Source organism: Actinomadura montaniterrae (assembly GCF_008923365.1).
Lineage (GTDB): Bacteria > Actinomycetota > Actinomycetes > Streptosporangiales > Streptosporangiaceae > Spirillospora > Spirillospora montaniterrae.
In genome coordinates, this window is record NZ_WBMR01000048.1 from 1 (window position 1) to 51,907 (window position 51,907).

At 73.6% G+C, this 51,907-nt stretch carries 43 protein-coding genes and 2 tRNA genes; 17 read left to right on the plus strand and 28 right to left on the minus strand.

Translation table 11 applies throughout. The annotated features are described in order from the left end of the window. Together F9B16_RS18485 and F9B16_RS18490 are read left to right on the plus strand one after the other, a co-directional pair. Positions 1–1,593: ABC transporter ATP-binding protein (locus F9B16_RS18485; RefSeq protein ID WP_151541336.1), on the plus strand; the 1,593-nt coding region annotated here is incomplete at its 5' end. Next, positions 1,590–2,477, plus strand: coding sequence for a MauE/DoxX family redox-associated membrane protein (locus F9B16_RS18490; protein WP_151541337.1), 888 nt, complete (start codon positions 1,590–1,592; stop codon positions 2,475–2,477). The genes F9B16_RS18485 and F9B16_RS18490, both read left to right, overlap by 4 nt. Positions 2,478–2,491: 14 nt before the next feature. Here F9B16_RS18490 and F9B16_RS18495 read toward each other — a convergent pair whose 3' ends face one another. From F9B16_RS18495 to F9B16_RS18520, 6 genes are all read right to left on the minus strand, one after another. Next, positions 2,492–3,829: an acetyl-CoA carboxylase biotin carboxylase subunit gene (locus F9B16_RS18495; protein WP_151541338.1), complete on the minus strand. Its 1,338-nt coding sequence runs from the start codon at positions 3,827–3,829 to the stop codon at positions 2,492–2,494. A gap of 136 nt (positions 3,830–3,965) precedes the next feature. Further along, positions 3,966–5,309: an HD-GYP domain-containing protein gene (locus F9B16_RS18500; RefSeq protein WP_151541339.1), complete on the minus strand. Its 1,344-nt coding sequence runs from the start codon at positions 5,307–5,309 to the stop codon at positions 3,966–3,968. An 11-nt stretch (positions 5,310–5,320) separates the two neighbouring features. Continuing rightward, positions 5,321–6,667 carry an HD-GYP domain-containing protein gene (locus F9B16_RS18505; protein WP_151541340.1) on the minus strand — a complete coding sequence of 449 codons (1,347 nt, stop codon included), beginning with the start codon at positions 6,665–6,667 and terminating at the stop codon, positions 5,321–5,323. Positions 6,668–7,245: 578 nt separating this feature from the next. Further along, entirely contained in the window at positions 7,246–8,163 is a 918-nt protein-coding gene (locus tag F9B16_RS18510) for an NAD-dependent epimerase/dehydratase family protein (RefSeq protein ID WP_151541341.1), read from the minus strand. Positions 8,164–8,275: 112 nt separating this feature from the next. Then, positions 8,276–8,587 (minus strand): mycothiol system anti-sigma-R factor, encoded by a 312-nt coding sequence (rsrA, locus tag F9B16_RS18515; RefSeq protein WP_151541342.1) that lies wholly within the window; start codon positions 8,585–8,587, stop codon positions 8,276–8,278. A gap of 89 nt (positions 8,588–8,676) precedes the next feature. After that, positions 8,677–9,282: a sigma-70 family RNA polymerase sigma factor gene (locus F9B16_RS18520; RefSeq protein ID WP_151541343.1), complete on the minus strand. Its 606-nt coding sequence runs from the start codon at positions 9,280–9,282 to the stop codon at positions 8,677–8,679. Positions 9,283–9,728: 446 nt separating this feature from the next. Between F9B16_RS18520 and F9B16_RS18525 the strand changes: the two genes are divergently transcribed. After that, a complete protein-coding gene (locus F9B16_RS18525) occupies positions 9,729–10,532 on the plus strand; it encodes a class I SAM-dependent methyltransferase (protein WP_151541344.1) in 804 nt (267 codons plus the stop codon). Between the two features lie 22 nt (positions 10,533–10,554). Here the strand turns inward: F9B16_RS18525 and F9B16_RS18530 are convergent, their stop codons facing one another. Both F9B16_RS18530 and F9B16_RS18535 read right to left on the minus strand, forming a co-directional pair. Continuing rightward, the gene (locus tag F9B16_RS18530) at positions 10,555–10,887 is read right to left on the minus strand and encodes a TraR/DksA family transcriptional regulator (protein WP_192808853.1); all 333 of its coding nucleotides are present in this window, start codon (positions 10,885–10,887) and stop codon (positions 10,555–10,557) included. A gap of 102 nt (positions 10,888–10,989) precedes the next feature. Further along, positions 10,990–11,838 carry an SOS response-associated peptidase gene (locus F9B16_RS18535; protein ID WP_225991742.1) on the minus strand — a complete coding sequence of 283 codons (849 nt, stop codon included), beginning with the start codon at positions 11,836–11,838 and terminating at the stop codon, positions 10,990–10,992. On the opposite strand from F9B16_RS18535, the gene F9B16_RS18540 reads away from it, so the two are divergent. The 6 genes from F9B16_RS18540 to F9B16_RS18565 all read left to right on the plus strand — a co-directional run bounded on the left by F9B16_RS18540 (position 11,837) and on the right by F9B16_RS18565 (position 18,467). Next, entirely contained in the window at positions 11,837–12,910 is a 1,074-nt protein-coding gene (locus F9B16_RS18540) for a DoxX family protein (RefSeq protein WP_151541345.1), read from the plus strand. The two genes, F9B16_RS18535 and F9B16_RS18540, sit on opposite strands and share 2 nt — an antisense overlap. A 149-nt stretch (positions 12,911–13,059) precedes the next feature. Next, on the plus strand, positions 13,060–13,653 hold the full coding sequence (locus tag F9B16_RS18545; protein WP_151541346.1) for a sigma-70 family RNA polymerase sigma factor: 594 nt from the start codon (positions 13,060–13,062) through the stop codon (positions 13,651–13,653). Further along, the gene (locus tag F9B16_RS18550; RefSeq protein ID WP_151541347.1) at positions 13,650–14,360 is read left to right on the plus strand and encodes an anti-sigma factor family protein; all 711 of its coding nucleotides are present in this window, start codon (positions 13,650–13,652) and stop codon (positions 14,358–14,360) included. Before F9B16_RS18545 ends, F9B16_RS18550 begins: the two co-directional genes overlap by 4 nt. 50 nt (positions 14,361–14,410) lie before the next feature. Then, on the plus strand, positions 14,411–15,718 hold the full coding sequence (gene aroA / locus F9B16_RS18555) for a 3-phosphoshikimate 1-carboxyvinyltransferase (protein ID WP_151541348.1): 1,308 nt from the start codon (positions 14,411–14,413) through the stop codon (positions 15,716–15,718). A 76-nt stretch (positions 15,719–15,794) separates the two neighbouring features. Then, positions 15,795–16,760 (plus strand): ribosome small subunit-dependent GTPase A, encoded by a 966-nt coding sequence (gene rsgA / locus F9B16_RS18560; RefSeq protein ID WP_225991743.1) that lies wholly within the window; start codon positions 15,795–15,797, stop codon positions 16,758–16,760. A 78-nt stretch (positions 16,761–16,838) separates the two neighbouring features. Further along, positions 16,839–18,467 (plus strand): serine/threonine-protein kinase, encoded by a 1,629-nt coding sequence (locus F9B16_RS18565; protein ID WP_151541350.1) that lies wholly within the window; start codon positions 16,839–16,841, stop codon positions 18,465–18,467. Between the two features lie 28 nt (positions 18,468–18,495). Here the strand turns inward: F9B16_RS18565 and F9B16_RS18570 are convergent, their stop codons facing one another. Beyond that, positions 18,496–19,362, minus strand: coding sequence for a hypothetical protein (locus F9B16_RS18570; RefSeq protein WP_151541351.1), 867 nt, complete (start codon positions 19,360–19,362; stop codon positions 18,496–18,498). A 125-nt stretch (positions 19,363–19,487) separates the two neighbouring features. On the opposite strand from F9B16_RS18570, the gene hisN reads away from it, so the two are divergent. The 3 genes from hisN to lhgO all read left to right on the plus strand — a co-directional run bounded on the left by hisN (position 19,488) and on the right by lhgO (position 21,867). Next, on the plus strand, positions 19,488–20,291 hold the full coding sequence (hisN, locus tag F9B16_RS18575; protein WP_151541352.1) for a histidinol-phosphatase: 804 nt from the start codon (positions 19,488–19,490) through the stop codon (positions 20,289–20,291). 160 nt (positions 20,292–20,451) lie between these two features. Then, positions 20,452–20,643 carry a hypothetical protein gene (locus F9B16_RS18580; RefSeq protein WP_151541353.1) on the plus strand — a complete coding sequence of 64 codons (192 nt, stop codon included), beginning with the start codon at positions 20,452–20,454 and terminating at the stop codon, positions 20,641–20,643. Positions 20,644–20,688: 45 nt separating this feature from the next. Next, entirely contained in the window at positions 20,689–21,867 is a 1,179-nt protein-coding gene (gene lhgO, locus F9B16_RS18585; RefSeq protein WP_151541378.1) for an L-2-hydroxyglutarate oxidase, read from the plus strand. 4 nt (positions 21,868–21,871) lie between these two features. Here lhgO and F9B16_RS18590 read toward each other — a convergent pair whose 3' ends face one another. Next, positions 21,872–23,344 (minus strand): carboxylesterase/lipase family protein, encoded by a 1,473-nt coding sequence (locus F9B16_RS18590; protein WP_151541354.1) that lies wholly within the window; start codon positions 23,342–23,344, stop codon positions 21,872–21,874. A gap of 263 nt (positions 23,345–23,607) precedes the next feature. Further along, a complete protein-coding gene (locus F9B16_RS18595) occupies positions 23,608–24,261 on the minus strand; it encodes a TetR/AcrR family transcriptional regulator (RefSeq protein WP_151541355.1) in 654 nt (217 codons plus the stop codon). Positions 24,262–24,364: 103 nt separating this feature from the next. On the opposite strand from F9B16_RS18595, the gene F9B16_RS18600 reads away from it, so the two are divergent. After that, positions 24,365–25,231, plus strand: coding sequence for an oxygenase MpaB family protein (locus F9B16_RS18600; RefSeq protein ID WP_151541356.1), 867 nt, complete (start codon positions 24,365–24,367; stop codon positions 25,229–25,231). Here F9B16_RS18600 and F9B16_RS18605 read toward each other — a convergent pair. The 5 genes from F9B16_RS18605 to F9B16_RS18625 form a co-directional block, all read right to left on the minus strand. Further along, complete coding sequence (locus F9B16_RS18605) at positions 25,201–26,010, minus strand: SDR family oxidoreductase (RefSeq protein WP_151541357.1); 810 nt, start codon at positions 26,008–26,010, stop codon at positions 25,201–25,203. The genes F9B16_RS18600 and F9B16_RS18605 overlap by 31 nt on opposite strands. A gap of 8 nt (positions 26,011–26,018) precedes the next feature. Next, entirely contained in the window at positions 26,019–27,377 is a 1,359-nt protein-coding gene (locus F9B16_RS18610; protein ID WP_151541358.1) for a cytochrome P450, read from the minus strand. Positions 27,378–27,481: 104 nt separating this feature from the next. Continuing rightward, complete coding sequence (locus F9B16_RS18615; RefSeq protein ID WP_151541359.1) at positions 27,482–30,472, minus strand: AMP-binding protein; 2,991 nt, start codon at positions 30,470–30,472, stop codon at positions 27,482–27,484. A gap of 114 nt (positions 30,473–30,586) precedes the next feature. Further along, entirely contained in the window at positions 30,587–32,236 is a 1,650-nt protein-coding gene (locus F9B16_RS18620) for an AMP-binding protein (RefSeq protein ID WP_151541360.1), read from the minus strand. 131 nt (positions 32,237–32,367) lie between these two features. Beyond that, positions 32,368–32,742, minus strand: a complete 375-nt coding sequence (locus tag F9B16_RS18625) for a DUF3054 domain-containing protein (RefSeq protein ID WP_151541361.1) — start codon at positions 32,740–32,742, stop codon at positions 32,368–32,370. A 90-nt stretch (positions 32,743–32,832) separates the two neighbouring features. Here F9B16_RS18625 and F9B16_RS18630 point away from each other — a divergent pair, with 90 nt between their 5' ends. Beyond that, positions 32,833–33,504: an alpha/beta fold hydrolase gene (locus F9B16_RS18630; protein WP_151541362.1), complete on the plus strand. Its 672-nt coding sequence runs from the start codon at positions 32,833–32,835 to the stop codon at positions 33,502–33,504. On the opposite strand, the gene F9B16_RS18635 is transcribed toward F9B16_RS18630, so the two are convergent. The 4 genes from F9B16_RS18635 to F9B16_RS18650 form a co-directional block, all read right to left on the minus strand. Next, a complete protein-coding gene (locus tag F9B16_RS18635; protein ID WP_151541363.1) occupies positions 33,501–34,808 on the minus strand; it encodes an extracellular solute-binding protein in 1,308 nt (435 codons plus the stop codon). The two genes, F9B16_RS18630 and F9B16_RS18635, sit on opposite strands and share 4 nt — an antisense overlap. Further along, complete coding sequence (locus tag F9B16_RS18640) at positions 34,805–36,433, minus strand: VWA domain-containing protein (protein WP_192808854.1); 1,629 nt, start codon at positions 36,431–36,433, stop codon at positions 34,805–34,807. Before F9B16_RS18640 ends, F9B16_RS18635 begins: the two co-directional genes overlap by 4 nt. Positions 36,434–37,229: 796 nt before the next feature. After that, a tRNA-Met gene (locus F9B16_RS18645) sits at positions 37,230–37,303 on the minus strand. 45 nt (positions 37,304–37,348) lie between these two features. Continuing rightward, positions 37,349–37,993 carry a TetR/AcrR family transcriptional regulator gene (locus tag F9B16_RS18650; protein WP_151541365.1) on the minus strand — a complete coding sequence of 215 codons (645 nt, stop codon included), beginning with the start codon at positions 37,991–37,993 and terminating at the stop codon, positions 37,349–37,351. A 69-nt stretch (positions 37,994–38,062) separates the two neighbouring features. On the opposite strand from F9B16_RS18650, the gene F9B16_RS18655 reads away from it, so the two are divergent. Then, positions 38,063–39,265 (plus strand): cytochrome P450, encoded by a 1,203-nt coding sequence (locus F9B16_RS18655; protein ID WP_151541366.1) that lies wholly within the window; start codon positions 38,063–38,065, stop codon positions 39,263–39,265. Positions 39,266–39,274: 9 nt separating this feature from the next. On the opposite strand, the gene F9B16_RS18660 is transcribed toward F9B16_RS18655, so the two are convergent. The 3 genes from F9B16_RS18660 to F9B16_RS18670 all read right to left on the minus strand — a co-directional run bounded on the left by F9B16_RS18660 (position 39,275) and on the right by F9B16_RS18670 (position 43,486). Then, on the minus strand, positions 39,275–40,771 hold the full coding sequence (locus tag F9B16_RS18660; protein ID WP_151541367.1) for a serine/threonine-protein kinase: 1,497 nt from the start codon (positions 40,769–40,771) through the stop codon (positions 39,275–39,277). 152 nt (positions 40,772–40,923) lie between these two features. Further along, entirely contained in the window at positions 40,924–42,555 is a 1,632-nt protein-coding gene (gene pruA / locus F9B16_RS18665; protein ID WP_151541368.1) for an L-glutamate gamma-semialdehyde dehydrogenase, read from the minus strand. 16 nt (positions 42,556–42,571) lie between these two features. Next, complete coding sequence (locus F9B16_RS18670; protein ID WP_151541369.1) at positions 42,572–43,486, minus strand: proline dehydrogenase family protein; 915 nt, start codon at positions 43,484–43,486, stop codon at positions 42,572–42,574. A 101-nt stretch (positions 43,487–43,587) separates the two neighbouring features. Here F9B16_RS18670 and F9B16_RS18675 point away from each other — a divergent pair, with 101 nt between their 5' ends. Next, on the plus strand, positions 43,588–44,682 hold the full coding sequence (locus tag F9B16_RS18675) for a PucR family transcriptional regulator (RefSeq protein ID WP_151541370.1): 1,095 nt from the start codon (positions 43,588–43,590) through the stop codon (positions 44,680–44,682). On the opposite strand, the gene F9B16_RS18680 is transcribed toward F9B16_RS18675, so the two are convergent. The 5 genes from F9B16_RS18680 to F9B16_RS18700 all read right to left on the minus strand — a co-directional run bounded on the left by F9B16_RS18680 (position 44,683) and on the right by F9B16_RS18700 (position 48,781). Next, positions 44,683–46,245 carry an acyl-CoA synthetase gene (locus F9B16_RS18680; protein ID WP_151541371.1) on the minus strand — a complete coding sequence of 521 codons (1,563 nt, stop codon included), beginning with the start codon at positions 46,243–46,245 and terminating at the stop codon, positions 44,683–44,685. 308 nt (positions 46,246–46,553) lie between these two features. Beyond that, positions 46,554–46,627: transfer RNA gene (locus F9B16_RS18685), tRNA-Met, on the minus strand. A gap of 57 nt (positions 46,628–46,684) precedes the next feature. After that, positions 46,685–47,734: a YlbL family protein gene (locus F9B16_RS18690; protein ID WP_151541372.1), complete on the minus strand. Its 1,050-nt coding sequence runs from the start codon at positions 47,732–47,734 to the stop codon at positions 46,685–46,687. Between the two features lie 28 nt (positions 47,735–47,762). After that, entirely contained in the window at positions 47,763–48,209 is a 447-nt protein-coding gene (locus F9B16_RS18695; protein WP_151541373.1) for a molybdenum cofactor biosynthesis protein MoaE, read from the minus strand. Between the two features lie 32 nt (positions 48,210–48,241). Further along, positions 48,242–48,781, minus strand: coding sequence for a PPA1309 family protein (locus F9B16_RS18700; RefSeq protein ID WP_151541374.1), 540 nt, complete (start codon positions 48,779–48,781; stop codon positions 48,242–48,244). Between the two features lie 110 nt (positions 48,782–48,891). Here F9B16_RS18700 and F9B16_RS18705 point away from each other — a divergent pair, with 110 nt between their 5' ends. Further along, positions 48,892–51,822 carry a UPF0182 family membrane protein gene (locus F9B16_RS18705; RefSeq protein WP_151541375.1) on the plus strand — a complete coding sequence of 977 codons (2,931 nt, stop codon included), beginning with the start codon at positions 48,892–48,894 and terminating at the stop codon, positions 51,820–51,822. Positions 51,823–51,907: the final 85 nt, after the last annotated feature.

Sequence of the window (51,907 nt, forward strand, 5' to 3'; positions counted from 1 at the left end):
CTGGCGCTGGTCGGCGCGGCGGCGGGGCTGCGCGGCGCGCTGCTCGCCGCCGCCGGCTGGGCGCAGGCCCGGCTGAAACCGCAGGTCGAGCGGCAGGCGGAGACGCGGCTGTTCGAGCTGACCACGCGGGTGGAGCTGACCGCGTTCGACGACCACGAGTTCCACAACGCGATGCGCCGGGCCCGCGACAACGGCGTGCCCGACACCGCCACCGTCGTCGAGACGACGGTGAGCGTGCTGACCGGCGCGGTGGGGCTGGCCGCGCCCGCCGTCGCGCTCGGCCTGCTGCACCCGGCGCTGATGCCGCTGCTGCTCGTCACGGCCCTGCCCGCGGGCTGGGCGGCGCTGCGCACGGCGCGGCTGCGGTACGCGGCGTTCTACCGGCTGTCGGCGGCGCGGCGGCGCAAGTTCATGCTGTCGGACCTGATGGCCGAGCGGCAGCCCGCCGCCGAGGTCCGCGCGTTCACCCTGCGCGGCTTCCTGCTCGGCGAGTACGACCGGGTCGCCGACCTCGAGCAGCGCGTCCAGCTGGACGTCGCGCGCCGCCAGACCGGCGCGAAGGCGGCCGGCGACCTGCTCACCGGCGCCGCCACCGTCGCCGTCTACGGCGCGCTCGGCGGCCTGCTCGCCGGCGGCGTCGTCCCGCTGTCGGTCGCGGGCGCGGCCGTGCTGGCGATCCGGGCCGGGCAGTCGTCGCTCGCGGCGTGCGTGCTGAGCCTGAACAAGCTGTACGAGGCGGGCCTGTACTTCGGCGACTACCTGAACTTCCGCGCGCTCGCCGCCGAGCGGCTGCCGCCGGCGGGCGGCGCCGCGCCGCCCGCCGGGGACTTCGAGCGCGTCACCGCCGACCGGGTGTCGTTCCGGTACCCGGGCGCGAGCACGCCGGCGCTCACCGACGTCAGCGTCACCGTGCGGCGCGGCGAGGTGATCGCGCTGGTCGGCGAGAACGGCTCGGGCAAGACGACGCTGGCCAAGCTGCTCGCCGGGCTGTACCGGCCGGACTCCGGGACCGTCCGCTGGGACGACGCCGACCTCGCCGCCCTGGACGGCGACGCGCTCCGCCGCCGGATCGCCGTGATCGCCCAGGACCACACGCGCTGGCCGCTCACCGTCCGGGAGAACATCGTGATGGGCCGCCCGCTCGACGAGGACCGGCTCGCCACCGCCGCCGCGGCGGCGGGCGCGGACCGGGTCGTCGGCGAGCTGCCGGACGGGTACGACGCGCTGCTGGACCGGCGCTTCCGGGGCGGCCACGACCTGTCGGGCGGGCAGTGGCAGCGCATCGCCGCCGCGCGCGGCTTCTACCGGGACGCCGCGCTGGTCATCTTCGACGAGCCGACCTCCGCGCTCGACGCCCGCGCCGAGCACGCCCTGTTCGAACGCATCCGGCGGCACGCGGACGGCCGGACCGTGGTGCTGATCACCCACCGGCTGGCGAGCGTCCGGTTCGCCGACCGCATCTACGTGCTGGACCGCGGCCGCGTCGCCGAGAGCGGCGCGCACGCCGACCTGCTCGCCGCGGACGGCCTGTACGCCGACCTGTACCGGCTCCAGGCGTCGGCGTTCCAGCCGGACCCGCAGGAGGTCGCGTGACCGTCCTGGCGTCGGCGTGGCCGGCGGTGATCGCGGTGCTGCTCGTCGCGGCCGACGGGAAGGTCCGCGACGTGCCCGGGTTCGCGGCGGCGATCGGCGCCTACCGCGTCCTGCCCGCCCGGCTGACCCGCGCCGCGGCGGTCGCGGTGCTGTCCGCCGAGGCGGCGGCGGCCGTGCTGCTGGCCGTCCCCGCCACGCGGCGCTGGGGCGCGCTGGTGGCGGCGGCGCTGTTCGCGGCGTTCCTCGCCGCGATGGCCTCGGTGCTGCGGCGCGGCATGCGGATCGACTGCGGCTGCTTCGGGTCGGCGCGGCGGCCGACGCCGGTCGGCGCCGCGTCGGTGGCGCGGACGGCGCTGCTCCTGCTGCTGGCCGCCATGGCGGCGGTCGCCGGGCCCGCGCCGTTCTCGCCGGTGCAGCCGGTGCTCGCGGCGGTCTTCCTCGGCGCGGTCGCGGCGGTGCCCCGGCCGCGGCCCGGGGTGCCCGAGCCGGAGGCTTCGCCGTCCGCCGGCCCGCGTCCCGGAACGCCCTTCGCGCTGGACGCCGGGATCGGCGCCCCGGCGGTCTTCGCGCTGATCTCGCCGGCGTGCGGCCTCTGCCGGACGATGCTGCCGGTCTTCGCCGAGGCCGCGGCCCGGCGGCGGGTGGTGCTGGTGAGCGCGGCGGACGAGCCCGACGTCCGGCGGCACCTGGACGAGCACGGCGTCGCCGGCCTCCCGCTGGTCATCGACCCCGGCGTCTACGACGCGAACGGCATCCCGTGGCCGCCGTACGCCGTCGTCACCGACGCGGCCGGGATCGTCCTCGCGGCGGGCGGCGCGGACACGCCCGCCCGGTTCCACGCCCTCCTGCGGCGGGCGGACGCCGCCGCGCGTCCCGTCCGCTGACGGGACGCGCCAGGTCAGCGGGCGCGCATGCGCGCCACCACGCCGGTGTCGTAGGTGCCGTCGATGAACTCGCGGTAGTCGAGCAGCTCCGCCAGGAGCGGCAGGTTCGTCGCCACGCCCTCGATGCGGAACGCGCCCAGCGCGGCGCGGGCCCGGGCCAGCGCGTGCGCGCGGTCGTCCCCGTGCACGCACAGCTTGGCGAGCAGCGAGTCGTAGTACGGCGTGACGGTGTTGCCCTCGTAGTAGCCCGCGTCGATGCGGATGCCGTCGCCCACCGGCTCCTCCCACACCTTGATCTCGCCGGTGGCGGGCCGGAAGTCGCGCGGGTCCTCGGCGTGGACGCGGAACTCGATCGCGTGGCCGCCCGGCGCGGCGGCGGCCGGCCCCGCCTGCTCCCCGGCCGCGATCCGGAACTGCTGCTCGACCAGGTCGATGCCGGTGACCAGCTCGGTGACGGGATGCTCGACCTGGAGCCGGGTCGTCATCTCCAGGAAGGCGAAGTCCTGCACGACCGGGTCGACCAGGAACTCGACGGTCCCGGCGCCCCGGTACCCGACGGCCTCCCCCGCGCGGACCGCCGCGGCGAGCATCCGCTCCCGCAGCGCCGTGCCGACCCCGGGCGACGGGGTCTCCTCGACGACCTTCTGGAACCGGCGCTGGACGGAGCACTCCCGCTCCCCCAGCGCGACGACGGTGCCGTCCGCGAGGCCGAGGATCTGCACCTCGACGTGCCGGGCGCCCTCGACGTACCGCTCCAGCAGGACGTCGCCGTGCCCGAACAGCCGCACCGCGGCGGTGTGCGCCGCCTCGAACGCGGCGCGCAGCGACGCCTCGTCGTACGCGGCGCCCAGCCCGGCGCCGCCCCCGCCGGCGGCGGGCTTCACCAGCACCGGGTAGCCGATCCGCTCGGCCTCCTCCAGCGCGGTCGCCGCGTCCGGGACCGGCTCCCACGCGCCGGGCGAGACCGGGACGCCCGCCTCCTTCATCAGGTTCCGGGCGTTGATCTTGTCGCCCATCCGGGCGACGACCAGCGGCGGCGGCCCCACCCAGGCCAGGTCCCGCTCGGCGACGGCCCGCGCGAACGCGGCGCTCTCGGCGAGGAACCCGTAGCCGGGATGGACGGCCTGCGCGTTGGTGCGGTGCGCGGCCTCCAGCACCGCCGCCGCGTTGAGGTAGCTGCGCGCCGGGTCGGCCGGGCCGATCAGCACCGCCTCGTCCGCCTCGGCGACGTAGGGCAGGTCGGCGTCGGCCTCGGAGTACACCGCGATCGCCTTCAGGCCCATGGCCTGCGCGGTGTGCACGACCCGGCCGGCGATCTCACCCCGGTTCGCCACCAGCACGGACTCGAACACCTGCGACTCCTCATCGGCGGTCCGCGGCCCCGGCTGCCCCGGCGGCCCTGACCCGGCCGACACTAGTCCCCGTTCCGGCCCGCGTCCGCCCGTACCGCCGATGAACGGCCGGTGCCTCCGCCTCGGCCGCGCGCGGTCAGGGGCGGGGACGGCGGTCGACGACGCGGCTGAGCGCCTCCACGACGGTCGGGTCGTACTCGGCGGCCGAGTCCAGCCGGAGCCGCTCCAGCACGGCGGCGCCGCGGTCCCGGTCGGCGGAGTCGCCCACCAGGTCGTCGTAGGCGTTCGCGACCTTGATGATGCGCCCGGCCAGCGGCGGCACGGGGGCGGGCCGCTCCGCCTCGCCGGGGCCCCCGAGCGCCTCCGGGCCCGTCCGGTACGGGTGCGACGACAGCTGGACGATGTGCGCGACCCGGTCCAGCACGCCGGTCTGCTTGATGACCTCGGCGCCGAGCTCGGCGATGCGGCGCTGCTCGGCGGGCGACGCGAGCACGGTCGCGCCGCCGGGGATCGGGTCGCCGAGCGACAGCTGCCCGATGTCGTGCATCAGCGCCGCGTACTCCAGCTCCAGCAGCTCCTCCTCGGACATGCCGAGCTCGCGGCCCATCGCCACCGACAGCCGCGACACCCGCCGCGAGTGCCCCGTCTCCACGTACCCGCCGACCTCGGTGACCCGCGACAGGGCCCGGACGGTCTGCAGGTACGTCGCGCGGATCCCCGCGTACCGGCGGAACGCGAACTGGGTGACGAGGATCGGCACCGTGAAGATCAGCAGCGCGGCCTCGCCCATCGCGGTGGTCGCGACCGCGATCAGCATCGCGGTGGCGCTGGTCGCCGCGCACAGCGCCATCTTCGCGTCGATCTCGTCGCGCAGCGCGATGCCGAACCGGGCCCGCACCGCCTCCGCCCGGATCATCGCGGCGATCAGCACGTCGGTGAAGCAGGACAGCACGACGACGAGGCCCATCACCGCGAGCAGCAGCTGCCAGGGCAGCCCGAGCGTCAGCATCGGCCGGAAGCACAGCGCGACGACCGCGACGGTGAACAGCCGGCGGGCCATCGCGTCGGGGCGCGGCGAGCGGCCGACCAGGATGTGCGGCAGCGAGCCGACCAGCATCCCGACCGACGTCACCGCGACGACCTGCAGCGGCGAGTGCTCGGCGGGGACGACGCCGAGCGGCGCGTCCGGCGGGGCGCCCTCGGGGCCGATGCCGACCAGCAGCGCGTAGCCCATCGCGCCGGCGCTGGCGATCGGCGCGACCTCCCGGTTGCCGGGCATCACCATCCGGAACAGCTCGCCGAGCGCGATCAGCACGCCGAAGATGATCGCGACGTTGGGCTGCCGGAGCCCGGCCGCGGCGACCTCGGCGATCGCGACGACGACGAACAGCCCGGCGGTCGCGATCAGCAGCAGCTGGCCGGAGTCGATGGTCTGCCATGCGGCCCGCTCGCGGCGGGCCCGGATCTGGGTGCTGCTCATGGGGGGTCCGGTCACCGCCGTGCTTCGTCTCCGGCGACCCGCAGCGGCGCGCTCGGGTCGTCATGGTCCTGCTGGGTGGTCTCGACGACGTCGTCGTCCGGCAGCACGACGGGCCGCGGCGGCTCCCAGCCGTCCCGGTCCAGCGCGCGCAGGAACGCCTCCACCATCACCGGGTCGAAATGGTCGCCCATGCCGCGGCGCAGCTCCGCCACGGCCTCCGCGACGGTGCGGGCCGCCCGGTAGGAGCGGGTGGACGTCATCGAGTCGAACGCGTCCGCGACGGAGATGACCCGCGCGAACTCGGGGATCTCGTCGCCGGCCAGGCCCATCGGGTAGCCGCGGCCGTTCACCTTCTCGTGGTGGTGCATGATCCCGGCGAGCGCCTCGTCCAGGAACCCGATCTCCCGGACGATCTCCAGCCCGCGCATCGGGTGCAGCTGGATCGCGGCGAACTCCTCCTCGGTGAGCGACCCGGACTTCTGCAGCACCTTCGTCGGGACGCCGAGCTTGCCGACGTCGTGCAGCATGCCCGCGTACCGGATCGCCTCGACCCGGTCGGCGCGCATGCCGATCTCCTGCGCGATCATCACCGAGCCGCGGGAGACGCGCTCGGAGTGGCCGCGGGTGTAGAAGTCCTTGGTCTCGACGGCCTGGCAGAGCGCGGCGAGGGTGGCGGCGTGCGCCTGCTGCTGCACGTAGGCCTGGTCCATCGCCCACCGGGCGATGAACAGCGGCAGCAGCACCAGGACGGCGGCGAAGGCGCCGATCCGCGGCCACAGCCCGGCGATCAGCAGGCCGACCATGCCGTAGCCGAGGCAGCCGACGGCGAGCTGGCCGCTCTCGTGCAGCAGCTCGCGCGGCGCGGCCTGCCGGGACAGCAGCAGGACCCCCGCCATCAGCAGCAGGTTGACCAGGACGAAGGTGACGAGGGCGCCGAGGAAGGGCCCGATGACGTTCTCCACCCAGCGGGACTGCTCGGGGTGGAAGCGGTCACCGCCGAGCAGGTCGAAGACCGTGCCGGCGCAGAAGCCGCTGAGCGCGAACTGGGCGCCGTTGAAGGCGCGCTTCTCGGGGGCGAAGAACCGCTGTCCGGTGACCAGGGCGGACAGGCCGAGCAGCGCGGCGCCGGCCGCGCCGAGCAGCACGACCCCCGCCAGGCTGGCGGCGAAGCTCAGCGAGACCCGGGCCCGCTCGACGTTGAGCCGGGCGGGCGCGGAGTCGCAGATCAGGAACAGCAGGGCCAGCACGGCCAGCTTCGTCCAGTCCACCCCCGTGAAGGACGACGTGGCGATGACCGCGGCCGCGAGCGCGACCACCCCGCACACGTACGCCCAGGCAGCGAGAGGTAGTCCACGCATTGCCGCCCCTTAGGGAGTGACGAACGAGCGGGCCGCCGCCGGGATCGACCGTGCCTGCCGGCACCTAGACCCAGGAAACGCCCTCGGGCATCATCAGCGACGATCCCGTGGCGCCCTCGCACCGGCCTCGTCGGGCCGGACTGTCGCACTTGAGCATGGCTTCCGCCTCCCCCCGTCAACCGGGTCGGCCGGCACGGGCCGGCCCGCCGGAACCGCACGGCCCCGGTCTCCCAGGTCCGCACATACCCCGAATTCCCGGGGCCTGCACGCGTTCCCGTCGCTGATTTCGGCCCCAAGCCTAACGCGAACTGCCCAGGTCACACAGGCATGCCGGGAATCGTGAGCAAAGCGTGAAGCAAGTGTCACTTTAAGTGATCAATGGCTGCGGATTAATGCACCGAGCGTACCCGCACAATGCCGCTGCACAATCTCAATGCACGTGCATCTGCAAATGGCATTCTTAAACCGGTCAGAATCAACCCATCAATGGCACCAAGCCGCATTCCTCAGCTCTCCGACACCGACCGCCCGGTCAGGCCGCCCGCCGGCGCGCCCGCGTCGGCCCCGGGCCGCCCGGGTCAGGCCGTCCGCTCGCGGGCCCAGGCGGCCGTCTCGGCAAGACCGTCCACGAGGCTCACGCGCGGCTCCCAGCCGAGCGCCTCCCGCGTCGGCCCCGGGTCCACCGCCATCGCGGGCAGGTCGCCGAGGCGCGGCGGCGCGAACTCCGGCTCGTCCGGCGCGCCCACCGCGGCGGCCACGAGCGCGTGCAGGTCCCGGTCGGTCGTCTGCAGGCCCGTCCCCACGTTGAACCGGCCGCCGCCGCCCGCCTCGCCCGCCGCGCGCGCGAACGCGTCCACCACGTCCAGGACGTACACGTAGTCGCGGGTCTGCTTGCCGTCGCCGAACACCCGGGTCGGGCGGCCCGCCAGCAGCGCGTCCGTGAAGATCGAGATCACGCCGGCCTCGCCCTCCGGCGTCTGCCGCGGCCCGTACACGTTCGCCAGCGTCAGCGTCGTGAAGTCGAGGCCGTGCAGCGCCCGGTACATCCCGGCGTACACCTCGCCCGTCACCTTCGAGGCCGCGTACGGCGACGCGGGACGCAGCGGCGCGTCCGGAGGGACGGGCAGCGCGTCCGGCACCCCGTACACCGCGCAGCTGGAGGTGAACACGACCTTGCGGCTGCCCGCCGCCCGCGCCGCCTCCAGCACGTTCGCCGTGCCGAGCCCGTTGACCCGCGCGTCGTGCAGCGGGTCGGCGACGCTCGCGCGCACGCTCACCTGCGCCGCCAGGTGGCAGACCACCTCGGGGCGGCGCGCGGCCATCCGCTCGGCGAGCGCCGGGTCGGCGACGTCCATCCGCCACAGCTCGATCGACGGGTTGAGGTTGGCCCCCGACGACAGGTCGTCGACGCCGACGACCTCGTGGCCGTCGGCGAGGAGCCGGTCGACGAGATGGGACCCGATGAAGCCGGCCGCGCCGGTGACGAGAGCGAGCACCCCAGCACGATACCCAGCCGCGGCGCCCTCGATCGGGCCCGCGCCCCGGCCGTCCCCGGACACCGCCGCCGCCCGGGCGATCAGCGCCGGACCGTACGGGGCGGGAGGGGCCTCAGGCAGACTCGGACGCGCCGGTGCCGCCGGACGCGACGCCGCCGGACGCCTTGATCTCGCCGCAGATCTCCTCGATCCGGCCGAGCACCTTCGAGCGCAGCTCGGCCGGCGCCTGCTCGCACCCGCAGGACTTGTTCACGATCTTCTTGACGGCCTCTTCCAGGCCGTACTCGCGCAGGCAGGGCCCGCACTCGTCGAGGTGCTCGCGGACCTCGCCGCAGCCGCCCTGGTCGAGTTCGCCGTCAAGGTAGGTGTAGACGCGCGCGAGGACCTCTTCGCAGGACGTCTCGTGGTGGTCGCCACAGCTCATGGCTCACGCACCCCTCTCGCTCACCGCGCCGCGCCCGGCCGCGGTGTCCGGCATGTCGCTCCGCTCTACGCGTCCGGCGCTTCCCCGGCTCATGCCGGCCCCCCGGTGGCGCGCGTCAGGCCGCGGTCCTGAGCGTAGTCCTCCAGCATCCCGCGCAGCTGCCGGCGACCCCGGTGCAGCCGCGACATCACCGTGCCGATGGGCGTGCCCATGATGTCGGCGATCTCCTTGTAGGCGAAGCCCTCGACGTCGGCGAGGTAGACGGCGATGCGGAACTCCTCGGGCAGCTCCTGCAGCGCCCGCTTCACGTCGGAGTCGGGCAGGTGCTCGAGCGCCTCCGCCTCCGCGGACTTCAGGCCGCTGGAGGTGTGCGACTCGGCGCGCGCGAGCTGCCAGTCCTCGATCTCCTCGGTCGCGGACTGCTGCGGCTGGCGCTGCCGCTTGCGGTAGGAGTTGATGAACGTGTTGGTCAGGATGCGGTACAGCCACGCCTTGAGGTTGGTGCCTTCCTTGAACTGGTGGAAGGACGCGAACGCCTTGGCGAAGGTCTCCTGTACGAGATCCTCGGCGTCCGCCGGGTTGCGCGTCATGCGCAGCGCGGCCGAGTACAGCTGGTCCAAGAACGGGAGCACGTCGCGCTGGAACCGCTCCTGGCGCTGCTCAACGGTCTCCGTGGTGCCCGGTACCTGACCCACCCCCTTGACTGTGGCGCCCGTGGCCTTGGCCGGCCTGGTGGCGTCGTATCCCACAGACGATATCGGGCCGCGCTGCCTCATCACGCCCTTGGGGGCGCGCGCGCCGCCGGGCGGGGACACTACCCCCGCGCCGCGCGGGTAATCGGCAACGGCTGTGGTCATCGGCCTGCACCTCCGCTGTGTGCTCGTCCATCGCCCCGCCCGCGAGCGCGGGCGGTGCGGTCCGTCCGGTCGTGCCGCACCACGCATGCGGACGGTTATGAGACGGTGCAACGCCGGGACGCGCCCGCCGATTCCCCGACCGGGAGCCGCGCGCGGAAAAGATTCCGGACGTCCCCGAGCGGACCGGGCCGACCCCGCCCGGCCTGCACGGAGGGTGATGACCGGGCCCGGACGGGGAAAGAACTGACATACACGGCGAGAACAGGAGCAAACCGTTGCTACCGGTGCCGGCGCGACCTCCCGAGCCCACCATCGCCAGCCTGCGCGACTCCCCCACGGAGGGCGACGCCCTGGCGCGCTACTGGAGGTTCTACTGGGCGGTGGCCGACGCGCAGCTCGCGCGCTGGCTGCCGCGCAGTCCGTCGCGCGTCCTGGACATCTCCGGCGATCACGGGCGCTGCGCCGAGCGCGCCGCGGAGGCGGGGCACACCGTGATCGAGGTCCGCGACCCGCTGCTGGAGCGCCGCACGGCCGGGGCGCTCGCGGCGGGGACGTCCCTCGACGGGGCGTCCGGGCCGGGCCCCGCGACGACCAAGGTCCTCGGGGACTCCGGCTCGCTGGCCTTCCTCGGCGGCGCGTCCATGGACGCCGTCCTCGCCGAGAATCGGGTGCTGTCGCGGCACCTGGCCACCGAGGAGACGATCGCGGAGATCGCCCGGGTGCTGCGGCCCGGCGGCCGCGTGCTGCTGTGCGTGGACTCGCTCACGCTCGGGATGGCGCTGCTGGCCGAGCAGAGCCACTGGGCGCACCTGTCGGACGTGCCGAGCGCGGAGGTCGTCCTGGTGCCGTGGCCGGACGGGACGATCACCCGCTGCTTCGGCGCCGACCAGCTCCGCGAGCTGCTCGCCGAGGTCGGGCTCGAGGTCGCGTGGATCCGGCCGCGCACGGCGCTGTCCCCGTCGACGGTGGAGCACGTGCTGTCCACATCGCCGGACGCGCTGCCGCGCCTCGTCCGGACCGAGCTGAACGCCCCGCCCGGGGACGAGTCGCTGGGCTTCCACCTCCTGGCCAGCGCCAAGCGCCTCTAGGACGGCGCCTGGCGCCCGTTCCCTAGCGCCCGCGCCGGTCGTGCCGGGCCTGGCACGGCACGCACCTGGCGGCGTCCGGGCGGGCCTCCAGGCGCCCTTCCGGAACCGGGGCGCCGCAGCCGACGCACCGCCCGTAGGTGCCGGCGGCGACGCGGTCCAGGGCGGCCTGGACGGCGGAGCGGTGCCGGCGCAGCGCGTCGAGCGCGGCCTCGACGCGGCCGCGGTCGGAAAGGCCGGAGCCGGCGTCCGCCGGGGAATGGTCGCGCTCCGGGCTCTCCCCCCGCAGAATGGCGATGGACCGATCCAGATCCTCGACCATCGCCTCCAGTCGGGAACGGGCGGCGGCTGCGTCCACGAGGTCCGAACTCCTCCCGGTGGGGGTCTCCGGGCAAAGCCCTCCGGCGGACGGGAGCGTCGGCCCGGACCGCCGGAACCGGGAGGGGCCGGGGTACGGCGGTCAGAACAGCGCGCCGGAATGGTTGCCGGAACTATCCCCATCACTGGACGGTTCTATGAGTTCCGGGCCGTTGTTTTTCACGCTGTTGACCAGTTTCGACACCGGATAGGCGTCCATCGTGCCCGCCATCGCGGGGACCAGCAGGCCCCGCACCCGGTCCGGGTCGGTCAGCTCGGGGTCGAGCCACGCGTCCCACTGGTCCGGCCGCACGACCATCGGCATCCGGTCGTGGATCCGGCCGAGGTCGTCGGGCGCGTTCGTGGTGATCACCGTGCACGTCCACAGCCAGTCGGCGTCCTCGTCGTCGCGCGGCTTCCACAGCTCGTAGAGCCCCGCCATCGCCATCACGGCGCCGTCCTTCGGGCGGATGAAGAACGGCTGCTTCTGCGGCTTCCGCTTGGCCTTCTTCTCGCCCTCCGCCGGGTCGTCGGAATCCTGCAGCGTGTACCACTCGAAATAGCCGTCCGCGGGCAGCAGGCAGCGCCGCCGGGCGAACGCGCGGCGGTACGACGGCTTCTCGTGGACGGTCTCGGCCCGCGCGTTGATCATGCGGGAGCCGATCGACAGGTCCTTGGCCCACGACGGGACGAGCCCCCAGCGCAGCGTCCGGAGCTGCCGCACCGCGTCCTCGTCCTCCGGGGCGTCCTTCGGGCGCCGGCTGAGCACCGCCGGGACCTGCTTCGTCGGGGCGACGTTGTAGTCGGGCTGGATCTCCCCGCCGGCCGCGTCGACCTGCACCTGGAACTCGTCCAGCAGCTCCTGACGCGCGCGGGTGGTGGCATATCGACCGCACATGGTCCCCATCCTGCCGCGCTTGAGGCGCATCGTGGCGGGCATGTAGCGGGTCATGCGACCCATCGAGACCCTGGCCCGCCCCCTGGTGGCGGCCCCGTTCATCATGACCGGTCTGGAGGCGGTCCGCGATCCGCGCCCGCGCGCCGAGCAGGTCGGGCCGTCGGTGAAACCGATCGCCGACCGGATCGACTGGATGCCGAAGGACCCCGAGACCCTCGTCCGCATCGAGGGCGCGATCAGCGTCGGCACGGGCGCGCTGCTGGTGCTCGGCAAGTTCCGGCGGCTGACGACGCTGCTGCTCGCCGCGCAGATGGTGCCGGCGCTGGCGACCGAGCACCGCTACTGGACCGAGGACGACCCCGACCGCCGCGCCGAAGAGCGCTCCCACCTGCTGAAGAACGCCGCGCTGTTCGGCGCGCTGCTGATCTCGGCGACCGAGCCCCGGCGCCCCCCGCGCCTCGCCGAGCTGCGCCGCGCCGCGCGCGAGTCCCAGATCAGGACGGGCGCCGAGGCCAAGGCGATGCGCCGGGAGGCGGCGGCGACGCTGCGGGAGGCGCGCCGCGAGGCGGCCCGGCAGGTCCGCGTGGCCCGCGCCGAGAGCGGCCGGAAGGCCGCCCGGAAGGCCGCGAAGGCGGCCAAGGCGGGCAGCGGCGGCGGTGCCCTGCTCGGCGCGAAGCTGGGCAAGGCGTCCGCGAAGGCCGGGAAGGCGTCCGGCAAGGCGTCCGGGATGATGGCGCAGGCCGGCAAGTCCATCAAGGCGGGCGCGGCGACGCAGGCCGCGAAGGCGGCCAAGACCGGCCGGGGCGGCGGCGCGAAGTTCGGCGCGAAGCTGGGCCGCGCGTCCGGGAAGGCCTCCGGCCGGGGCGGCGCGCTCCTCGGCGGCCTGAAGCTCGGCAAGGCGTCCAAGAAGGGCGGCAAGCTGGGGCTGATCGGTGGCAAGGCCGGGCTCATGGGCGGCAAGGCCGCCGGCAGGGCCGGGAAGGCGCAGGGCATGGCGTCCCAGGCCGGCAAGACGGTGAAGGCCCAGACCACCGCGCAGGCCGCCCGCGCCGCGAAGGCCGGCAGGACGGTCGGGACCGGCACCGCGGTGCAGGCCGGCAAGGTGCTGCAGGCCGTCAAGCACTGAGCCCGCACGGGGAAGCGGCCCGGCGCCGGTTTCCCGAAGGGAGCCTTAACGCGGCCTCAAATCGGTTGAACCACGCGCCGGGCCGGCCGCGTACTGCCTGGTGACCGCCCGCTACCTGGGTCCTTCGACCGACACGGAGACGCCCGGCCATGGCAGCACCCGGATCGACCCGCCGGACCGGCGGCCTGCGGAGCCTGCTCCGCAGGCCCGGCCCGGGCGGCGGACCGCCCCCCGCGCCGGCCGGCGAGGAGCTGGTGGCGGAGCTGTACCGGGAGTACCAGCGGCCGCTGATGTCGTTCGTGCTGCGGCTGACCGGCGGCGACCGGCAGTGGGCGGAGGACGTGGCGCAGGAGACGATGATCCGGGCGTGGCGCAGCGCGGACCGGCTGGACGTCCGGTCGGCCTCGCTGATGCCCTGGCTGGCCACCGTGGCGCGGCGTATCGTGATCGACGACCGTCGGCACCGCGACGTCCGGCCGCCCGAGGTCGGCGACGCCCCCCTGGAGAACCTCCCGATGGCGGACGAGATGGACGCCCTGCTGCGCAAGGTCGTGGTGACCGAGGCGCTGGCCTCGCTGTCGCCCGCGCACCGGCAGGCGCTGACCGAGACGGTGCTGCGCGACCGGACGGTCAACCAGGCGGCCGAGCACCTCGGGATCCCGGTGGGGACGGTGAAGTCCCGGGTGTACTACGCGCTGCGCGCCCTGCGCGTCGCCTTGGAGGAGAGGGGGGTGGACTCATGAGTTCCCAGGTCGAGCACACCGATGTCGGCGCGTACGCGCTCGGGCTCCTCGAAGCCGACGATCGGCGGGCCTTCGAGGCGCATCTGCGGGGGTGCGGCTTCTGCCAGGCCGAGCTTCGGGAGATGGGCTCGCTGGCGGAGGCGCTCTCCGGGATCGACCCGGCGGAGGCCGAGCCGCCGGGCGAACCGGCGCGGCCGCCGGCGCCGGTGATCGACCTGGTCCGGCGCCGGCAGGCGCGGGACCGGCGGATGCGGCGCGTCGCGTACGGGGCGGGCGCGGCGGCCGCGGCGGCGCTGGTGGCGATCGGGGTGGGGGTCGGGACGACGCTGGGCGGCGACGAGGGAGCGAAGCCGCAGCCGCAGCCGCAGCCCCAGGCGATCGTCGGCGAGCGGCACCAGGCGACGGACGCCCGGACCGGCGCGTCCGGCACCGTCGGGCTGGTGAACAAGAAGTGGGGCACGCAGGTCACGTTCGAGCTGACGAACGTCAAGGGCCCGCTGAAGTGCCATCTCGAGGCGGTGTCGACGTCGGGGGCGCGGTCGGTCGTCGGCGGCTGGCGCGTGCCCGAGCCCGGGTACGGCGTCCCCGGGTCCCCGAAGCCGCTCGCGATGCAGGGCGCGACCGCGCTCTCGCGCACCGAGATCAGCCGCTTCCAGGTGGTGGTGGACAGCGGTGGCGGCGGGACGCTGCTGACCATCCCGCTCTGACCCGCTTGACGGTTCGCGCCGGTTCCGGGCCCGCCCGATAACCTTGGGGCATGCCCACTCCGCACTGGAACGCCCCGGTGGCCGACGGCCCGGTCGACGCCACGGTCCGGCTGCCCGGCTCCAAGTCGATGACGAACCGGGCGCTGATCCTGGCGGCGCTCGCCGAGGATCCGGTGCGCATCACCCGGCCGCTGCACAGCCGCGACACCGAGCTGATGGCGGGTGCGCTGCGCGCGCTCGGCGCGAGCATCGGAGAAGACTCGAAGGCCGTTGCTGGGGGGTCGTCCCCCCAGAAGGATGCCGACTGGCAGACGGTGCCGCAGGAGCTGCGCGGGCCGGCGCGGGTGGACGCCGGGCTCGCCGGGACGGTGATGCGGTTCATCCCGCCCGTCGCGGCGCTCGCCGCCGGCGACGTCGCCATCGACGGCGACCCCTATGCCCGCAGGCGCCCGATGGGCCCGATCATCACCGCGCTGCGCGCGCTCGGCGTGTCCATCGACGACGGCGGCCGCGGCGCGCTGCCGTTCACCGTGCACGGGACCGGCGCGGTCGACGGCGGGCCCGTCACGATCGACGCGTCCGGGTCGTCGCAGCTGGTGTCCGGGCTGCTGCTGGCGGCGCCGCGGTTCGGCAAGGGCGTCGAGGTCCGGCACGAGGGGCCGCCGGTGCCGTCCGCGCCGCACCTGGCGATGACCGTCCGGATGCTCCGCGACCGCGGCGTCACGGTCGAGACGGAGACCGACGTCTGGCGGGTCGCGCCCGGGCCCGTCCGCGGCGGCGAGTGGGTGATCGAGCCCGATCTGTCGAACGCCGCCCAGTTCCTCGGCGCCGCGCTCGTCACGGGCGGGCGCGTCACCGTCCCGGACTGGCCGGACGACACCACCCAGCCCGGCGACGCCCTGCGCGACCTGCTCGCCCGGATGGGCGCGGACGTGGCGCCCGGCCCGGACGGGCTCACCGTCCGCGGGTCCGGCGGGTTCGGCGGGCTGGACGCCGATCTGCACGACGTCGGCGAGCTGACCCCGGTGATCGCGGCGCTCGCCGCGCTCGCGGACGGCCCGTCCCGGCTCACCGGCATCGCGCACCTGCGCGGCCACGAGACCGACCGGCTGGCGGCGCTCGTCACCGAGATCAACGGGCTCGGCGGGGACGTCCGGGAGCTGCCGGACGGCCTGGAGATCCGCCCGCGCCCGCTGCACGGCGGCGTCTTCCGCACCTACGACGACCACCGGATGGTGATGGCGGCGGCCGTGCTGGGGCTGGCCGTCCCGGGCGTCGAGGTGGAGAATCCCGGCACGGTGGGCAAGACACTTCCAGGCTTCACGGAGCTGTGGGCGTCGATGCTGGCGTCCGCCTGAGAGCGGCGCCCGCTCAGGAACGGAGACCGGACCACTGGCACGACGAGTACAGGACTACGACGAGGACGACGTCCGGGTGCGGCCCGGGCGCCGCGGGTCGCGGCCGCGGACCCGCCGCCGCCCGGCGCACGACGACGCCTCCGCCGGGTTCGTCACGGCCGTGGACCGCGGCCGGTACCGCTGCCTGGTGGACGGCGGGACCCGCGGCGAGCGGGCCGTCGTCGCGATGCGCGCCCGCGAGCTCGGCCGCAAGGGCGTGGTGGTCGGCGACCGGGTCGCGCTGGTCGGGGACGTGTCCGGCGCGCCGGACACGCTCGCCCGGATCGTCCGGGTGGAGCCGCGGGCGTCGTCGCTGCGCCGCACCGCCGACGACACCGACCCGTTCGAGCGGATCATCGTCGCGAACGCCGACCAGCTGGTGATCGTGACGGCGCTGGCCGACCCGGAGCCGCGGCCCCGGATGATCGACCGGCAGCTCGTCGCCGGCTACGACGCCGGGATGGACCCGCTGCTGTGCCTCACCAAGGCCGACCTCGCCGACCCGGACGGCCTGGTCGCCGAGTACGCGCCGCTCGGCGTCCCGTACGTGGTGACGCGGCGCGGCGGCGACCTGGACGAGCTGCGCGGGCACCTGGCCGGCCGGATGAGCGTGCTCGTCGGGCATTCGGGCGTCGGCAAGTCGACGCTGGTCAACGCGCTGGTCCCGGACGCGGAGCGGGCCGTCAGCCATGTCAACGCGGTGACCGGGCGGGGGCGGCACACCTCGTCGTCGGCGATCGCGCTGGAGCTGCCCGGCGGCGACGGCTGGATCATCGACACCCCGGGGGTGCGCAGCTTCGGGCTGGCGCACGTCGAGCCGGAGAACGTGATCAACGCGTTCGATGACCTGGCGGAGGGCGCGGCGGAGCGCTGCCCGCCGCTCTGCGACCACCTGCAGGAGTCCTGCGGCCTGGACGGATGGGTCGCGGACGGGCACGCCAGCCGGGCGCGGCTGGACTCGCTGCGCCGGCTGCTCGCCAGCCGGGAGGGCGAGCCGGAGTAGCCGCCGGCCGCGGCGGATCGGGCGAACCGGGCGAGAACGGTCCTTCACTCCGGGTGGTACGTCGGTATCGTCGCCTGCATGCCGCGCACGATCGACGAGGGCCGCTACGAGCTCCTGGAGGAGCTCGGCCGCGGCGGGATGGGCGTGGTCTGGCGCGCCCGCGACACGGTGCTGCGCCGCGAGGTGGCGATCAAGGAGGTGTCCCCGCCGCGCGGCCTGGACGGGACGCAGGCCGAGCGGATGTACGCGCGGACGATGCGGGAGGCGCAGTCGGCGGCGCTGCTCGACCACCCCGGCATCGTGACCGTGCACGACGTCGTCCGGGAGGACGGCCGCCCCTGGATCGTCATGCGGCTGGTGCGCGCGCCCGCCCTGGACGCGGTGGTCCGGCGGGACGGGCCGCTCGCCCCGGACCGGGTGGCGCGGATCGGGCTGGACCTGCTGGACGCGCTCCGTGCCGCGCACGCCAAGGGCGTCGTGCACCGCGACGTGAAGCCGGGGAACGTCCTGCTCACCGAGGAGCGGGCGGTGCTCACCGACTTCGGCATCGCGACCATCGCCGGGGACGAGACGCTCACCCAGACCGGCGCGATCGTCGGGTCCCCCGCCTACCTGTCGCCGGAGCAGGCCCGCCGGGAGGACGCGACTCCGGCGTCCGACCTGTGGTCGCTCGGCGCCACGCTCTACGCGGCGGTCGAGGGCCGCCGCCCGTACGAGCGCCCGGACATCTACGCCCTGATGGGCGCGCTGCTCCGGGACGATCCGGACCCGACGCGGCGCGCCGGGGCGCTGGAGCCGGTGCTGCACGGCCTGCTCCGCCGCGACCCGCGCGACCGGCTCGGCTACGAGGAGGCCGAGCGCCTGCTGCGCGCGGCCGCGGTCCCGCAGGGGGCGCACGGCCCGGAGCCGAGCCTGGAGCCGCGGGGCCTCGACACCACTCTCGGTCAGGGCGGCGAAGGGACGCAGCCGCCCGGCCCGGCTCCGACGCCCGGGCCGTCGCCGTCACCGCACCCGGCGCCCCCGCGGCCCGCTCCGATGCCGGTCCCCGGGCAGTCGCCGCACCCGGGCGCGGCGCCGCCGCCCCGGCCGCGGCGGCGGTGGGAGCTGATCGTCCCGGCGGCGATCTTCTCGGTCGCGCTGGTCGCGGCGGCCGTGGTGTTCGCGGTCTTCGTCAACGGGAGCGGGAACGGCGGCGGCCGGACCGGCACCACTCCCAGCGCCCATCCGTCGCCGAGCGCGGGGTCCGGCGTCCCGGCGGGCTACCACCGGTACGAGGGGTCGGCGTTCGTGGCGGCCGTGCCCGACGGCTGGAAGGCCGACGGCTCGGGCGACGACGTCACCTTCACGGCGCCCGAGCAGGGCGCGACGCGGGGCGTGGCCGTGACGCGGGCGAAGCCCGGCCCGTTCGACACCAGCGACCCCGGGGACGCGCTCGCGGCGGCGACGAAGGACTTCGGCGACAAGGACTCCGGCTACGCCGGCTACAAGCAGGTGTACTTCCACCGGAAGGTGCCCTACCAGGGCAAGGACGCGGCGGAGATCGAGTTCACGTTCGAGAAGAACGGCAAGGACAGCCGGGCGCGGGTGCGCGTCTTCGCGTTCGACGACGCCCTCTACCAGGTGATCCTCGCCGCCGACCAGGCGCACTGGGACGCGACCGTCCCCGTGTACGAGACGTTCCTGGCCACCTTCCGCTCCTCCGGCTGAGAGCCGGCGTCCCCGGTCACCTGCCCGGTCACGCGTCGGCCGAGTGCTCGTCCGGGGCGTCGCCGAACAGGGCGCGGGCCCGCGCCTCCGCCTCGTTCAGGGCCCGGACGTGCTCGGGCGCCAGCTCCTCCACGCACCGGGTCATCTCCTCGGTGACGTGGCTGAACGCGCTCTCCTCGGCGGCGCGCAGCGCGGCCCGCACGCTCGCGGACCGGGCACCGAGGGCGGCCCACTCCAGCTCCAGCCGCGCGACGGCCTCGTCGAACGCGCGGGCCGTCCCGGCGCCCGCCTCCTTCAGCTCGCCGGGGATCGGGCCGCGCCCCGCCTTGCGGGCCTGCGCGGACAGGCCGGAGATGCGGCCGGCGAGCGCCAGCCCCTCGCGGGCCAGCGGCAGCACCTCGGTGATCAGGTCGGTGACGGCCCGGGCGAGCTCCTCGACCCGGGTGAGCAGGGTCCGCGTCGCCTCGTCCAGCGCGGCGGAGGTGCGGGCGGCGACCCGTTCGGCCACGTCCCGGCGGCTGCGGGACAGCACCGGGACGACGTCGCGGTCGAGCCGGCGGCGCAGCTCCTCCTCGCGGGCGCCGCGCCCGCCGGCGCCGGCGCGCTCCGCCCAGTCCGCCCAGAGCCGTTCGAGGCGCTCGTCGCCGGACGCGGCGATCTCCGCGGTGATCTCCTCCAGCGCCTCGCCGGCCCGGGCCTTCAGCCGCTCCACCCGCCCGTACAGGGCCTCCCGCCTGAACGGGTCGTTCAGGTCGTTCAGCTGCGCCTGGAGCCGGCGGGAGACGTCGATGGCGTGCTCGGCCAGGGGGACGAGGCGGTCGGCGAGCTCGTCGAGCGTCCGCGCGCGGCGCGGGTCGGTGAGCTCGGCGACCCACCCGGGTAGGTCGTGGGCCATGCGCCCATGCTGCCAGGTGCCCGCGCCCCGCACCGGCCGCCGCGCCCCGCGGGCGGACCGAAAAGCCGTAACGGCCCGGGGTGAGTGTGTCGGTGCGGGCCGTGATCGCGGTAGCGTGGCACGCCGTGGCGGGCTATTCCGATGACCTGCGTCTCGCGCACGTGCTGGCGGACGGGGCCGACGACATCACGACCAGGCGTTTCCGCGCCCTCGATCTGGACATCGAGACCAAGCCGGACCTGACGCCGGTCAGCGACGCCGACCGCAGCGTGGAGGAGCAGATCCGCGGCACGCTGAAGCGGGCCCGGCCGCGGGACGCGGTGCTCGGCGAGGAGTACGGCCGGACCGGGTACGGCAACCGGTGCTGGATCATCGACCCGATCGACGCCACGAAGAACTTCGTGCGGGGCGTCCCGGTGTGGGCGACGCTGATCGCGCTGATGGAGAACGACGAGATCGTGGTCGGGGTGGTGTCGGCGCCGTCGCTGAACCGGCGCTGGTGGGCGGCGCGCGGCGGCGGCTCCTGGACGGGCCGCAGCCTGACCCGCGCGACCCGGATGACGGTGTCGGCGGTGACGGAGCTGTCGGACGCGTCGCTGTCGTTCTCCAGCCTGAGCGGCTGGGAGGAGCAGGGCCGCCTCCCCCATTTCCTGGACCTGACGCGGCAGGTGTGGCGGACGCGGGCGTTCGGGGACTTCTGGTCGCACATGATGGTCGCGGAGGGCGCGATCGACATCTCCACCGAGCCGGAGGTGTCGCTGTGGGACCTCGCCGCCCTCCAGGTGATCGTGGAGGAGGCGGGCGGGATGTTCACCGACCTGTCGGGGGTGCCGGGCCCGGACGGCGGCAGCGTGGTCTGCACCAACGGCCGGCTGCACGCCGAGGTGCTGCGCACGCTCGGCGGCGGGCAGCTCTCGCTGCGCGTCTGACGGCCGGCTCCTCGCACGCCCGGCGGGTGGCTCAGCGTGTGTGCGGCGGCTCGTCGCGCGTCTGACGGGTGGCTTCGCACCGGACTCGCGACATATCGTGGAACAGCGGTCGCGGGACGGCCGTTGTAACAGGTGGGCGGCCCGTAAACGGAGGTACCAGATGTCGACCAAGACCAAGGTAGTGATCGGTGGAGTCGTCGTCGGCTTCCTGACCCTGTTCGTGTTCCCGTGGTGGCTGAGCGCGCTGATCATCCTGGGCGTCCTCGGGGCGCCGCTCGCCGGCTACCTGATGCTCGACCCGTCGCAGCGCAAGCGCGTCCGCGCGCAGGGCCGCAAGCGCCTGGGCAGCTGATCCCGGCCCGGCCCCGCACGCCGTAGCATTCGCCTCGTGGCGGAGATGCGGATCGGTGTCGTCGGGGCCGGGATCCTGGGGCTGGCCGTCGCGCGGCGGCTGACCGCGACGCGTCCGGACGCGCGCGTGACGGTCCTGGACAAGGAGGCCCGCGTCGCGGCCCATCAGACGGGCCACAACAGCGGTGTCGCCCACGCGGGCCTCTACTACGCGCCGGGATCGCTCAAGGCGACCCTGTGCCGCCGCGGCATCGGCCTGCTGAAGGACTACTGCGCGGAGAAGGGCCTGCCGTACGAGGAGTGCGGCAAGGTCGTCGTGGCGCGGGACGCGGGCGAGATCGGCCCGCTGGAGGAGATCGAGCGCCGCGCCACCGCGAACGGGGTGCCGGGCCTGCGCCGGCTGACCGGCGCGGAACTGCGCGAGATCGAACCGCACGCCGCCGGTGTCGCGGCCCTGCACTCGCCGACCACCGCCATCGTCGACTTCCCGGCGGTGGCGCGCGCGTTCGCCGCCGACGTCACCGCCGCCGGCGGCGAGGTGCGGCTGGGCTTCGAGGTCGTCCGGCTCGGCCGGGCGGGCGACCGGGTCCGGGTCGGCTCACCGGACGAGGAACTGCTCTTCGACCTGCTGATCGTGTGCGCGGGCCTCCAGTCGGACCGGGTGGCCCGGCTGGCGGGCGACTCCCCCGAGCCCGCGATCGTCCCGTTCCGCGGCGAGTACTACCGGCTCGTCCCGTCCCGGACGGATCTGGTGCGCGGGCTGATCTACCCGGTGCCCGACCCGCGGTACCCGTTCCTCGGCGTCCACTTCACCCGCCGCGTGGACGGCGGCGTCGACGTCGGGCCGAACGCCGTCCTGGCGCTGGCGCGGGAGGGCTACCGGCGCCGCGACGTCCGTCCGGCCGACCTGTGGGAGACGCTGCGCTTCCCCGGCTTCCGGCATCTCGCGCGGCGGCACTGGCGGACGGGCGCGAAGGAGCTGTACGGGTCGGCGGTCAAGCGGGCGTTCGTCGCGCAGGCGCGCGGGTTCGTGCCGGAGCTGACCGCGGACGACGTCGTCGCCGCGCCCGCGGGCGTCCGGGCCCAGGCGGTGGACCCGGACGGCTCGCTGGTCGACGACTTCCGCGTCGGCCGCGTCGGCCCGGTCGTGACGGTCCGCAACGCCCCGTCCCCGGCCGCGACCTCGTCGCTGGCGATCGCCGAGCACGTCACGGCGCGCCTCTGAGCGGTCAGGCCCAGAGCTCGCGGTCGCCGGCGCGGGGGTCGTTGACGATCGCGTCGGACGGGTGGCCGAAGAGCTTCACCGGGCGGGTGGACGGCTCGAACCGGTCCCAGCCGGGGTCGCCGTCGACGGCGAAGGAGACCCAGGCGCGGTGCATGCGGTCGGCGAGGTCCTGCGGCGGGTTCGGGCCGGTGAGGCCCTCGGGCTCGGCGGTGAGGTTGTCGAAGACGAACCCGAGTTCGAGGGCGTGGCAGGCGCCGAGGTCGTGGTTCGGGGACCGCCAGCCGAACTCGTACATCCAGGTGCCGCCGGTGCCGCCGGACGCGGCGTGCCGTTCGGCGAGCCGGTTCGCGGGGACCCGGAACAGGCTGTCGGTGATGATCGTCGCCATCAGCTCGCCGGGCGGGACGTCGGGGTGCCGGTCCCGGTAGCCGGCCGTGACGGCGGGCGGCACGCCCATCCCGGCGGTCGCGGCGAACACCAGGTCGTCGGTGAGGGCGGCGGCGATCCCGGTCGGCATCAGGAACAGCCGGAACTCCTCGGAGGTGTAGCCGGTGAGCAGGTCGACGTCGCGTCCGGCGCCGTCGCCGACCGCGTCCTCGGGCCGCCGGGCGAGCAGCTCGCCGTCCAGCACGGGGGTGAGCGACATGCCGCCGGCGGCGGTGGTGGCGCCCCACCGGCCGGGGTCGGGCAGCGCGGTGACCTCGGCGGCCACGGCGGACTGGATCGGCAGGATCGCGGCCGGGTCGAGCGCGGCGAACCCCTCGGCGGTCGGTTCGACGCCGAGCCGCGCGGCCATCTCCTTGGTGACGAGCAGCGCGTCCGCCGGGTCCTGCGCGATGGAGCCGGCGCCGCTCTGCGCGATCGCGCGGTGGAACAGGCCGAGGTCGAGGGAGAGCAGGGTGCTGACGCTCATCGCGCCGGCGGACTCGCCGAAGACCGTGACGCGGGCGGGGTCGCCGCCGAACCCGGCGATGTTGTCGCGGACCCATTCCAGCGCGAAGATCTGGTCGAGCAGCCCGCGGTTGGCCGGGGCACCCGGAAGGTGCGCGAAGCCCTCGACGCCGAGCCGGTAGTTGACGCTCACGCAGACGACGCCGTCGCGGGCGAAGTTGTGGCCGTTGTAGACGTCGACGGCGCCGGAGCCGTTGCGGAACGCGCCGCCGTGGATCCAGACCATGACCGGCAGCCCGGAGCCGCCGGGCTCGGGCGTCCAGACGTTGAGGTTGAGGCAGTCGTCGCCCGGGATGACGGGGTCGGGCAGCAGCCGGTCGTAGGGGCGCGGGTAGCCGGGCTTGGGCGCGGTGGGCCCGTACTCGACGGTGTCGCGGACGCCGTCCCAGGGCTCGGGCGGCTGCGGCGCCTTGAACCGGTTCGCACCGAACGGCGGCGCCGCGTACGGGATGCCGAGGAAGGCGGTGACGCCGTCCCGGGTGGTGCCGCGAACCTCGCCGTACGCCGTCCGAACGACCGCCGCCATGCCGCGCCTCCGATTCTAGAACGAAATTCGACAATCAGAGGGTACGGGACGACCCCCACCGAGGGAACCGCCCTGCGACAAGCACGCTCTTCCCCGGCCACGCCACAACCTGAGCCGTCGCGATCGCGAGCGAAGCCGGATTCGAGCTTGCGAGAATCCGATCGCGCAGCGAGGCCCCCAGGGCCGAGCCGGAGCGATGCAGCGATCGCACGCGGTGCCCGTTGAAGGAAGGGCCCCCAGGGCCCGACCGCCGAGGGCACCGCCTAGGGACGCAGCATGCGGGTGAGGTAGGCGCGGGCGAACGCGCGGATGGCGTCCTCGTCGTCGAGCGCGAGCCCGCCGCCGGGGACCAGCAGCAGCGACACCGCGACCCGCAGCAGCACCTCCGCGACGGCGTTGTGCTCGTCGGCCCGGTCGGGACGGGCCCGCCGCAGCCGGTCGGCGAGGACGTCGCGGGCGGCGAGCATCACCGCGCCGCCGTTCATGCTGAGCTGCGGCAGGAACGCCTCCGGCTCGCTCTGCAGGACCCGCGTCATCAGCGGGTGCGTGCGCGCGCTCTGCAATCCGGCCACGAAGCCCTCGACCACCGCGTCCTCGGGCGACGCGAGGCCCTCCGTCGCCCGGGCGATGCCGGTCAGGAAGCGGCGGCACTCGCGCAGGATCACCGCCTGGAGCAGCTGCTCCTTGTTGGTGAACCGCCGGTAGATCGTCGTGCGCGCGACGCCGGCGCGCTTGGCGACGTCCTCGACGCTGACCCGGCGCAGCCCGTAGGTCTCGAACTCGGCCAGCGCGGCGTCCAGGATCCGGGCGTCCAGGTCGTCGCCGTCGGCGGCGGGGTCGGACAGCCGGGCGAGCAGCCCGCCGTCGCCGCGCTCAGGCGTCCGGGCACCGGTCAGGGAGGTCGCGTCCGTGGTCATGGACGCACCTTAACCGGCCCCGGGGCCGGTTCCGTGACATTCTGCGCAACACAGCTACAATTATCGTCGTTCTGTTCCACACTCGTCCCCCTCGGCGGTGCCCATGCCCGACCCAGCGCCCACCCCTCTCGGCCCCGGCTCGCTGACCTGGCGGTACTTCGGCGACACCCGGATGCTGCTGGTCGGCCCGCGCGCCGCGGTGCTGCAGAACATGCTCCCGGCGCTCGGCCAGGGCGTCCTGGACCACTCGGTGTTCTTCTCGGAGACGTTCGCGCGGCTCAAGCGCTCCGCCGGGCCGATCCTCGACACCGTCTACGGCGGCGACCTGTCCCCCGAGACGGGGCGCAAGGTCCGCGACTTCCACGTCGACATCAAGGGGACGATGCCGGACGGCTCCCGCTACCACGCGCTCGACCCCGAGACCTACTACTGGGCGCACGCCACCTTCCTCGACACGATGCTCTACGGGATCGAGACGTTCGTGCGGCCGCTCGGCGAGGACGAGAAGCGCCGCATCTACGACGAGTCCAAGACCTGGTTCCGCATGTACGGGGTCAGCGACCGGGCCATGCCGGACGACTGGGAGGCGTTCCAGGCGTACTGGAAGCGGATGCTCGACGAGGAGATCGTCGCGCACAAGACCGCCCGGTACGGCGTCGGCTACGTGACCAAGGGCCTGCCCGCGCCGCCGAAGGTCCCGGCGCCGGTGTGGCGGGCGGTGTCGCCGCCGCTGAACGCGGTCGCCCGGTTCGTCACGGTCGGCGGCCTGCACCCCCGGATGCGCGAGCTGCTGGAGCTGCCGTGGAGCGCGGCCGACGAGCGCCGGTACCGCCGGTTCGCGGCGATCGTCCGCCGCGGCAACGCGCTGTGGCCGCTGCTTCCGGAGACCGTCCGCTACTTCCCCCAGGCCCGCGCGGCCCGCCGCCGGGCCCGCACCCGTCACGGGGCGGAGCGGATCCGGGCGTCGTAGGCCTTGCGGGCCTCGGGGTCGTAGTCGAGGAAGAGGGTGTCGAGGCCGTAGCGGCGGGAGACGGCCTGCCTGAGGCGGTCCGGGAGCAGGGCGCCGAACCGGATCTGGCGGCCGAGGGCCTTCGGGACGACGGCCTGGGGGCGCGGGCGCGCGATCAGGTCCGCGACGGCGGCGGCGATCTCCTCCGGCTCGCAGTTGCGCATCCCCTTCGGGCTGCGCGTCCCCGCGATCAGGTCGGTGTTGGTGAACGTCGGCAGCACCGCGCTGACGTGCACGCCCTTGCCCTGGACCTCCAGCCGCGCGGCTTCGGTGAACGCGACCACCGCCGACTTGCTGGCGTTGTAGAGCGCGAGGCCGGGCGTCGGCAGCACTCCGGCGACGGACGCCACGTTGATCACGTGGCCGCGGCCGCGCGGCAGCATCCGGCCCAGCGCGAGCTTCGTGCCGAGCATGACGCCGTGCACGTTGATGTCCAGGCAGCGGCGGGCGTCGGCGTCGCTCTCGTCGGTGACGGGCCCGATCGGCATGATCCCGGCGTTGTTCACCAGGACGTCCAGCGGCCCGGCCGCGTCCTCGGCGTTCGCCAGGAAGGCCTCGAACGACTCGCGCGCCGTCACGTCGAGGGGGAAGGCGGCGACCCCCAGCGACTCGCCCGCCTCCTTGACGGCGGCCTCGTCGATGTCGCCGATCACGACGGCGGCGCCCCGGGCCTTGAGCGCGCGGGCGGTCGCGAGGCCGATGCCGCGCGCCGCGCCGGTGATCGCGATGACCTTGCTCATGCGGCCTCCTAGAGGCGGTCGAGGCGGACGGGCAGGCCGTCCTTCGGGGACGGCAGCGACGTGGTGTCCAGCGGCCATTCGTACCGCGCGGGCACGCCCCACCGGTACCGCTGCAGCACCTGGTGCAGGATCGTCTTCACCTGCATCCCCGCGAAGTACATGCCGATGCACTTGTGGGCGCCGCCGCCGAACGGGGACCACGCGTACTTGTGCACCTTGTCCTCGCGGCGGTCCGGCGAGAACCGCTCGGGGTCGAACGTGTCGGGGTCCTTCCACCACTGGGACATGTGGTGGTTGCTGAGCATCGGGACGACGACGGTCGTGCCGGCGGGGATGTGGTAGCCGAGGATCGAGGTGTCCTTGACGACCCGGCGCGGCAGCGCGGGGACGGGCGGGACCATCCGCAGCGACTCCTTCATCACCATGTCGATGCCGGTCAGCGCGTCGAGGTCGGCGTACTCCAGCGACGGCCGGCCGAGCCGCTCGGCGAGCGCGAACGTCTCGTCGCGCAGCCGCTCCTGCCATTCGGGGTACTTGGCGAGGTAGTACGCCATGGTGGTGAGCGTGATGGTGGTGGTGTCGTGCGCCGCCATCAGCGCGAAGATCATGTGGTTGACGACGTCCTCGTCGGTGAAGCGCTGCCCGTCGTCGGTCTCCGCCTCGCACAGGGCCGCGAACAGGTCGTCGCCGCCGTCCCGGCGCTTGGCGGGGAGGTGCTGGTAGAAGAACGCCTCCAGCTCCCGGCGCGCCCGCAGGCCCTTGTTCCAGCGCAGGCCGCGGACGTTGAACCGGACGTAGGCGGTGCCGGCGCGGACGGCGTCGATGAACGCGCCGTTGACGCGGTCGGCCTCGGCGCGGTCCAGCTCGACGCCCATGAAGACGTCCGTGGCGAGGTCGAGGGTGAGCTGCTTGACGTGGTCGTAGACCTTGAAGCCGGAGCGGGCGTCCCACGCCTCGACGCCGCGGACGATGCCGGGCGCCATCGCCTCCATGTACGCCTGGAGGCGGGGCCGGGTGAACGCCTGCTGCATGATGCGGCGGTGGTGCAGGTGCTCCTCGAAGTCGAGGAGCATGATGCCGCGGTGGAAGAACGGCCCGATGAAGTAGCTCCAGGCGGGCCCGTTCGCGAACGCCTTGTCCCGGTTGACCAGGACGGCCTCGGCGGCCTCCGGCCCCTGGACGGTGCAGGTCCGCATGCCGAGCAGCCAGCCCCACGCGATCGGGCCGTACTCCTCGTAGCGGCGCCGGGCCATCCCGATGGGGTCGCGCATCACGCTGAGGGTGTTGCCGACGTACGGGATTCCGGGGACGCCGGGGACCGCCTTGAGTCCGCTGCCCTCCGGCGGCGGCGCGAGCACGCTCGTCATGAACCCTCCGGACGCGCCGCCCGGGCGGGGGCCGGGGCGGCGTGCAACAAAAGTGCAGTTTCTGTCGCTTTGTTGTAACGCAACGGACGCCCGTAAGTCCAGACTTACGGAAGGTGAGTTACGCCGCCGGACGCGGGCGCGCGCAGCAGCCGCCGCCGCGCCGCCTCCGTCAGCGGCCGGTACGCGCCCGCCCGGTCCCGGTAGTACGTCCGCCCGTCCGCCGCCGCCGGGACGCCCTCCGCGCGCAGCGGCGCCGTCCGCAGCCGCCGCCCCGCCGTGACGGGCACCTCGTCCACCACCCGGACGATCGACGGCCGCAGCCCCGGCTCGACCCGCAGCAGCGCCTCCGACAGGTCCACCGGCTTCAGCTCGGCCACTCCGCGCAGGCTGACGGCCGCCGCCGCGAGCTCGGTGTCGCCGACCGGGACGCCGTAGACCGCGACGATGTCGATGTACGGCAGGTCGCCGAGCGCGTCCCGGATCGGCCCCGGCGGGACGATCCCCTCCGCCGTGCGGATCAGCTCCGCGTCCCGCCCGACCAGCCAGAAGTCGCCGTCGGCGTCGCGCCGGAACAGGTCGCCGGTGATCGTCCACGCGTCCTCGGGACGGAACACCCCGCGCACCGGCCGCGCCGCCGACCCGAGCGCCGACGGGCGGACCCGGGCGAGCAGCATGCCGATCTCGCCGGGCTCGCACTCGACCCCGAGGCCGTCCGGCCCCTGGACGAGGCGCCCGCTCTCCAGGTCGTAGCGGGCGAGCCGCACCTCGGCGCTGCCGGGCAGCGGGCGGCCGAGCGAGCCGGGCTTCTTGCCGCTGAGGTTGACCAGGATCGCCTCGCCCTCGGTCGAGGCGTAGAACTCCAGCACCCGCGCGGGCGCGAACCGGTCCTCGACCCGCCGCCACAGGTTCCGCGGCATCCCCGACCCGATGAACAGCCGCACCGCGTGGTAGCGCTCCGCCGGGTTCGGCGGCGCGTTCACCAGGTCGCGCAGCAGCGTCCAGGTGTAGGACGCGACGGTCACCCCGTAGCGGCGCGCCTCGTCCCAGAACGTCGCCGGGTCGTAGCCGCTGGCGAGCGCGAGCCGCGCGCCGCCCGCGACGGCGCCGCCGAGGCTCATCAGCAGCGCGGACGGGTGCTGCAGCGGCGTGATGCTGTAGACGGTGTCGGCCGGGGACAGCGCCGCGGACGAGGCCGTGCCGAACGCCGACAGCGCCCACCGCCGGTTGGTGATCCGGTTCGCGCGCAGGTGCTCGCCGTCCCCGCTGAAGATCACGAACGCGAGGTCGCCGGCGCGCCCGGGGTTCGGCCGGTACCAGCGCGGCAGCTCCACGGTGTCCGGGTCGATCAGCTCCATGTCGGTCAGCGGCCCGCGCGCGCCCTGCCGCCCATCCTGCTGCCGGTCACCGCGTCCCCCGCCGCCGAGCAGGTAGCCCTCGACGCCGTCCAAGCGGGCGGCCCGCGCCGCGTGCTCGGGGTCGGCGATCACGCGGGTGACCCCGCTCAGCCGGGCTTCGGCCGCCGGGTCCCCGTCCGGGCGCAGCAGCACCGCGACGGCGCCGAGCCGGCTCAGCGCCGCGACCAGCGCCAGCGCCGACGGCCGCGTCCCCATCAGCACGCCCACGGCGTCGCCGTGCCGGACGCCGATGTCGATCAGCCCCCGCACGACCGCGTCGATGCGCCGCTTCGCCGCGTCGTGGGTGTGGGCGCGCCCCTGGTAGAGGAAGAACACCTCCTCCGGCATGCGCCGGGCCTGCTCGTCCAGGAGCAGCCCCATCGACATCCGCGTGTCGGAGTGGATCCGCTCCAGCCGGGCGAGGCGCGGCAGGTTCTGCGCGGCCTCCCCGGTCAGCTGCCGCGTCCCCTGGACGGCCCGCGCCGCCGTCCGCAGCGCCGAGCGCGCCGCGCTCGTCCCGATGCCCATCGCCAGCTGGAGCCCGTAGCCCGCGGGGCCGCCGGGCAGCGACGCGGGCGGCGCCTCCTCGTCCCCGGTCACCGGCGCGACGATCTCCGGCAGCTCCCCGCCGCCCTCGCGCCAGCGCACCCACGCCGCCACCGACGGCCACGTCCGCGAGATCGCGAGGCTGCCCACCACGAGCCCGAAATGCCCGGCCCGCAGGCACGCCTCGTACACCTGGGCGCGCGGCGCGGCCCGCCGGATCCCGCGCACCATCGGCGGCGCCGCGATCTCGTCGACCTCGCCGACGAATGTCAGCACCGGGCAGGTGATGTCGGCGAGCGTGACCAGCCGGTCGCCGATCACGAACCCGCCCGTCAGCATCCGGTTGTGCTGGATGAACTGCCGGATGAACTCCGCGAGCGCCGGGCCGGGCCATGACACCCAGCCCTCCCGCTCCAGGAACCGGCGCTGCCGCTCGCGCGGCGCGAGCCGCTCCCGGTCGTGCAGCTGCATGATGAACTCGGCCCGCGACCGCACCGACTTCACCGGGCTGAGCAGCTGGAACCCCAGCCGCGTCACCCAGCCCGGCACCGCGAACCCGCCGAGCATCCAGTCCGGGATCCGCTCGGCGCCCTCCGTCGCGATCCAGCTCGGCAGCCCGAACGGCAGCCCCACGCTGGTGTCGGACGGGCTGCCGAACGTCACGATCGACGCCACGCCCTCGCTGCGCCGGTACGCCGCCGCCTGGTAGACGAACATGCCGCCCTGCGAGTACCCGGCGAGGTGGACGTCCCGGCCGGTGATCGCGCGGACCCGGTCGATCGCGTCGCTGACCGCCACCACGTGGTCGGTGACGGTCCGCTCCAGCCCGCCGGGCTCGCGCTCGGGCGCGCCGAAGTCGACCACCCACGGGTCCACGCCGAGGTCGCGCAGCACGCCGACCGCGCTGACCCGCGAGGAGATGTCGTACACCTCGGCGGTGATCATCAGCGGCGGGACGAGCAGCACCACCGGACCGTCCGCCGACTCCGGGAAGTAGTGCCGGAGCCGGTACACCCGCTGCTCGGCCACCACCTCGAACGGGGAGGCGTCCTCCTCGGTGTCGAGGCCGCCGAAACGGGCGACCTCGAGCGCGTTCTGGGCGGTGGAGCCGAGGCGGGAGCCCAGGCGAAAAAGCGTCGTGGCAACAGACGGCATCGTCGACCTCTCAGAGCGTCAACCCATGTTGTCCGTTATCACCGGCTTTAGCAATTGGACGCCCCGTACAGAGGCTGACTTCACAGCGCCGGCCCTTTCCGCACGCGAAGCGGGCTACGGCACGACGCGCGCGCCGTCCATCTTCCCGTCCTTGAGCCGCTCCCACATGTACCGGCGGCGGGGCTTGCCGCTGGACGTGCGCTGGATCAGCCCGGTGCCGACCACGATCGTCACCTCGACGTCCTCGCCGACCCGGCGGCGCAGCGTCTCGCGCACCTCGGGCACCCACGCGTCGTCGAGCGTCTCGGCGAACAGCGCGAGGCCCTTCTGACCGGCGCCCGGCACCCCGACGACCACGATGCGGCCCTTGCCGAGCCCGGACACCTCGGCGATCTTCGATTCGAGGTCCTCGACGTAGACGGACCGGCCGCGCACCTTGATGCTGTCGCCCATCCGCCCCAGCACGAACAGCTGGCCCTCGTGGAAGAAGCCCGCGTCGCCGGTGTACACCTCGCCGTCGATGAACCGCGTCGACTTGGCCTCGGCGCCCGCGAAGTAGCCGGGGCACGCCGACGCGCCGCCCACGACGATCTCGCCGAGCACGCCCTCCGGCATCGCCCGGCCCTCGTCGTCGACGATCCGGACGGGCACGTCCTCCTCGGGCGTCCCGCAGCCGACGATCCACCCGGCCTTCGCGCCGAGCGATCGCCGCCCGAGCGAGTGCTGCTCCAGGATCCGCACGGGCGTGCCGAACGACAGCGACTCCGGGTCGGGCCGGACGGCCAGCGGGTCGCGCAGCTCCTTGTCCATCGTGACGAGCAGCGTCGTCTCCGCCATCCCGTACGCCGGGCGGAACGCCGTCCGGGAGAACCCGAACGGCTCCAGCAGCTCGGCGAACACCTCCAGCGAGTGCGGGTCGATGGGCTCCGCGCCGATCAGCGCCATCTTCCAGCCGGACAGGTCGAGGCCCTCCAGCTGCTCCGGCTTCACGCGCCGCGCGCAGTACGCGTAGGCGAACGGCGGCGCCGCGGTGTGCTGCGCCTCGGCGAAGCACCGGATCCAGCGTGCCGGGTCGCGGATGAAGTGGTCGGGACGCATCAGCCGCAGCATCCCCTGCCGGGCGATCGGCGTGAGGAAGCAGCCGATCAGGCCCATGTCGTGGTACAGCGGCAGCCACGACGCGACGACGTCGTCGTCCTCGAACCCGGCCGATCGGGCGATCAGCTCGCTGTTGGCCTCCAGGTTGTCCCAGGTGACCATGACGCCGCGCGGCGCGCCGCTGGACCCGGAGGTGAACTGCAGCAGCGCCAGCTCGCCGGCGGGCTGCACCTCGGCCTCGGCCGCCGCCTGCCGCGGCAGCCACGGCTCGCCGGGGAGGCCGGCCTGCGCCATGGCCCGGCCCGCGTAGTCCGCGAGGTCGGTGGACGCGGCGACCAGCACCGGCTTCGCCTGCCGCAGGATCGCGGCGACGTGCGCGACGTAGTCGTCGCCGTCCTGGAACAGCGGCGGGGTGATCAGGCAGACGGTGGCGCCCGCGGCCCACACGCCGAAGTAGGTCTCGATGCAGGTGAAGTCCGTGGGCAGGATCAGGCAGACGACGTCGCCGGGGCGGACGCCCTCCTCGATCAGCGCTCCGGCCGTGCGGCGCGCGGCGGAGGCCAGCTCACCGTAGCCGCGGAAGTCCCAGCCGCCGTCGTCGGCCGCGAGGTGGACGCCGCGTCCGGTGTTCGGCTTGTCCAGCCAGTCCCGCAGCGCAGATGCCATCGTGTCCCCTTCAGACATGCTTGCTCGGTCACCCACGTGACTCGCGGGTAACTTCACCAGCACCGCGCGCCCGGCGTCAACCGGGCCGACCGGCAAACAGACCACCCGGTCATTTGGAGAGATCCAACAACTCAGACACGCTCGGGTTTGTCACCCCGGAGGGCCTGCGCGGCCCGCGCGACGCCCCGCCACCCGACCAGCACCAGCCCCAGGAAAGCGAGCGCGACCAGCACGAACGTGAACGCGATCCCCTGCCCCGAAACGACCCGCAGGACCATCCCCACCACGACCGTCGACAGCCAGACACCGACCCCCACCGGCACCGCGTCGGCCCGGCGCCGCCACGCCCGCGACAGCGCCCATCCCGCCACGACCCCCACCAGAAAAGGCCACGCGGTGCCGAGGAAGCCCGTCACGCTCCCGGCCTCGTCATGCGAGCTGCGCCCGATCCCCACGAACACCAGCACGCAGCAGACATCGAGCGCACCCGCCACCACATTCCGCATACGCCCAGGCTATGTCCGCCTTCGGGCAGCCCCGCGACGCCCCCGGCATATCGTCCTACGATGATTCCGTCGCCGACGAGAGGACCGGTCATGACCTACGTCCTGGTGCACGGAGCCTGGCACAGCCCCTGGTACTGGCGGGACGTGACGCCCCGCCTGGACGGGCCGGCCGTCACCGTCGACCTGCCCAGCTGCGGCCCCGCCCACGGCGACCTCCACGACGACGCCCGCGCGATCCGCGACGTCCTGGACGCGCACTCCGACGTCACCCTCGTGGCCCACTCCTACGGCGGCATGCCCGCGACCGAGGCGGCCGCGGACCATCCCGCCGTGAAGCACCTCGTCTACGTCGCCGCCTACAACGCCGGCGAGGGCGAGACCCTCATGGGCTTCGGCGCCCAGGCCGGCGACGAGCCGAACGTCAACCCCGAGGTCGACTGCGACTTCACCGGCGACGGCCTGCTCGCCTTCAAGCCCGACCGCGCCGAGCACGTCCTCTTCCACGACTGCCCGGATCCGCGCGAGGCCGCGAGCCACCTGCGCCCCATGGCTCCGCCCTTCGCGCAGCAGTCCCCGAACGCCGTCGCCTGGAAGACGATCCCGTCCACCTACGTCGTCTGCACACAAGACCGCGCAACCGCCGTAGGCGTCCAGAAAAGCCTCAGCACCCGAGCCGCCCACGTCCACGAACTCCCCTCCAGCCACTCCGCGTTCCTGTCCCACCCGGCCCGCCTCGCCGAGATCATCAACAACGCGCGCTAGCAGCCGCCCCGCTCGCCCTTCAAGGCGGCCGTGAGCGCGTTCGCGAGCGTCCCGGGGCTCGGCCTGGCGGCGCCCCGGACCCCGGCACGGGCGTTGAGCACCTGCTCGACGCAGCCGCGGAACGTCTCGCTGAACTGCGCGTAGTACGGCGTGACCGGGCGGAGCCGGGCCTGGTAGAGCGCGGCCTTGAGGGTGGTCGCGAACTGCGCGAACCGCTCGGGCGCCGGCAGTTCCCCCGAGGTGTACTTCGGGTCCTTGCAGGGCGTCGCGTCGTCGAAGACGGAGGTCCGGGTCGGCGTGAACCCGCCGCAGACGAACAGCCGGTGCTGGGAGTCCCTGCCGGTGAGGAAGTCGATGAGCCGTCCCGCCTCCGCGCGGTGCTCGGACCGCGCGGACACCGCCAGGTCCCATCCGCCGAGCACCGTGAGCCCGGGCTTCGGCAGCGTCGCGACGTCGAAGCCGCTCCCGACCCGCGGATCGGCGGTGAGCGCCCTGAACGCGAACGGCCAGTTGCGCATGAGCGGGGCGCGCCCGCTCGCGAACGCCTCGAGAGAGCCGTCCTCCATGTAGGCGCGCGACGCCGACAGCGCCGGGCCGGCGCCGGCGAGGCGGTCGAGCCCGCTGAGGATCTGCTGGGCGGTCTTCACGTCCACCCCGCCCGCGTCGCCGCTGAGGACCGCCGCGCCCTGGGTGTTCCAGATGACCTCGAGCGCGTTGGCGGTGAGGCCCTCGTAGTTCTCGAGCTGCGCCGCGTATCCCCGGCGGAGCAGCTCGTCCCACGACCCCGGCGCCTTCTCCCCCTTCCGCACGTACAGCAGGCCGGCGTCGGTGAACCACGGGACCGCGTACTGGCGCCCGTCCCACCGTCCCGTCGCCATGGTCTGCGGGACGAAGTCGGCCGGGTCGTCCATCCAGGAGTCCCGGACCTCCGCGAGGAAGCCGCGCTCGGCGTATTCGGGCAGCCAGGCGACGTCGACGAGCAGCACGTCGTAGGCGCAGCTCCCCGCGTCCAGGGCGGCGGCGATCTGGCTGCGCGTCGTGTCCGTCGACCGCGCCACCTCGATCAGGGCGGCCGGCTCCTTCGGGTGCGTCCTGTTCCAGTCCTCGACCAGGCGCCGCCGCTGGAAGTCCGGGCTGACGTCGACGTCCGTCGCGATCGTCAGGCCGCGGTGCTTCCCGCACCCGTGGAAGTGGGGGCGGTAGCCCATCGACCACCGCACCACCAGGCCCGCGCCCACCAGCAGGACGAACGCCGCCAGCGACGAGAAGAGGCGCCTGTGCCTTGCGAGGACGTGCACCGTCACCCCCAGAAGACGTCGGCCATCACGAGGCTCACGAGGTCCTCGACGGCGGCCTGCGGCCTCCCGATGCAGGACCCCGGGCCGAAGGCGGCGGCGATCGACGCGACGGGCTCGGCCCCGCAGTCCCCCGGCCCGGTCGGCACGATCAGCAGGCGCAGCCCGGGCTTGTCGGCCCGCAGCCGCCCGGCGAGGTCGCGGGCCTGCGCGGCGGCGTCGCGGTTGGTGGAGGGAGCCTGCCCGTCGGTCAGCACCACCAGCGTCTGCTTGCCGCGCTGCAGCCGCCCGGCCGCCTGCTCGATCGCGGTGGTCAGGGCCAGGTCCCGCCCGTTGGTGACGGCCCGCTGGATCGCGGCCTGCACGCCGGGACGCGCCGCCTCGCTGCCGGACGAGGCGACCGGCCCGGTCTCCGGCCTCGTCACGGCGGAGAAGAGGAACAGCGACGTGGGGGCCGTCGGCCGGACGTCGCCCACGATGCGCAGCGCCAGGTCCTGCGCGCGGCCGAGCCGCGGGCCGCCCTTGGTCACGGGATTCGCCATCGAGCCGGAGACGTCGACCAGCAGGCTCAGCGGGTACGCGGGCCGCGCGCCGGCGTAGCAGTCCTTCACCTCCTGCAGCGACCCGACGCACCCGGCGTCCCCGCGCAGACGGTGAGGCGGCACCGCGTCGGGGACCACGTGACCGTCCCGCAGGCTCCGCACCGCGCCGTTCTCGGTGGGGAGCTTTCCCGAAACACTGCGCAGCCCCTCCCGTGCGAGTTGCCCGCCGTCGAGCCATTTCCGGAAGTCCGCCACCGCCTTGTCACGCCGGGCGGTGTCCTCTCCGGGCCACCGAACGTGGACGAAGGGGTGGTCGAGCACCGGAAGGTCCGTCGTGTAATAGGGAAAGAGCCGCCATTTCTGCGATGGCGGCCCGCTGCGGCAGCCCGTCCCCGCGGTCAGCACGTCCCCGTGGTCGTATCTCGCCAGCAGATCCTCGGGCACAATGACGGCGACGTCACCGGGCGGATTCTTCCCGGCCGCGTCGTCGTCGCGGAATGCGCACAGCATCGACGCCGCGTCGCCGGCGGTGATCCTGCTCTGGTCGAGGATCTTCTCGACCGGTTCCCGGTCGCCGCCGGCCCATCCGTTCCGCAGCGCCTGGTGCAGCACCGGCGTCGCCAGCAGCGCCGAATCCGACGTATCGGGGGAAGGCCGGGCGACGGAATTCAGCACCTGGTCGGCGCTGAACACGTGCAGTAACGCGGCCAGGCTCTGCCGTCCCTGATCTCCCGCCAGATCCTGCCGGTCCGCGTCACCGAACACCCCCATGACCACCGGGGACGACCCCACGGACCCGCCGATGTCCAGGTCGGCCTTCGCCCGCAGGGGGTTCTGTTTCGCCGAACAGGTGCCGTACGGCCGCATGCCCTCCGCGATTGTCCGGGCGGCGGGTATCCAGACGTCCGGCTGCGAGCCGAGGAGCGTCGCCCGCGCGGCCAGGGAGCAGTCCTCACCGTCCGGGCTCGTCCAGCCCCGGGCGAACCCGTTCTTGACCTCGTCGGTCGGCGCGTCACCCGCGACGTCGACGGTCATCCCCGGGCACCCGTGCTCCGCCTTCTCCGCCACGTACCGCTGGGCCGCCGCGGTCAAAGACGCAACGTTCTCCGCATCGGTGACGACCCGCAGGTCGGCCCCGCACCCACCCGAACCGGACAGGCCCGGCACGACAAAAACCGCCGGTACCGCAAAAGCCGCAGCCGCGAGCCCGGGCCACGACCACTTGACCACACCCGCGACGGCCACCACGGCCCGGCCGAAGCCGGCCTTGACCCTCGCCCACCCGCCCGGAACGGACACCACAAAGGCACCCACGGAACCGGCGACGAAAAGCACCTGCCCCCACCAAGGCCGGCTGAGCAGCCACCCGTGGTACACCCCGACCAATACCCCGAACAAGGTGACCGCTATACCCAGGACAGTCAGTCTCTGAATGCCTCTGTTCGGCCGTTCGGGGCCACCCTCCGAGGACATTCCACTCCCATCGGATGAGCGAGAATGCACGTCCCCCCGGGCTCGCACCACCCAGTCTAAGCAGCCCCCACCCCGCCGACCACAACGTGTTCGTAACAGTCGATCATTCTAAATTCGGACACAAAAAACCACCATTAAGCCCCAATCACCACCCCCTAAACGAAGGGCGAACCCCGAGGGGGCAAGGGGCGAAGCCCCAAATGCAGGGCGCAGAGCAAGACCCCGCACATGCAGGACGAAGGGCGAAGCCCGAGGGGGGCAAGGGGCGAAGCCCCATACGCGCGCGAAGCGCGCCCGGGGGCGTGGGGGCGGAGCCCCCACACCGGGGGGCCCGGGGGGTCGTCCCCCCGGTAAACGGCGAAGGGTCCTCCCGGGGAGCAGACGAAGTCTGCGACCAGGAGGACCCTAGGACCCGTAGCGGGGGCAGGATTTGAACCTGCGACCTCTGGGTTATGAGCCCAGCGAGCTACCGAACTGCTCCACCCCGCGGTGATGTCTTAACTCTATGGGGCTGGGGTTGCTTGCGCAAACCGGTTAGGGACGGGGTGTTGCGGGGGCGTGTACGGGGGCTTGCAGGGCGGCGGTGAGCATGGCGGTGAGGTCGGTGACGAAGGCGTCGTGGTCGAGGAGGGTGGGGTCGGGGTGGCCGGGTTCGATGCGGCCGGTGCGGTCGGCGAGGGCGGCGGTGAGGAAGGCGATGGCGACGGCGATGCGTTCGAGGGCGCGGGGTTCGGGGAGGCGGGTGCGGCAGGCGGTCTGGAGGAGGTCGAGCTGGCGGGTGAGGGCGGTGCCGGCGATGACGGGGGGGACGTGGTGGCCGCGGATGCCGGCGCGGCCGGCGAGCTGGGCGGTGATGCGGAGGAAGTCGCGGCCTTCGGGGGTGCGGAGTTCGGCGGCGGTGGGTTCGACGATGGCGGCGACGATGCCGTGGAGGTCGGCGGGGTGGAGGGTGGGGAGGGTGGCGGCGCGGGCGGGTTCCATGCGCTGGACGCCGGCGCGGAGGATGGCGTCGAGGAGGCCGGCGCGGGAGCCGAAGTGGTAGGTGATGGCGGAGTCGTTGCCTTGTCCGGCGAGGGCGACGATGTCGCGGGTGCGGGCGGCGTCGATGCCTTCGGCGGCGAAGAGGCGGGCGCCGGCGCGGATGAGGCGGTCTCGGGTGGCGCTTGCGTCTCTCGGCACGCGGTGATACTAACAGAGGGCGTTAATAACGGTGCTCGTTACAACCCCCAACCCCCGGAGGGCCGCGCCATGGCGGACGTCTACGACCCGTTCGATCCCGGCTTCCAGGCCGACCCGTACCCGGCGTACCGGCGGCTCCGCGACGAGGACCCCGTCCACCACCACGACGACCCGCCGTTCTGGGCGCTGTCGCGGTTCGAGGACATCTGGGCGGCGACGCGGGACGCGGCGGCGTTCTCGTCCGCGCAGGGGCTGACGTTCTATCCGGACGAGATCGGCACGCTGGGCCTGGCGCCGACGATCGTGATGCTGGATCCGCCGCGGCACACCGTCCTGCGCCGGCTCGTGAGCCACGGGTTCACGCCGCGCCGGATCGCGGCGCTGGAGGACATGCTGCGCGGGTTCGTCCGGGAGAACATCGCGCGGATGGAGCGCGACGCGGCGGACGGCGGCACCCCCGACCTGCACCGGGACTTCTCCGCGCCGCTGCCGACGTTCGCGCTGGCGCACCTGCTCGGCGTCCCGGAGGCGGACCGGGCCCGGTTCACCCCGTGGGTGCGGGCGCTGACGACGCTGCAGGACGACGGGTTCGACCTGAAGGCGCTGAAGGACGACGCGGTCGCCGCGGTCGGGGAGATGTTCGAGTACTTCACCGGCGTGATCCAGGCGCGCCGGGACGACCCGTCCGACGATCTGATCAGCGCGCTGACGGTGGCCGAGGTGGACGGGGAGCGCCTCACCGACTGGGACATCCTCGGGTTCTGCTTCGTGATGGTGGCGGGCGGGAACGACACGACCGCCAACCTGATCTCGCACGGCGTGATGCTGCTGGACACCGACCACGCGCAGCGGGAGCGGCTCGCGTCGGACTCCTCGCTGATCCCGAACGCGCTGCTGGAGTTCCTGCGGCTGGAGGCGTCCGTGCAGGCGCTCGGCCGGACGACGACGCGCCCGGTCACGGTCCGCGGCATCGAGATCCCCGAGGGGCAGAAGGTGATGATGCTGTTCGGGGCCGCGAACCGGGACGAGCGGGAGTTCGGCCCGTCCGCCGGCGACCTGGACGTCACCCGGGAGATCCCGCGCCACCTGGGCTTCTCCAGCGGCGTCCATTTCTGCATCGGCTCGCACCTGGCGAAGCTGCAAGCGCGCGTCGCGCTGGAGGAGCTGCTCCGCGCCCATCCCCACGTCGGTGTGGACCTGGAGAACGCGCAGCGCATCGCGTCCCCGTTCACGCGGGGGTGGATCGGCCTGCCGGCGACGGGGATCGGCTGAGCCGGGCGCTCACCCCGTGGACGGGGTGGTCCCGTACCCGTTGCCGTAGAAGGCTCCCTGGTGCATGCAGTTGACGCTGGCGAACTGCCCCTTGGCGGACCGTTCCTGGATGACCTTGCCGTCCAGCGTGATGCTGCAGTGGATGGTCCCGGACTTGATCCCGGTGTTGCCGCCGACGCTCAGGAAGTTGAACTGCGACGCCTCGAACGTCGCGGTCCACGGAGGCTTGACCGACTGGTTGGTCATGCCGCCGTCCGGGGGCATGACCATGACCGAGATGGGCGACACGCTGCCGGTCACCTTGTAGACGATCTTGTGGACCGCCGGGGTGGACGGGGTCGCCGAGGCCGAGGACGCGGCGGCGGTCGCGGACGGGACGGCCGGGTCGGCGGGCTCGTGCCCGGCGCCCGTCCCGCCGCCCGACGGCAGGACGAGGACGGCGAGGGCGCCGGCGGCCACGAGGGCGGCGACCCCCGCACCCGCCGCGATCAGCAGCCGCGGGGACTGCCGGCCTCCGGCGGAGTGCGGCGCGGTCATGACGGCCGTGCCGGGGTTCGTCGAGGGGCCGTGGGGCGGGAGCCCCGGCGCCGGGAAGCCCACCGGAAGCGGGCCCGGAGGCGGGCCGGGAGGCGGCGCGGCCGGCGGCGGGAGCGGCGTGCCCTGCCCCTCCGTCCGGAGGAACGCCGCGACGGCGCCGGCGCTCGACGGGCGCTGGTCCACCTCCTTCGCGAGGAGGTCGAGGACGAGCCGCTCCAGGTGCGGCGGCACGTCCGGGCGGACGGCGCCGACCCGCGGCGGCGGCTCGTTCAGGTGCGCGTACATCAGGCCGGGCAGGCCGGAGCCGGAGCGGAAGGGAGGTTCGCCGGTGAGGAGCTCGTGGAGGACGCACCCGAACGCGTACAGGTCGGACCGGTGGTCGGCGGCCTCCCCGCGGTACTGCTCGGGGGCCATGTAGAGCGGGGTGCCGACGGACCCGCCGTCCTGGGTGAGCCGCGTCGCGGCGTCGGCGAGGCCGGCGATGCCGAAGTCGCAGAGCTTGAGGCGCCCGTCGGCGAGCACGAAGAGGTTCGCGGGCTTGATGTCGCGGTGCACGATCCCGCGCGAGTGGGCGGCGGCGAGGGCGTCGGCGACCTGGGCGGCGAGCCCGGCGGCCTCGGCGACCGGCAGCCCGCCCGGGCGGCGCCGCAGGAGCGTCTGGAGGTCCTCTCCTTCGAGGAGCTCCATCACCAGGTAGGCGAGGCCGTCCTCGGTGCGGCCGACGTCGAACACGACCGTGATGCCGGGGTGCTGGAGCGCGGCGGTGGCCTCCGCCTCGCGCTCGAACCGCTCCATCGCGCCGGGCACGTCCGCCAGCTCGGCGGGCAGCGCCTTGACGGCGACCGGGCGGCGCAGCCGGGTGTCGAGGGCGCGCCAGACCTCGCCCATGCCGCCGCGGCCGATCAGGCTCTCCAGGCGGTACCGGCCGTCGAGCTCCGTTCCGGCGGCGAGCCGCGGCCCGTCCGTCATGTCCGCCTCCCCGCGGCCTTCGCGCTCACTCCCCGATTATGGATTCAGACGAACGGTGTTGTCCATTTGACATGCGCGCGCCCGCGGCCGGGGGCGGGGTCCGGCCGCGGGCGGGTCCGGCCGGGGGTCCGGCCGCGGGGCGCCGCGCCCCGTCAGCCCATGTGCGGGTAGCGGTGGTCGGTCGGCGGGACGAACGTCTCCTTGATCGAGCGCGGGGACGTCCAGCGCAGCAGGTTGAACACCGAGCCGGCCTTGTCGTTGGTGCCGGACGCGCGCGCCCCGCCGAACGGCTGCTGCCCGACGACGGCGCCGGTCGGCTTGTCGTTGACGTAGAAGTTGCCGGCGGCGTACCGCAGCACCTCGGACGCGTGCGCGATCGCGGCCCGGTCCGTCGCGATGACGGCGCCGGTCAGCGCGTAGCCGGCGACCGACTCCATCTGCGCGAGCATCTCCTCGTACCGGTCGTCGTCGTAGACGTGGACGCCGAGGATCGGCCCGAAGTACTCGGTCGTGAAGATCTCGTTCTCCGGGTCGCCGGACACGAGGACGGTCGGCCGCACGAAGTACCCGACGGAGTCGTCATAGGTACCCCCGGCGACGATCTCGACCGACGGGTCCTCCTTCGCCCGGTCGATCGCGGCCTTGCTCTTCGCGAACGCCCGCTCGTCGATCACCGCGCCGATGAAGTTCGACAGGTCGGACACGTCGCCCATGGTGAGGCCCTCGACCTCGTCCGCGAACCGCTCCTTGAACCCGTTCTCCCAGATGGAGCGCGGGATGTACGCGCGGGACGCGGCGGAGCACTTCTGCCCCTGGTACTCGAACGCGCCGCGCACCAGGACGGTCTTCAGCACGTCCGGGTCGGCGGACGGGTGCGCGACGACGAAGTCCTTGCCGCCCGTCTCGCCGACGAGGCGCGGGTAGCTCCGGAACTTCTCGATGTTGTTCCCGACCGTCTTCCACAGGTGCTGGAACGTCGCCGTCGACCCCGTGAAGTGGATGCCGGCGAGCTCCGGATGGGCCAGCGCGACCTCGGAGACGGCCAGCCCGTCCCCGGTCACGAGGTTGATGACGCCCGGCGGGAGCCCCGCCTCCTCCAGCAGCCGCATGGTGAGGACGGCCGCGTAGGTCTGCGTCGGCGACGGCTTCCACACCACGACGTTGCCCATCAGCGCGGGCGCGGTCGGCAGGTTCGCGGCGATCGCGGTGAAGTTGAACGGGGTGATCGCGTACACGAACCCCTCCAGCGGCCGCAGGTCCGACCGGTTCCACACGCCGGGGCTGCTGATCGGCTGCTCGGCGAGCAGCCGCCGCGCGAAGCTCACGTTGAACCGCCAGAAGTCGACCAGCTCGCACGGGCTGTCGATCTCCGCCTGCTGGACGGTCTTGGACTGCCCGAGCATCGTCGCCGCGAGGATCGTCTCCCGCCACGGCCCGGCGAGCAGGTCGGCGGCGCGCAGGAAGACGGCGGCGCGCTCGTCGAACGGCAGCGCCCGCCACGCCGGCGCCGCCTTCAGCGCGGCGTCGATCGCGTCGCGCGCGTCGTCCTCGGTCGCGGTCCCGAACGTGCCGAGCACCGACGCGTGGGCGTGCGGCTGGACGACGGCGACCTTCGCGCCCGCGCCGAGCCGCCGCTCGCCGCCGATCGTCATGGGCAGGTCGACCGGGGCCTCGGCGGTCAGCTCGGCGAGCCTCGCCTCCAGCCGGGCCCGTTCGGCGCTGCCGGGCGCGTACCCGCGCACCGGCTCGTTCGCGGGCGTCGGAACGGTGGTCACGGCGTCCATGAAAGGGGCCTCCTACTCAGCGAGAGACGAACGAACGAAGGAAGAACACGAGGTTGGCGGGCCGCTCGGCCAGGCGGCGCATGAAGTAGCCGTACCAGTCGCTCCCGTACGGCACGTAGACGCGCATCCGGTGGTCCTGCGCGAGCCGCCGCTGCTCACCGGCACGGATGCCGTACAGCATCTGGAACTCGTACGAGTCGGAGGACCGGTCGTTCACGACGGCGAGCGTCCGCGCGATGTCGATCAGCCGCGGGTCGTGGCTGCCGACCATCGGGTAGCCGTCGCCGGCCATGAGCACCCGGAGCCCGCGCACGTAGGCCCGGTCGATCTCGGCCTTGCTCTCGAACGCGACCGACGCCGGCTCCGCGTAGGCGCCCTTGACGAGCCGGACCCGCGAACCCTCGTGCGCCAGGTCCCGCAGGTCGCCCTCCGTCCGGCGCAGCATCGCCTGGATCGCCACGCCCGCCCACGGGAAGTCGGCGCGCAGCTTGCCGAGGATCTCCAGCGTGGAGTCCACGGTCGTGTGGTCCTCCATGTCCAGCGTGACCGTCATGCCGGCCCGGTCCGCCGCCGCGCAGATCTGCCGGGCGTGGTCGAGCGCGAGATCGCCGGGCAGCGCCTGCCCGAGCGCCGACAGCTTCACCGACGCGTCCGCGCCGACGGCCAGCCCCTGCTCGGCGAAGACCTCGAACATGGCCAGGTAGGCGTCCCGCGTGGCCTCCGCCTGCGCCCGCTCGCGCGTGTACTCGCCCAGGTGGTCCAGCGTGACGCGCAGGCCGTCCCCGGTCAGCTCCCGCACCGCCCGGACGGCGGCGTCCAGATCCTCCCCGGCGACGAACCGGTCGACGACCCGCCGCGTCAGCGGGACGGAGGTCACGAGGCCGCGCATGCGATCGCTGCGCGCGGCGGCGAGGAGAACGGGACCGAGCATCAGGGGCCTCCAATCGACACCTCGACGGTAGGAAACCGGCCCCCGCACCGCGTATAGTCAAATGCCACTTTCAACCAGCAGCATCTTCATACAAATGTCCTATGGCTCCTGATCTGCAAGAGATCGTGGAACTCGCCGCCGACCTCCTCGGCGCCCCGGCGACCCTGGAGGACCGCGACTTCCACCTCGTCGCCTACGCCGCGCACGGCGACACGATCGACCCCGTCCGGATGGACTCGATCCTGCACCGCCGCGCGACCGAGGCCGTCCGCACCCGGTTCGAGTCCTACGGCATCGCCCGCGCCACCGGGCCCGTCCGCATCCCCGCCGACCACTCCCTCGGCCAGCTCGGCCGGCTCTGCCTGCCCGTCCGCTGGAGCAACGTCACCTACGGCTACCTCTGGCTGCTCGACGACCAGGAGCGCATCACCGACGCCTCCCGCGCCATGCCGCTCTGCGAACGGGCCGGGCTCCTCATGGCCCGCCAGGCCCGCGAGCGCGACGACCTCGGCTGGAAGGTCGCCGACCTCCTCTCGGCCCAGCCGGACGTCCGCGCGCAGGCCGCCAACGAGCTCGCCGAGGCCGGCGTCCCCGACCCGCCGCTCGCCGTCGCCGTCCTGCGCAGCCCGAGCACCGACCCGCTCAACCCGTGGCTGCTCCCCCACTCCGTCCTCACCACGGTCTGGCAGCGCGACCACGTCCTGGTGATCCCGGCGTCGGCGTCCCCGCGCACCGTCGTCGACCGGGCCCGCCGCCTCCTGGAGGAGCGCACCTCACCCGTCCACGCGGGCTTCTTCTCCCCCTGCCCCACCCTGGAGACCGTCCACGAGGGCTGGCTCCGCGCCCGCGTCGCCGCCCGCACCGCCGCCCCTGGCGAGACCCGCGACTGGACGTCCCTGGGCGTCCTGCGCCTCCTCCGCGCCGCCGGCGACGAGGCGCTCACCCAGACGACCCAGACCCCCGGCACGGAGGCCCTCCTCCAGCACCCCGACCTGGCCCTCACCGCCCGCACCTACCTGGACCTCGCGGGCAACGTCCAGAGAACAGCACAAACCCTGAACATCCACCGCCAGACCCTCTACCACCGCCTCCGCCGCATCGAGGACCTGACGGCGCTGACCTTGACCAACGGCCAAGACCGCCTAACCCTCCACCTATCCCTAACCCTCGCCCCGCACCTCCAGCAGGACGACTGATCAGGACTCCGCGAGAGGAGCGTGCAGTTCGCGGAGCTCGCGCTTGAGGATCTTGCCGCTGGGGTTCTTCGGCAGCGACTCCGCGATCACCACATATTTCGGCCGCTTGTACCCGGCGAGCCGCTCGCGCACATGTGCGTGCACGTCGTCGACGCCCAGCGCCACCCCCGGCTTCGGCACGACGACCGCCGTGACGGCCTCGATCCAGCGCGGATGGGCGATGCCGAAGACGGCGACCTCGGCGACCCCGTCCAGCTCGTAGATCGCCTCCTCGACCTCCCGGCTGGCGACGTTCTCGCCGCCCGTCTTGATCATGTCCTTCTTCCGGTCGACCACCGACAGGTAGCCGTCCTCCGTCATGATCCCGAGGTCCCCGGAGTGGAACCACCCGCCCCGGAACGCCTCCTCGGTCTTGGCCTCGTCGTTGTAGTACCCCAGGGCCGCGTGCGGGCTCCGGTGCACGATCTCGCCGACCTCGCCCGCACGCACAGGACGACCATCGTCGTCCACGAGCATCGTCTCGACGTTGATGGCGGCCCGCCCCGCGCTGCCGGCCCGCTCCAGTTGCTCGTCCGGACGCAGGATCGTCGCGAGCGGCGCCATCTCCGTCTGCCCGTAGAAGTTCCAGAGCCGCACGTCAGGCAGCCGCCGCAGCAGCTCCCGCAGCACCTCGACCGGCATCGCGGACGCGCCGTAGTACCCCTTCCGCAGGCTCGACAGGTCCCGCGTCTCGAAGTCCGGGTGCCGCAGCAGCGAGATCCACACCGTCGGCGGGCAGAACAGCTTCGTGACCTTCTCCCGCTCGATCGTCTCCAGCAGCAGAGCCGGATCGGGCCCCGGCAGGATGACGCTGGTCGCGCCCAGGTAGACGTCGACCGAGAAGAAGCAGTCCAGCTGCGCGCAGTGGTACATCGGCAGCGCGTGCGCCTCGACGTCGTCGGCGGACATCTCCCCGTCGACGACGCAGCTCACGTACTGGCTGATCAGCGACCGGCTGGTCAGCATCACGCCCTTGGGCCGCGACTCCGTCCCCGAGGTGTACATCAGCCGCAGCGGGTCGTCGTCCCCCACCGCCACGTCCGGCGCCGCGGCGGACCCGTCGCGGCACCACGCGTCCACGTCGTCCCACCCGGCGGGGCCGTCCCCGATCCGCCCTCGCACGCCGCCCTCGACACCGGCCGCCGCGAGCGCCTTCTCCGCGACGGGCACCAGCGCGCCCTCCGCCACGATCCCGGACGCACCCGAGTGCTCCAGGATGTAGGCGATCTCGTCGGCGCCCAGCATGAAGTTGACCGGCACCAGCACCACGCCCAGCTTCGCCGTCGCGAACGCCAGCACCGCGTACTGCCAGCAGTTGTGGGACAGCAGGGCGAGCCGGTCGCCCTTCACGAGCCCCCGCCCCGCCAGCGCGTTCGCCGCCCGGTTCACCGCCGCGTCGAACTCCGCGTACGTGAGCCGCACCTCGCCACTCACCACCGCGACCTTCCCCGGATACCGCCGAGCCGTCCGGTGCAACAGATCGCCGTAGGAGTGCTGCCGGGCACGCGCAACCGCCGAGGACATCGAACACCACGCTTTCCGCTGGTCAAGTGACCTGGATCATACCGAAACAGCCAATCCGGCCACCCCACCCCAAGCCGAGCGGGCGGCAAGCCCCAAAAACAGCGCGCAGAGCAAGAACCCGCACATGCAGGACGAAGGGCGAAGCCCGAGGGGGGCAAGGGGCGAAGCCCCATACGCGCGCGAAGCGCGCCCGGGGGCGTGGGGGCGGAGCCCCCACACCGGGGGGCTCGGGGGGTCGCCCCCCCGATAAACGGCGAAGGGTCCGTGGGGAAGCGCCGAAGGCGCGACCACACGGACCCTAGGACCCGTAGCGGGGGCAGGATTTGAACCTGCGACCTCTGGGTTATGAGCCCAGCGAGCTACCGAACTGCTCCACCCCGCGGTGATGGCTCAACTGTATTGCATGGCGGGGGCGCGACCAAATCGGTTCCCGCGGGGGTCACTTGGTGCAGGCGGGGACGGTGCCCTTGCCGGTGGTGATGGCGTTGATGGCCTGGATGGCGGTGTGGAGGGTGTCGGCGCGGACGAGGCGGAGGCCGGCGGGGCGGGCGCCGAGGGCTTCGGAGCAGTTCTTCTTGGGGGTGAGGAAGACGGTGGCGCCGGCGCGGCGGGCGGCGATCATCTTCTGCTGGATGCCGCCGATGGGGCTGACCTGGCCGTCGGCGTCGATCTCGCCGGTGCCGGCGATGAACCTGCCGGCGCTGAGGGGGCCGGGGGTGAGCTTGTCGTAGATGGCGAGGGCGAACATGAGGCCGGCGCTGGGGCCGCCGATGTCGCCGACGCTGATGTCGATCTTGAAGGGGAACTTGTACTGGTCGCCGAGGACGACGCCGACGACGGCGCGCTTGCCGGTGGGGTCGGCGACGGTGGTGAGGGTCTGGGTGGTGTCCTTGCCGCCGCGCTGGACGGTGAGGGTGACCTTGTCGCCGATCTTGCGCTTGGCCATGGCGCCGGTGACCTGGGCGGTGCTGGTGACCTTGGCGCCGTCGAGGGCGGTGACCTGGTCGCCGGGCTGGAGCCTGCCGTCGGCGGGGCGGCCCTTCTGGACGCCCTGGACGATCACCTGGGTCTGCAGGGGGACGCCGAGTTCGTGCAGGGCGGCGGCTTTGGCGCTCTGCTGGGAGTCCTGCATCTGGCGGGTGTTCTCCTGGTCGACCTGCTTCTGGCTCTCGTCCTTGGGGAAGTAGAGCTCTTCGGGGACGATGGCGGTGTCGTGGTCGAGCCAGCCGCGCAGGGCGGTGAAGAGGTCGATGCGTCCGCCGGGGCCGCCGCGGTAGGTGACGGTGGTGAAGTTGAGGTGTCCTTCGTCGGGGTAGGTCTGCCGGCCGTCGATGGTGATGACCTGCTGGCCCTTCTCATTCGTGCCGAGGGTGTTGCTCGTGGGGCCGGGCATCAGCGCGATGTAGGGCACCGGCATGAGGGAGCCCACGAGGGCCAGCGCGAGGATGAGGACGCTCGCGACGGTGAGCGTGGCGGCACGACGAGACATGGTCGGAACTCTATGCGGATCGGGCGGGTCAGCAGGCCCCGACCCACTCGTCTCCCCCGTCGGCGAAGGTCTGGTGCTTCCAGATCGGCACCTGGGCCTTGAGGTCGTCGATGAGGCGGCGGCAGGCGTCGAAGGCTTCGGCGCGGTGGGGGCAGGACGCGGCGACGACGACGGCGAGGTCGCCGATCTCCAGGTCGCCGACGCGGTGGACGGCGGCGAGGGCGCGGACGGGGAAGTCGGCGGCGACCTTCTCCATGACGGCGCGGAGTTCGCGTTCGACGGTGGGGTGGGCGCTGTAGGAGAGGGCGCGGACGTCGCGGGCGTGGTCGTGGTCGCGGACGGTTCCGACGAACAGCGCGACGCCGCCGGCGGCGGGGTCGCCGACGGCGGCGAACACCTCGTCGACGGACAGCGGGGTGTCGCGGATCTCGGCGAGCCGGATGGCGGTTCCGGCGGCGGCGCTGTCTTCGCTCACGTCCTGCAGGCTACCTTTCCGCGGCGGGCCCGCTAGGGGCGAGGGGCGGGCTCGTCGGGCTCGAAGGTGCCGGCGAGGGCTTCGGCGAGGGCGGGGACGAGGTCGGGTCCGGCGAGGACCTCGTCGTCGGTGTCGTGGCGGCGGAGCCGGAGGGCGGAGTGCCGGGTGCCGTCGCGGAGCACGCCGACGATCATGCGGACGTCCTCGCGTTTGGGGTGGTTCGCCGCGTATTCGGCGGCTTCGGCCTCGTCCTCGGGGATGTCGTCCTCGGCTTCGGGCGGGAGCACGACCCGTTCGATGACGAGCGCGCAGCCTTCGACGGTGTCGGGCCAGGCGATGGCGGCGAGGGCGTCCTCGACGCCGGCCTTCTCGGGGAGGGCGGGCTGTTCGAGGGCGGCGAGGGTGTCGGCGTCGGGGGGCAGGCCGAGCTGGTCGGCGAGGTCGGGCTCGGCGCGGCGCAGCTCGGTGCTGCGGACGAGGGCGTAGAGGCGGGGCGCGGAGTCCCAGCCCTCCTGCGCCGAGTGGCGTTCGAGGTCCAGCACGACTTCTTCCAGAAGACTCACGGGGCCCATCTTTCCCCGTCCGGGGACCGGGAAATGCGGGAACCCCGGTGGTAGTCGGTAAGTTGCTTACACAGCACCGGCCCGCGGCCGGTGGGCCGCGATCTCGATCGGAGGGGCAATTGGCCTTCCGGACTGCCGGTACCGGGCGCCGGTTCGGCGCCGGGCGCACCCGGCTGATGCTGCCGGTCCTGGTGGCGCTGGCGTTCCTGCTGGTCGCTTTCCTGGTCTTCACCGCGGTCTACACGAATCTGCTGTGGTACCGCTCGGTCGGCTTCTCGAAGGTGTACACGACGCAGCTGCGCGCCGAGGCGGTGCTGTTCGCCGGGTCGGGCCTGCTGATGTCGCTGGTGGTGGGCGCGAACGTGGCGGTGGCGTACCGGCTGCGCCCGGCGTACCGGCCGCTGTCGGTGGAGCAGCAGGGGCTGGAGCGGTACCGGTCGGTGATCGATCCGCGCCGGCGGCTGATCTCGTTGGGGCTGCTGTTCCTGCTGGGCGTGCTGACGGGGTCGTCGGTGGCGGGCCAATGGCAGGTGTGGCTGGCGTTCCTGAACCGGACGCCGTTCGGCGTGAAGGACCCGCAGTTCCATAAGGACGTGTCGTTCTACGTCTTCACCTATCCGTTCCTGCGGCTGGTGCTGGGCGTGGTGTTCGCGACGGTGATCCTGTCGTTCCTGGCCGCGGTGATGGTGCATTACCTGTACGGCGGGCTGCGGCTTCAGGGGCCGGGCGACAAGGCGAGCCCGCCCGCGCGCGCGCATCTGTCGGTGCTGGTGGGGATTTTCGTGCTGCTGAAGGCGGTCGCGTACTGGCTGGACCGGTACGGGCTCGTCCATTCGGAGCGGGGCGTGACGACCGGCGCGTCCTATACGGATGTGAACGCGCTGCTGCCCGCCAAGACGATCCTGGCGGTCATAGCGCTGCTGTGCGCGGTGATGTTCTTCAGCAACCTGCTGCGGCGCGGGATGATGCTGCCGGGCGTGGGGTTCACGCTGCTGGTGCTGTCGGCGATCCTGCTGGGCGGGCTGTATCCGCTGCTGATCCAGCAGTTCCAGGTGAAGCCGGACGAGCTGGCCAAGGAGCGCGGGTACATTCAGCGCAACATCGACTTCACGCGGCGGGCGTACGGGGTGGGCGGCGCGCAGGTCGTCCAGTACGGGTCGTCGCCCCAGACCGACCAGAAGAAGCTGCAGGACGAGGCGAACGGGCTGGGCGGCGTCCGCGTCCTGGACCCGAACGTGGTCGGCCCGACGTTCGAGCAGCTGCAGCGGATCCGCCCGTTCTACAAGTTCCCCGACACCCTGGACGTCGACCGCTACACCGTGGACGGCCAGACCACCGACACCGTGGTGGCGCTGCGGGAGCTGTCGGGCGCGCCGTCGGGGCAGCGCAGCTGGGTGAAGGACCGGATGGTCTACACGCACGGCTACGGGTTCGTGTCGGCGTACGGCGACCAGATGGCGCAGGGCGGGAACCCCGACTTCATCACCCGCGACATGCCGGCGTCGTCCGGCCAGCGGATCCAGGTGACGCGGCCGGAGATCTACTTCGGGGAGCGGTCGCCGCGCTACTCGGTGGTGGGCGGGAAGGGCCAGCGGGAGCTGAACTACCCCGACAACAGCCCGGACGACGGGCAGCAGAGCACCACCTATGACGGGGGCGGCGGCGTCCCGGTCGACTCGTTCTTCCACAAGCTGCTGTACTCGGCGCGGTTCCAGGACAAGAACCTGCTGCTGTCCGGGGCGATCAAGAAGGACGCGCGGATCCTGTACGACCGGTCGCCGCGCGAGCGGGTCCACAAGGCGGCGCCGTGGCTGACGCTGGACGGCGACCCGTATCCGGCGGTGGTGCAGGGCCGGGTCGTGTGGATCGTGGACGGCTACACCACGTCCGGCGCGTACCCGTACTCGGAGCAGACGAGCCTCGGCGAGGCGACCCGCGACACGATCACCGACACCCGCTCGTCGGTGGCGCGGCAGGCGAACGACCACATCAACTACATGCGGAACTCGGTGAAGGCCACGGTGGACGCCTACAGCGGCGCGGTCCACCTCTACCAGTGGGACACCGAGGACCCGATCCTCAAGACGTGGATGAAGGTCTTCCCGGACACCGTCCAGCCGAAGGCGAACATCCCGGACGACCTGCTGGCGCACTTCCGCTACCCGCAGGACCTGTTCAAGGTGCAGCGGCAGGTCCTCACCAAGTACCACGTGACGGACCCGTCGGCGTTCTACAACGGCGAGGGGTTCTGGGAGGTGCCGCAGGACCCGACGACGCGGGGCAAGCTGCAGCCGCCGTACTACCAGAGCCTGAAGATGCCGTCGCCGTTCGACGGCGCGGCGGCGTTCTCGCTGACGACGGTGTTCAACCCGCGCGACAACCCGCAGCTCGCCGCGTTCATGGCGGTCGACTCGGACCCGACGAGCAAGTACTACGGGCAGATCCGGGTCCTGCAGATGCCGCGGGACGCGCAGCCGCCGGGCCCGGGGCAGGTGCAGAACTCGTTCGAGACGGACTCGCAGGTAAAGGGCGACCTGTTCGCGCTGCGGCAGGGCGGGACGAAGACCGTCGCGGGGAACCTGCTGACGATCCCGTTCGGGGGGAGCCTGCTGTACGTCGAGCCGATGTACACCAAGGCGTCCGGCGGGAAGGAGCAGCAGCCGTACCCGCTCCTCGGCAAGGTGCTGGTGCGGTACGGGACGCGGATCGCGGCGGCCGGCACGTTCGCGGACGCGCTGAAGCAGGTCCTCGGCGGGTCGGGGCCCCCGGCGGTGACGGGGTCGGGGTCCGGGGACGGCCGGCTGACGCCGCAGGAGCAGCAGGCGATCAGCGACCTGCAGAAGGCCGTGAACGACTACGAGAACGCCCAGCACAAGGGCGACTACCCGGGCATGGGCGAGGCCTGGCAGCGGATCAAGCGGGCGCAGGAGGCGCTGTCGGCGGCGCAGCAGGCGGGCGCGAAGCAGCAGCCGAAGCCGACGCCGGACGCGACCGCCTCGCCGTCGGCGACCCCGTCGCCGAGCGGCCCGGCGGAGGCGTCGTCCGGCTGACCCGCCCGGCTGACCCGCCCGGCTGACCCGCCCGGGGGCGGGGGCGGGTCAGCGGCGGCGCTTGCGGGCGCGGCGGATCGCGGCG

Excerpts from the sequence above, each read along its gene's own strand:
- F9B16_RS18500 (WP_151541339.1), bottom strand. The coding sequence starts at position 5,309 with ATGAGCAGCACCCAGATCCGGGCCCGCCGCGAGCGGGCCGCATGGCAG.
- F9B16_RS18505 (WP_151541340.1), bottom strand. The coding sequence starts at position 6,667 with ATGCGTGGACTACCTCTCGCTGCCTGGGCGTACGTGTGCGGGGTGGTC.
- rsrA (WP_151541342.1), bottom strand. The coding sequence starts at position 8,587 with ATGAGCTGTGGCGACCACCACGAGACGTCCTGCGAAGAGGTCCTCGCG.
- F9B16_RS18540 (WP_151541345.1), top strand. The coding sequence starts at position 11,837 with ATGCGACCCATCGAGACCCTGGCCCGCCCCCTGGTGGCGGCCCCGTTC.
- F9B16_RS18535 (WP_225991742.1), bottom strand. The coding sequence starts at position 11,838 with ATGACCCGCTACATGCCCGCCACGATGCGCCTCAAGCGCGGCAGGATG.
- F9B16_RS18545 (WP_151541346.1), top strand. The coding sequence starts at position 13,060 with ATGGCAGCACCCGGATCGACCCGCCGGACCGGCGGCCTGCGGAGCCTG.
- F9B16_RS18550 (WP_151541347.1), top strand. The coding sequence starts at position 13,650 with ATGAGTTCCCAGGTCGAGCACACCGATGTCGGCGCGTACGCGCTCGGG.
- aroA (WP_151541348.1), top strand. The coding sequence starts at position 14,411 with ATGCCCACTCCGCACTGGAACGCCCCGGTGGCCGACGGCCCGGTCGAC.
- F9B16_RS18565 (WP_151541350.1), top strand. The coding sequence starts at position 16,839 with ATGCCGCGCACGATCGACGAGGGCCGCTACGAGCTCCTGGAGGAGCTC.
- F9B16_RS18570 (WP_151541351.1), bottom strand. The coding sequence starts at position 19,362 with ATGGCCCACGACCTACCCGGGTGGGTCGCCGAGCTCACCGACCCGCGC.
- F9B16_RS18580 (WP_151541353.1), top strand. The coding sequence starts at position 20,452 with ATGTCGACCAAGACCAAGGTAGTGATCGGTGGAGTCGTCGTCGGCTTC.
- lhgO (WP_151541378.1), top strand. The coding sequence starts at position 20,689 with ATGCGGATCGGTGTCGTCGGGGCCGGGATCCTGGGGCTGGCCGTCGCG.
- F9B16_RS18590 (WP_151541354.1), bottom strand. The coding sequence starts at position 23,344 with ATGGCGGCGGTCGTTCGGACGGCGTACGGCGAGGTTCGCGGCACCACC.
- F9B16_RS18595 (WP_151541355.1), bottom strand. The coding sequence starts at position 24,261 with ATGACCACGGACGCGACCTCCCTGACCGGTGCCCGGACGCCTGAGCGC.
- F9B16_RS18600 (WP_151541356.1), top strand. The coding sequence starts at position 24,365 with ATGCCCGACCCAGCGCCCACCCCTCTCGGCCCCGGCTCGCTGACCTGG.
- F9B16_RS18605 (WP_151541357.1), bottom strand. The coding sequence starts at position 26,010 with ATGAGCAAGGTCATCGCGATCACCGGCGCGGCGCGCGGCATCGGCCTC.
- F9B16_RS18610 (WP_151541358.1), bottom strand. The coding sequence starts at position 27,377 with ATGACGAGCGTGCTCGCGCCGCCGCCGGAGGGCAGCGGACTCAAGGCG.
- F9B16_RS18615 (WP_151541359.1), bottom strand. The coding sequence starts at position 30,472 with ATGCCGTCTGTTGCCACGACGCTTTTTCGCCTGGGCTCCCGCCTCGGC.
- F9B16_RS18620 (WP_151541360.1), bottom strand. The coding sequence starts at position 32,236 with ATGGCATCTGCGCTGCGGGACTGGCTGGACAAGCCGAACACCGGACGC.
- F9B16_RS18625 (WP_151541361.1), bottom strand. The coding sequence starts at position 32,742 with ATGCGGAATGTGGTGGCGGGTGCGCTCGATGTCTGCTGCGTGCTGGTG.
- F9B16_RS18630 (WP_151541362.1), top strand. The coding sequence starts at position 32,833 with ATGACCTACGTCCTGGTGCACGGAGCCTGGCACAGCCCCTGGTACTGG.
- F9B16_RS18655 (WP_151541366.1), top strand. The coding sequence starts at position 38,063 with ATGGCGGACGTCTACGACCCGTTCGATCCCGGCTTCCAGGCCGACCCG.
- F9B16_RS18660 (WP_151541367.1), bottom strand. The coding sequence starts at position 40,771 with ATGACGGACGGGCCGCGGCTCGCCGCCGGAACGGAGCTCGACGGCCGG.
- pruA (WP_151541368.1), bottom strand. The coding sequence starts at position 42,555 with ATGGACGCCGTGACCACCGTTCCGACGCCCGCGAACGAGCCGGTGCGC.
- F9B16_RS18670 (WP_151541369.1), bottom strand. The coding sequence starts at position 43,486 with ATGCTCGGTCCCGTTCTCCTCGCCGCCGCGCGCAGCGATCGCATGCGC.
- F9B16_RS18675 (WP_151541370.1), top strand. The coding sequence starts at position 43,588 with ATGGCTCCTGATCTGCAAGAGATCGTGGAACTCGCCGCCGACCTCCTC.
- F9B16_RS18680 (WP_151541371.1), bottom strand. The coding sequence starts at position 46,245 with ATGTCCTCGGCGGTTGCGCGTGCCCGGCAGCACTCCTACGGCGATCTG.
- F9B16_RS18690 (WP_151541372.1), bottom strand. The coding sequence starts at position 47,734 with ATGTCTCGTCGTGCCGCCACGCTCACCGTCGCGAGCGTCCTCATCCTC.
- F9B16_RS18700 (WP_151541374.1), bottom strand. The coding sequence starts at position 48,781 with ATGGGCCCCGTGAGTCTTCTGGAAGAAGTCGTGCTGGACCTCGAACGC.